We start from the raw sequence: 56,777 nt of genomic DNA, 5'->3' as shown, positions 1-56,777 counted from the left end.
TGTCTGGAAGGTGTAATCCTGTTTTCCGCTTTCATTGGAAAGCCACTGCACAACACAGCGCGTACCATTGCCGCAAGCCTGTGCCTGTGTGCCATCGCAATTGATGATCTCGATATAATGATCGGTGCCGGGCGTCTTTGGATCATGGATCGCCATGATCTGGTCAAATGAGGTGGCCTCGTCACCAGCCAGACGGATTGCAGCAGCCGGCGCGATATGATCGCTGCGTCCGCGCATATCGGCAACAATGATCTTGTTGCCCAGTCCGTTCATTTTGGCGAAGATAGCCTTGCTCATTGCTGGTTCGTGGTCCTGTTGGTTTGGCCGTTTATGCGCGAAAGGCACTATATGGCGGAAAAGCCTGTAAATTGCCAGTACCGAGACAATATTGCCGGCATTAGTCTCCTGTTGCCATTATAATGAATTTCAGTTTCTTCAAAAACTGTGGCCTTCCTGCGCCATTTCAAAATTTTCTAAGCTTTTTCAAGTCCCTTCGGCTCAATTTGCATAAATTCACGGTAGCTTATGGTTGATTTTTTAACCATATCGCCATTTTATCGGTGCAATATTGTTTCAGGTCGAGCTTTCAAACTTGATGGTGCGAGGGCGCTCCCCAGTATATCAAGCCCCAGAATATCAAGCCCCCGAATATGCCAGAACTTATGGCGAGATTGGAGAACCAGATGGGAATTTCAAAAGCGAGTTTGCTCAGCATCGCTGCGGCGGGTGCAATACTAGCCGGTTGCCAGAGCTCCCGGGTTGGTGGCTTTGACAATAATGTATCGCCGCCTCGTCCTGCGCCGCTGCGTTCAGCCCCTGTACATTCCGTACAGTCTGGTAATCTGAATGCTCCGACATCGTTCCCGACAGCGCCGACAACAGATACATCTGTGCCTGAGACCGGGACACAGGTTGCAAGCCTTCCACCTGAATCTGCACCTGATCTGACACCAGGTGCGGTGGCTGGTGTCTGGAATGCTTCGCTTTCCGGCCAGCAGTGCAAGATCGCAACGCCGCAGACCAAATATGGTCAGGGCTATCGCGCTGGTCCATTGCGCTGCCCGGGTGAACTGGGAAGCCTCGCTTCATGGGCGGTCAATGGCAAGCAGCTTTCGCTATACGATGCCAATGGCGGTACGGTTGCAACGCTTTATTCATCCGGTCAGGGCCGTTTTGATGGCCAGACCACAAGCGGTCAGTCCGTTTCGCTGTCGCGCTGATAAAGAAATTACGTTAAAGACCGGCGAGGCAGTCATTAAGACTGTTTCGCCATTTTTTTAAAAAAGCGCTTGGCCAAAGTGCATAACAAAAGTCATTACGGAAGCAATCATGTCCATCAACGGTAATCTGAAGGCGTTCCCATCGGTTCGCGAGCATTATGATGCCTTGGTCAGGGTAGGGGAGGTTGATTCTGATCCCGCGCAGCTTGAGCTGACTGCACGTTATGACCGCTTGATCGAAGAAATCTGCACCAAGCGACTATCGCGTAAATCGAGCGCTCTTGGTTGGCTTTTCGGCAAGCGCAAGGAAATTGCCATTGTCAAAGGGCTTTATGTTCACGGCGAGGTTGGCCGCGGCAAAACCATGCTGATGGATATGTTCTTTGAGCTTTTGCCGGTCGAGCGCAAACGCCGGGCGCATTTTAATGATTTCATGGCTGATGCACATGAGCGTATCAATGCGCATCGTCAGGCCTTGAAACGCGGTGAAACCAAGCAGGAAGACCCGATCCCGCCGGTTGCGGAAGCTCTGGCAGAACAGGCATGGGTGCTGTGCTTTGATGAATTTACGGTCACTGATATTGCGGATGCGATGATCCTGTCGCGCCTGTTCAGCGCATTGTTTGAACGCGGCGTGGTGCTGATTGCAACGTCTAACGTTGCGCCTGACAATCTGTATCGCGATGGGTTGAACCGCCAGCTGTTCCTGCCATTTGTTGATATTCTCAAAAAACATGTCGATGTGATCAATCTCGATTCGCGTACTGATTACCGTCTGGAAAAGCTTGATCGTCAGCCGGTTTATCTCACACCTCTTGGTTCCGAGACGGCCAAGCGTATGGATGCGGCCTGGAGTGCCCATAAAAACGGTGCAGAAGAACAGCCCGATATCATCCATATAAAGGGTCGCGATATTCCGGTGCAGCAGGCCGTGCCGGGTGCTGCGCGTTTCACCTTTGAGGAGCTGTGCTCACAGCCGCTTGCTGCAAGCGATTACATGGCTATCGTTTCACGCTACCAGACATTGTTCATTGATAATGTGCCGGTGCTTGACCAGTCGCGTCGCAATGAGGCCAAGCGCTTTATCCTGCTGATTGATGTGCTCTATGATCATCATGCGCGGCTTTTTGTTTCCGCTGAAGCTCAGCCGGAAAAGCTCTATCAGACAAGCCAGGGCGTGGAAGCTTTCGAGTTTGATCGTACTGCGTCACGCCTGTTTGAAATGCAGAGCGCTGAATATCTTGATGCATTTTCTGAAAAAGCAGCACAGTAGAGCGCGTTTTGATCTTATTGAATCAGATCGGCGCTCTAATCATTTGTTTTAACGCGCATCTTTGTCCGACAACCGGTTCCCACTTTTCGGGATGTGCTCTAAAGTGAGGGGTGTATTGCCCCTTTACCATCATCGAACTGCCACAGACTCGACTTATAGTATTTGTGAGTTATGTTGCCTTGATATGGCCTGGGTCAATGCAAATCTCTTCAGTGGAATTGTACTCACCAGCAAAATCATTTGCGGACGCGCTGTCTCGTTTCAAAGGGAATGAAACAGTCGGACGAAGAGACTCAATTGCCCCAATTTTGCCAAAATAGTTTACCTTTACGTAAGAACATATAAATCTAACCGATTGAAAACATTGGTCGCAAAATAATGAGTTGAGTTTTTCTGCAAAGAGTCCTATCGAACCCTCGCAGCGCAGACGCGTTTTCCGGGAGGAAACCGGATAGCTTCATGCGTTTCTGGATCAAACTTGAGGAAAGAAACAACATGGCACGCAACAAGATTGCCCTCATCGGTTCCGGCATGATCGGCGGTACGCTCGCTCATCTTGCTGGTCTGAAGGAACTCGGCGACGTCGTCCTTTTCGACATTGCGGAAGGCACTCCGCAGGGTAAGGGACTGGATATTGCAGAATCTTCACCGGTTGACGGTTTTGATGCGAAGTTCACCGGTGCAAACGACTATGCCGCAATTGAAGGCGCAGACGTTGTCATCGTCACCGCAGGCGTGCCGCGCAAGCCGGGCATGAGCCGCGATGATCTTCTGGGTATCAACCTGAAGGTGATGGAACAGGTAGGCGCAGGTATTGCGAAATATGCGCCTGAAGCTTTCGTTATCTGCATCACCAACCCGCTCGATGCGATGGTCTGGGCCTTGCAGAAATTCTCCGGTCTGCCGGCACACAAGGTTGTCGGCATGGCTGGCGTTTTGGACAGCGCCCGTTTCCGTTACTTCCTGTCGGAAGAATTCAATGTGTCGGTTGAAGACGTCACTGCATTTGTGCTTGGCGGTCATGGCGATTCAATGGTTCCACTGGCTCGTTATTCGACCGTTGCCGGTATCCCGCTGCCAGACCTCGTCAAGATGGGCTGGACCACACAGGAAAAGCTCGACAAGATCATTCAGCGCACCCGTGATGGCGGCGCAGAAATCGTCGGCCTGCTCAAGACCGGTTCGGCTTTCTACGCGCCTGCTTCTTCGGCAATCGCTATGGCTGAATCCTATCTCAAGGACAAGAAGCGCGTTCTGCCTGTGGCAGCACAGCTAACCGGTCAGTATGGCGTCAAAGACATGTATGTCGGCGTTCCAACCGTGATTGGTGCCAATGGCGTTGAACGTATTATCGAGATTGATCTCAATAAGGACGAAAAAGCTGAGTTTGAAAAGTCGGTCGCATCTGTTGCCGGTCTTTGTGAAGCTTGTGTCGGTATTGCTCCGTCACTGAAATAAGTTCCAGACAAGGCCGGGTCGCTCTTATGGGGGATCCGGCCTTTTCCGGCTGTCAATATGTACCGGCCCCGCTGAAAGGGTCGGGAATCCGCAGAGGACAACCAGATGAATATTCATGAATATCAGGCCAAGCGCCTGCTCCACACTTATGGCGCACCGATCGCCAATGGTGTGGCTGTTTATTCCGTCGAACAGGCGGAAGAATGGGCAAAGACGCTTCCGGGCCCGCTTTATGTCGTCAAGAGCCAGATCCATGCTGGTGGACGCGGCAAGGGCAAGTTCAAGGAACTTGGTTCAGATGCCAAGGGCGGCGTGCGCCTGGCAAAGTCTGTCGATGAAGTGGTTGCCCATGCGAAAGAAATGCTCGGCAACACACTCGTGACCAAGCAGACCGGCGAAGCTGGCAAGCAGGTCAACCGTCTTTACATCGAAGATGGTGCAGATATTGAGCGCGAGCTTTATCTCTCGATCCTCATCGACCGCACTGTTGGCCGTCCTGCTTTCGTCGTTTCGACCGAAGGCGGCATGGACATTGAAGCTGTTGCTGAAGAAACCCCGGAAAAGATCATCACCGTTGCCATCGATCCTGCTAAGGGTGTGACCGATGAAGACGCAAACAAGCTTGCCGATGCGCTGGAGCTTAAAGATGCTGCGCGTGAAGACGGTCTCAAGCTGTTTCCGATCCTCTACAAGGCCTTCTCCGAGAAGGATATGAGCCTTCTGGAAATCAATCCGCTGATCGTCATGACCGATGGCCGCGTGCGCGTTCTCGATGCCAAGGTATCGTTCGACGGCAATGCATTGTTCCGTCATCCTGACATTGTTGAGCTGCGCGATCTGTCGGAAGAAGACGAAAAGGAAATCGAAGCTTCCAAGCACGATCTCGCTTATGTCGCTCTTGATGGCAATATCGGCTGCATGGTCAATGGCGCAGGCCTTGCCATGGCAACCATGGACATCATCAAGCTCTATGGTGCGGAGCCTGCCAACTTCCTCGACGTTGGTGGCGGTGCGACCAAGGAGAAGGTAACGTCTGCGTTCAAGATCATCACTGCTGATCCGGCTGTTCAGGGCATTCTGGTCAACATCTTCGGTGGCATCATGAAGTGTGACGTGATCGCTGAAGGCGTTATCGCTGCGGTCAAGGAAGTCGGCCTCAAGGTTCCTCTGGTTGTCCGTCTTGAAGGCACCAATGTGGAACTTGGCAAGAAGATCATCAACGAGTCGGGCCTGAATGTTATTTCGGCTGACGATCTCGACGATGCGGCGCAGAAAATCGTCGCTGCAGTGAAGGGGAATTAAGGCATGTCCATTCTCGTTAACAAGGACACCAAGGTTCTCGTACAGGGCCTGACCGGCAAGACCGGTACTTTCCACACCGAACAGGCGCTCAGCTATTACGGCACGCAGATGGTCGGCGGTATCCATCCGAAAAAGGGTGGCGAAACCTGGGAAGGTTCAAAGGGCGAAAAGCTGCCCATTTTTGCAACCGTTGCCGAAGCCAAGGAACGCACAGGTGCTGACGCTTCCGTGATCTATGTTCCACCGGCAGGGGCTGCGGATGCCATCATCGAAGCGATTGAAGCGGAAGTCGGCTTCATCGTCTGCATCACCGAAGGCATTCCGGTCATGGATATGGTTCGCGTGAAGGAGCGTCTGGAACGCTCGAAGTCGCGCCTGCTTGGACCAAACTGCCCCGGCATCCTGACCCCTGAAGAATGCAAGATCGGCATTATGCCGGGCAATATCTTCAAGAAGGGTTCGGTGGGTGTTGTATCGCGCTCCGGGACACTTACCTATGAAGCAGTGTTCCAGACCTCGAACGAAGGCCTCGGCCAGACGACTGCTGTCGGTATCGGCGGCGATCCGGTCAAGGGCACCGAGTTTATTGATGTGCTGGAAATGTTCCTGGCTGATGATGAAACCAAGTCGATTGTCATGATCGGTGAAATTGGTGGCTCTGCGGAAGAAGATGCAGCGCAGTTCATCAAGGATGAAGCCAAGCGTGGTCGCTCAAAGCCAATGGTTGGCTTTATTGCTGGCCGTACGGCTCCTGCAGGACGCACCATGGGCCATGCAGGCGCCGTGATCTCGGGCGGCAAGGGCGGCGCAGAAGACAAGATTGCAGCCATGGAATCGGCTGGCATTCGTGTGTCTCCTTCGCCAGCACAGCTTGGCAAGACGCTGGTCGAAGTCCTCAAGGGCTGAGATCGCATTGCCGATTGAAATATCCCGGCAGGAGCGAAAGCTGCTGCCGGGTTTAATACAGATACCGGAGACGGCCGGTTTAAGGGCTGGTTTAAGAGCCGGTTTAAGGGAATGTAAGGCTTTAGCCATCATTCTTCCGCAGGAATTGAGTTCGCGATCGAGTTATGCCGGGGTCTGTTGTGGTTCCTCCCCGGCGGCGTGAGGGATGAAGGTCAAAAGCTTCCGGCCCGCGCATGATGAGCTACTACAAGGAGACGGAGCGGAGGCTCCGGATTAGGTTATGGCAAGCCAAGAACAAGCCGCGAATCGGGCCAATGACGTTTTCGCCCTTACCTCGTTTCTCTATGGCGGCAATGCCGACTATATTGAAGAGCTCTATGCCAGATACGAGGATGATCCCAATTCGGTTGATGCTGAATGGCGCGAGTTCTTCGCGCAGCTCAAAGATGAGGCCGATGATGTGCGTAAAAACGCACAGGGTGCAAGCTGGACCCCAAAGAACTGGCCAATTCAGCCCAATGGCGAGTTGATTGCAGCACTCGACGGCAATTGGACTGAAGTCGAAAAACATGTCACCGACAAGCTCAAGGGCAAGGCTGCAAAGGGTGATGTGAAAGCCTCTGCTCCTGCACTGACATCGGAAGAGATTGCACAGGCTGCACGCGACAGCGTTCGCGCCATCATGATGATCCGCGCCTATCGTATGCGTGGCCATCTGCATGCCAATCTCGATCCGCTTGGTCTTGCTGAAAAGCCAAATGATTTCAGCGAACTTGATCCGGCAACCTATGGTTTCACACCTGCCGATTATGATCGCAAGATTTTCATCGACAATGTGCTTGGTCTTGAATATGCGACCGTTCCGCAGATGCTTGAAATTCTCAAGCGCACCTATTGCGGCAATATCGGCGTCGAGTTCATGCATATTTCCGATCCGGTCGAAAAGGCCTGGATTCAGGAACGTATAGAGGGACCGGACAAGGCCTATGCTTTCACTGCTGAAGGCAAGAAGGCTATTTTGTCGAAACTGATCGAAGCTGAAGGTTTTGAGCAGTTTATCGATGTGAAATACAAGGGCACCAAGCGTTTTGGTCTTGATGGCGGTGAATCACTGATCCCGGCGCTGGAACAGATCGTCAAGCGCGGCGGTCAGATGGGCCTCAAGGAAGTCGTGCTCGGCATGGCGCATCGTGGCCGTCTGAACGTGCTTAGCCAGGTGATGGGCAAGCCGCACCGCGCAATTTTCCACGAGTTCAAGGGCGGCTCCTATGCGCCGGACGATGTGGAAGGTTCGGGCGACGTGAAGTACCATCTTGGTGCATCGTCAGACCGCGAGTTTGACGGCAACAAGGTTCACCTTTCGCTGACTGCCAACCCGTCACATCTTGAAATCGTCAATCCGGTTGTCATGGGCAAGGCACGCGCCAAGCAGGATCTGCTTGTTGGCCGTACCCGCGATGATCTGGTGCCACTGAGCGAACGTGTAAAAGTTCTGCCGCTGCTGCTGCATGGTGATGCTGCTTTTGCCGGTCAGGGTGTGGTTGCCGAGTGCCTTGGTCTTTCAGGCCTGAAGGGGCACCGCGTTGCCGGTACGTTGCATTTCATCATCAATAACCAGATCGGTTTCACCACCAATCCGGCTTTCTCGCGTTCGTCGCCTTATCCGTCGGATGTGGCGAAGATGATTGAAGCACCGATCTTCCACGTCAATGGTGATGACCCGGAAGCCGTTGTTTTTGCAGCCAAGGTTGCGATGGAATTCCGCATGATCTTCCATAAGCCAGTTGTGGTGGACATGTTCTGTTATCGCCGCTTCGGCCATAATGAAGGTGATGAACCGTCATTCACGCAGCCGTTGATGTACAAGGAAATCCGTGCGCACAAGACCACTGTGCAGCTTTATAGCGACAAGCTGATCGCAGAAGGTTTGCTCGCACAGGCTGACATCGACAAGATGAAGGCTGACTGGCGCGAAAAACTTGAGCAGGAATTTGAAGCAGGCCAGAGCTACAAGCCAAACAAGGCTGACTGGTTTGATGGTGCATGGAGTGGTTTGCGCACAGCAGACAATGCCGACGAACAGCGTCGCGGCAAGACCGGCGTTCCGATCAAGACATTGAAAGAAATCGGCAAGAAGCTTGTTGAAGTGCCGAAGGATTTCAATGTTCACCGCACGATCCAGCGCTTCCTTGATAATCGCGCCAAGATGATCGAGACGGGCGAAGGTATTGACTGGGCAACAGCTGAATCGCTGGCATTTGGTTCGCTGGTTTCTGAAGGCAGCCCGATCCGCCTGTCCGGTCAGGACGTGGAACGCGGCACCTTCTCGCAGCGCCATACGGTTCTTTATGATCAGGAAAACCAGAGCCGCTATATCCCGCTGAACAATATCCAGAAGGGACAGGCGATCTACGAAGCCATCAATTCGATGCTTTCGGAAGAAGCTGTGCTTGGTTACGAATATGGCTATTCGCTGTCTGATCCGCGTGCGCTGGTTTTGTGGGAAGCGCAATTCGGTGACTTCGCCAATGGTGCACAGGTCGTGTTCGATCAGTTCATCTCGTCGGGTGAACGCAAGTGGCTGCGTATGTCGGGTCTCGTCTGCCTTCTGCCGCATGGCTATGAAGGTCAGGGACCGGAGCATTCTTCAGCTCGTCTTGAGCGCTGGTTGCAGATGTGTGCGGAAGATAATATGCAGGTTGCCAATGTTACGACGCCGGCTAACTACTTCCACATTCTGCGCCGTCAGATGAAGCGTGACTTCCGCAAGCCATTGATCATGATGACGCCAAAATCGCTGCTGCGCCATAAGCGTGCTGTATCGAGCCTTAACGAATTGTCGGGCGATTCTTCGTTCCACCGTCTGCTTTGGGACGATGCACAATATAATAAGGGTGATGGCATCAAGCTTCAGAAGGATGGCAAGATCCGTCGCGTTGTTCTGTGTTCGGGCAAGGTCTATTACGATCTTTACGAAGAGCGTGAAAAGCGTGGCATTGATGATGTCTATCTTCTGCGCATCGAACAGCTTTATCCATTCCCGGCAAAGGCGCTTATCAATGAGCTGTCGCGCTTCCGTCAGGCGGAAATCGTCTGGTGTCAGGAAGAGCCTAAAAACATGGGTGCGTGGTCGTTCGTCGATCCGTATCTGGAATGGGTTCTTGCGCATATTGACGCCAAGCATCAGCGTGTTCGCTATACCGGTCGTCCGGCAGCAGCATCGCCTGCAACGGGTCTGATGTCGAAGCATCTTGCGCAGCTTGCGGCTTTCCTTGAAGATGCACTCGGGAACTAATTAACTTTCAAGCTGGAGCGGTTTGGAAAAATCGCTCCATTCTGAATTGAACATAAATCTAAAGATCGAAGATCACGGAAGAAGAAGCCATGGCCACCGAAATTCGCGTTCCCACGCTTGGGGAGTCCGTTACAGAGGCAACCATCGGAAAGTGGTTCAAGAAGGTTGGCGATACAATCGTTGCCGACGAACCGCTGGTGGAACTGGAAACCGACAAGGTGACAATTGAAGTTCCGGCAGCAGCAGCCGGCGTTCTCGCTGAAATCGTGGCGCAGGAAGGCGACACGGTTGAAGTGAACGCATTGCTCGGCCAGATTTCCGGTGCGGGTTCTGCTCCTGCTCCTAAGAAGGAAGAAGCCAAGCCCGCAGCAGCGGCTGCTCCGGCAGCAGCGCCTGTTGCATCCGCATCATCGGGCCCGGCAATGCAGCCGGCACCGGCAGCATCGAAGCTTCTCACCGAAAAAGGCCTTTCGGCTGATCAGGTTGAAGGTTCGGGCAAGCGCGGTCAGGTTCTCAAGGGCGACGTGCTTGAGGCAATCGCAAAGGGCGTTTCGGCTGCTCCAGCAGCTCAGGCTCCTGTTGCTGCGCGTCCTGCTTCATCGGCTGATGATGCATCACGCGAAGAGCGCGTGAAGATGACCCGTCTGCGTCAGACCATTGCACGCCGTTTGAAAGACGCGCAGAACACTGCCGCAATGCTGACGACTTATAACGAAGTCGACATGTCGGCTGTGATGGAGCTTCGCGCTCGTTACAAGGATATTTTTGAGAAGAAGCACGGCGTCAAGCTTGGCTTCATGGGCTTCTTCACGAAGGCCGTGACCCATGCGCTCAAAGAAATTCCGGCTGTTAATGCCGAGATCGACGGCACTGACATCATCTACAAGAACTTTGCCCATGTCGGCATGGCTGTCGGCACTGACAAGGGGCTTGTTGTTCCTGTTATCCGCGATGCCGATCAGCTTTCGATCGCTGGCGTTGAAAAGGAACTGGGACGTCTTGCGAAAGCTGCACGTGATGGTTCGCTTTCAATGGCTGACATGCAGGGCGGTACTTTCACCATTACCAATGGTGGGGTTTACGGCTCGCTGATGTCTTCGCCGATCCTCAATTCGCCGCAGTCGGGTATTCTTGGCATGCACAAGATCCAGGAACGTCCGGTTGTTGTCGGCGGTCAGATCGTTATCCGTCCGATGATGTATCTGGCTCTGAGCTATGATCACCGCATCGTTGACGGTAAGGAAGCAGTGACCTTCCTCGTTCGCGTCAAGGAAAGCCTGGAAGATCCAGAGCGTCTGGTTCTTGACCTGTAAGGAATAGAGCTATGGAGCCGGGTATTTTTTCTGCGTCGCCTTTTCTCCCGCTGATTGGCTGGAGTGTGGTTCTGCTGGTGGTTCATATTCTCCTGCAGGGTTTTACGGCGACAAAAGAACTCGGCTCTCAATGGAATGCGGGTCCGCGCGATGAAGGCTATAAGCCCTCCGGTCATCTGGCCGGTCGTGCGGAACGCGCTTCCAACAATTTCCGCGAAACCTATCCTGCCTTTGTTGCGCTTGCGCTGGCACTTGTGTTGACGGGCGATACGGCAGGTTACGGACTTTATGGTGCGTGGATCTGGTTTGTCTGTCGCATCCTCTACATACCGCTTTATCTTTCGGGTATTCCTTATATCCGTTCGTTTGTCTGGATCGGTTCGCTGGTCGGGCTTGCGCTGATGTTTTTCAATCTGGTTTTTTGACGGCTGTCTGCATCGCAGATGCAGGGCGAAGGAAACGTGATGCATCCCTATCTGTTTGAACTTGCATCCCTGATGGCGATTTTTGTCTTTGCCATTGTTTCGCCGGGCGCTGATCTTGCCATGGTTATCCGTCAGGCATTGATGCAGGGGCGTCGTGAGGCAATCATTACCAGCCTTGGCATTGGCGCCGCATTCATGATGCATGTCACCTATACAGTGCTTGGCCTTGGGCTGATTATTTCCCAGTCAATCTACCTGTTCAATATCGTGAAATGGTGCGGCGTGGCCTATCTGGTCTATATCGGCATCAAGGCATTGCGGGCTGGCACGACGAAGATCGATATCGACATGAAGGATCAGGATAAACAGCGCAAACAGAGCGCACTCAAAGCCTTCAGCCTCGGTTTTGCCGCCAATGCGCTTAATCCAAAGGCTGTGTTTTTCTTCCTGTCGATTTTCTCGACGGTTATCAGCTTGCATACACCCATAGAGGTGAAGCTTGGCTATGGCGTTGTGATGGCTACGGCATTGATTTCGTGGTTTGTCGGTGTCAGCCTTTTCATGACGACGCCAAAAATGCGTGCCATATTCTCGCGTGCTTCAAAATGGATAGACAGAGCAAGCGGCGTGGTTTTCATTGCGCTTGGCTTGAAACTTGCCATTGCTAAAGCGCAGTAACCTGCTGGCGGATGATTGAGGAGAACTGACGATGCGTGACTTTAAAAAGCGTTTCAAAGTATTGGCTGCGTCAGCGCTTGCTGTGACAGTTTTCTCAAGTGCAGTTCAGGCCGCCTGCACACAGAACCGTGCAATCTATCGCGATCAGGGCGACGCCTATACGCTCACATTCAATGAGGCGCAGTCCAATGCGCTCCAACTGAGCCCGGCGCCAACCAATGAATTTATCATTACAGCCGATAATAAGCCGGAGTTCAAACTCTCTGGCCTCGTTGTCTGGCCGGAAGAGGGGATTGCGCGCCCCTATGCGATTATCACCTATAATTGCAAAAATGGCGGCACGGACCCGGAGGACCTCGATGATTGCAGCCTCTGGCAAAGCGTTGTCTATGCCCTGAAGGAAGGTGCGGAAGCGGATGTGTTGCCCAAGGCTGACGAGCCTGCGGCACAGGCAATTCTGTTTCCTGATCTGGCCTCAGCGCTGGATGGATATGATTTTGGTGCAGCGAAGCCGGAAAAGCCGCTTCAGTTTGAAACGTTCCGCTTTAAAGCCTGCACACATGAAGAAGAATGACCGGATAATTTCCGGTGGAAAATAATTGATGAGCCGGAACTGGCTCAGACGGAAAAAGGATAGTTCAATGTCTTATGATGTGGTTGTCATCGGTACTGGTCCCGGCGGTTATGTCGCCGCAATCAAGGCGGCCCAGCTTGGCCTTTCGGTCGCTGTTGTGGAAAAGCGCAAAACCTTTGGTGGCACCTGTCTCAATGTCGGCTGCATTCCTTCAAAGGCGCTGCTGCATGCCTCTGAAGTTTTTGCCGAAGCGGGTCATTCTTTCGATGCACTTGGCGTTGAAATCAGCAAGCCGAAGCTCAACCTTGAAAAGATGATGGCGCATAAGGATGTGACTGTTAAGTCGAATACATCGGGCGTTGAGTTCCTGTTCAAGAAAAACAAGATTACTGCTTTCATCGGCACCGGCAAGATTGTTGCCAAGGGCAAGGTTTCCGTAACTGCCGAAGACGGCAAGGTTGAAGAAATCGAAGCGAAGAATATCATTATCGCAACCGGTTCTGATGTTGCTGCTATTCCGGGCGTCAAGGTTGATATTGATGAGAAAGTTATCGTGTCATCGACGGGTGCGCTTTCTTTCGACAAGGTTCCGGCTCATCTGGTTGTTGTTGGCGGTGGTGTGATTGGTCTGGAGCTTGGCTCTGTCTGGTCGCGTCTTGGCGCAAAAGTGACCGTGATCGAATATCTCGACAAGGTGCTTGGAGCAATGGACGGCGAAGTGTCCAAGCAGTTCCAGCGCTTGCTTGAAAAGCAGGGTATTGCCTTCAAGCTTGGTGCGAAAGTAACCGGCGTGGAAAAGTCGGGCAAGGGTGCGAAAGTAACCTTTGAGCCGGTCAAGGGTGGCGATGCTGAAGTGCTTGAAGCCGATGCCGTGCTGATTTCGACAGGCCGCCGTCCTTACACCGATGGACTTGGTTTGGCAGAGGCTGGTGTTAATCTCGATGATCGTGGCCGCGTGGCTATTGATAATCACTGGCGCACCAATGTTGAGGGCATTTATGCCATCGGTGACGTGGTTCAGGGACCGATGCTGGCCCATAAGGCTGAAGATGAAGGCATTGCAGTTGCTGAAATCATCGCCGGTCAGGCAGGGCATGTAAATTTCGACGTCATTCCAAGTGTTGTTTACACGCAGCCGGAAGTCGCATCTGTCGGCAAGACCGAAGAAGAACTCAAAGCCGCAGGCATTGATTACAAGATCGGCAAGTTCCCGTTTACGGCCAATGGTCGCGCACGCGCTATGCAGCACACGGACGGTTTTGTGAAAATCCTTGCTGACAAGGCAACGGATCGCGTTCTGGGTGCACATATTCTTGGCTATAATGCCGGTGAAATGATCCATGAACTGGCTGTTTTGATGGAGTTTGGCGGTTCGTCCGAAGATCTGGCACGCACCTGCCACGCGCATCCAACCATGTCGGAAGCGGTTCGTGAATCGGCTTTGGCAACTTTTGCCAAGCCAATTCATATGTAATTTCGGGTTTCAGCTTTAGAATGAAAGGCTCGCGCAAGCGGGCCTTTTTTATGTGGCTCAAGCAGAGCTAAAAAGTGGATAGCCTGTTTTTTTGGATATGTTCAGGCGCGCGGATGGGCTTTGTCATATACTTCAAGAAGCCGGGCTGTATCGACTTCGGTATAGACCTGGGTTGTGGACAGGCTGGCATGGCCAAGCAATTCCTGAATGGTGCGCAGATCACCGCCACGGCCAAGCAGATGTGTGGCAAAGGAATGGCGAAGCGCATGTGGGGTTGCGGTGTCGGGAAGACCGAGGCCTGCGCGTAATTTCTGCATTTCGCGCTGGATGATCGCAGCATGAAGTTCGCCCCCTCTGGCACCTCTGAACAAGGGTTTATCGGCAGAAAGATCAAAAGGGCAGAGCTCACGATATTGTGCTATCGCACGATGGACGGCGGGAAGCAGCGGCACCATGCGGGATTTGCCGCCTTTGCCGGTAATTGTGATCGAAAGCATGGATGCATCATTTAGTGCATCGCCCGGGAGATTGAGCGCTTCGGAAATGCGCAGGCCGCAACCATAGAGCAATGTCAGGACAGCGGCATTGCGGGCTGCAATCCATGGCTCTTCCGCCATCTGTCCATCGGCAGCAACAACGCGACGGGCATCTTCCGCCGTCAGGGGCTTTGGCAGGGATTTGGGTTGGCGCGGGCTTCTTATGGCTGAAGCGCCTGCTGCATTGACCAGTCCGAGCTTTTCCAGATAGCGAAGCAGCGAACGGACACCGGCAAGGCCACGGCCCAATGTGCGGGCACCGGCGCCGTCATTACGGCGGTTGGCCAGATAAGAGCGCAAATCGGCAACGCGCAGATTGCCAATATCCCTGATCGAAGGCGGCTCACCGAGATGGCCGGTCATAAAATGCAGAAACTGGCGCGTATCGCGCTCATAGGCTTCAATGGTATTGTCTGAAAGACGGCGCATATCCTGAAGTGATTTCAGCCATTGCTCACGCGCAGCCGCAAGGTCTGCGCGGGCTGGGATAAGAAATTCGGCTTTGCTCGTCATGGTCTGGATTCGCTGCTTGGGTTGCGGTTGTTGCAGTTTGCCAGCGATAGGTTGCCGGGCAGTAAAGAACGGCTTTGCGTTTTTCTTGGCGTTTTCAGTGGAAATTGAGTAAGCGAATAACAATTGTAGCTAATCACGGAATTATTCATGCCGCGTCCAGAAAACCCGATCCAGCTTGCCGTTATCGGAGCCGCCCATGGCATACGTGGCGAAGTCCGGGTCAAGACATTCACCGATGATCCGCTCGCCATTGCTGATTACGGTCTGCTTTATGATGCGCAGGGCAAGGCCTATGAGGTGCTTGAAGCGCGTGTGGCCAAGACAGTGGTTGTTGTGCGCTTCAAAGGCATTAATGACCGTAATGCTGCGGAAACCTTGAACGGTGTCGAGCTTTTTATTGATCGTTCGCAACTGCCTGATGACGAACTTGATGAGGATGAGTTTTTTCAGACCGATCTGATCGGTCTTGAAGCGCTTGATGCCGATGGCACATCCTATGGGGTGGTCAGCGCACTTTTTGATTTTGGCGGTGGTGATCTGATTGAATTGAGCCTCAAGGGTAAGCGCCCGATGCTGATCCCTTTTACCGAAGCCGCAGTACCGGAGATCGATCTGGAGAAAGGTACTATTCTGGTTGAGCCTTATGCAGCCGGACTTATCGCCGATGAGGATGACAATCCGCTCAGTGACAAGAAAAATGAGCAGAAGCGACCGAAGAAGTCATGAGTAATCTGCCTGACACGGAAAAGGCACAGCAGGCATTTCATGCCTCTGTGCTGACCCTTTATCCTGAAATGTTTCCGGGACCGCTTGGTATTTCGCTTGCGGGCAAGGCACTTGCCGAAAAAACATGGTCGCTTGATACGGTGCAGATTCGCGATTTTGCCGAAGGTAAACATCGCATGGTTGATGATACGCCATCGGGCGGCGGCGCCGGCATGGTGATGAAGCCGGATGTGGTAGCGCGTGCGCTTGATTCGGTTGCTGATGATCGCCCGATGCTGCTTATGAGCCCACGCGGTGCGCCGTTGACGCAAAAGCGTGTGCGTGAACTGGCGAACGGTCCCGGTGCAATTATTCTGTGTGGTCGTTTTGAAGGCGTTGATGAGCGGGTGATAGAAGGCCGTCAACTCGAAGAAATATCGATTGGCGATTATATTCTCTCAGGCGGTGAGACCGCAGCCATTGTCTTGCTAGATGCCATTGTGCGTCTTTTGCCGGGGGTGATGGGCAATCAGGAATCAGGTGAGACGGAAAGTTTTGAAACCGGGCTTCTGGAACATCCGCATTATACGCGCCCGCAAATATGGGAAGACCGCGCCATCCCGGATGTGCTGACATCCGGTAATCATGGTGCCATTGCAAAATGGCGTCATGCGCAGGCTGAACGTATTACAAAGGAACGGCGTCCTGATCTGTGGGACATTTATCGTGAAGGCAAGTGCAAATGAATCTGATCCAGCGGCTTGAAAGTCTTTCACTCGCATTGCTGGCGCTGGGGGCATATTGGGTCAGTGGTGCAAGCTGGTGGCTTTTTATTATCCTCATCCTTGCGCCTGATTTGTCGTTCTTTGCTTATCTCAAAGGCCCACGTTTCGGTGCTGTCATTTACAATATTGCGCATAGCTGGATCGGTATTGTGCTGCTGGCGGTGTTTGGCTGGGTGATGAACTGGCCGCTCTGTTTTACAATTGCCCTTATCTGGGCGGTTCATATCGGTGTTGATCGTGCTCTCGGCTTTGGCCTGAAATATGGAACCAGCTTTCAGGATACACATCTGGGGCGCATTGGCGGTAAATAGCGAAATCGATGTCCTGATATTGATTCATTTCAAACAATGGTGTATTGCCGCGCAAGTTCGGGAAAACCCGACATCTGTAATATTTCGTTCGGGCTGTGCCCGAAGGTCCTAAACCAATAAATGGTGTACCGCTCCTGCCTGATCTTTTCGGGCATAACCACGAGGCCAAAGATGCCTGGTGGCAAGTGCAGAGCGCTCTGGCTGTTTGAGAATAATTCGAGAAGGATAAGACGATGAATATTATTCGTCAGCTTGAAGCCGAACAGGCAGCAAAGATCGAAGAAAAGCGCAAGCTTCCAGATTTTCAGCCAGGTGATACCGTTCGCGTTCAGGTTCGTGTTACGGAAGGTACACGTACCCGCGTGCAGGCTTATGAAGGCGTCTGCATTGCCCGTTCCGGCGCTGGTCTCAATGAAAATTTCACTGTTCGCAAGATTTCTTACGGTGAAGGCGTAGAGCGCGTATTCCCGGTTTATTCGCCGATTGTTGAAGGCGTTGAAGTCGTTCGCCGCGGTAAGGTCCGTCGTGCGAAGCTCTACTACCTGCGTGGTCTTACCGGTAAGGCTGCACGTATTGCCGAGAAGAAAGACAACCGCACCAAGGCAGAACGTGAAGCTGACAAGATCGCAGCTGCCAAGGCAGAAGCTGCAAAGACTGCTGCTGAATAAGCCGGTTTTGCAAGAATCTGAGAAAGGCGGCCTTTGGGTCGCCTTTTTTTATTTGCAAAAATCAAAAGCCTGCATAACATATTGCATAAAATCGCCCACATTGCGCAAGATTGTTACTGCGACACCCTGTTGCGGTTTGTGTTTCTTGACGAAATGCAGTGGCGGGTGCATATGACAGCCTAATTAAGAACTGTTCAAAGGAACTCTCGCAATGAGCGCGCCGCGTACACTTTATGACAAGATCTGGGATGACCATGTAGTGGATCAGCAGGAAGATGGTACCTGCCTCCTTTATATTGATCGCCACCTTGTGCACGAAGTGACCAGCCCGCAGGCTTTTGAAGGGCTGCGCATGGCAGGGCGCAAGGTGCGCCATCCTGAGAGGACGCTGGCTGTTGTTGATCACAATGTGCCAACATCACCGGACCGTGTGAACGGCATCAAGAATGAAGAAAGCCGTATTCAGGTTGAAGCGCTTGCAAAAAATGCGGCTGATTTTGGCGTTGAATATTATTCTGAACGTGATCGTCGTCAGGGCGTTGTGCATATTGTCGGGCCGGAACAGGGTTTCACCCTGCCGGGCATGACGATTGTCTGTGGTGACAGCCACACCTCGACCCATGGTGCTTTTGGTTCGCTGGCGCATGGTATCGGCACATCTGAAGTCGAGCATGTTCTGGCAACCCAGACATTGATCCAGAAAAAAGCCAAGAACATGCTGGTGCGTGTCGAGGGCGAACTGGCTCCGGGCGTTACAGCCAAGGATATAACGCTGGCCATTATTGGCGAGATCGGCACCGCAGGCGGCACCGGATATGTGATCGAATATGCCGGCAGCGCCATTCGTTCGCTGTCGATGGAAGGTCGTATGACCGTCTGTAACATGTCGATTGAAGGCGGCGCACGTGCGGGTCTGATTGCGCCCGATGAAACGACATTCGCTTATGTGAAGGACAAACCACGCGCCCCGAAGGGGGAAGAGCTGGAACAGGCTATCCGTTACTGGAAGACGCTGCATTCGGATGAAGGTGCGCATTTCGACAAGATCGTCGAGCTTGATGCCGCCAAAATTTCACCAGTCGTATCCTGGGGGTCATCGCCTGAAGACGTCGTATTCGTTACCGACATTGTCCCTAATCCAGACGAGATCAAGGATGAAACCAAGCGTGCATCCAAGTGGCGTGCGCTGGACTATATGGGGCTGAAGCCGGGCACCCGGATGACGGATATTACGATTGATCGCGTCTTTATCGGCTCCTGCACCAATGGCCGTATTGAAGATTTGCGCGATGCAGCGCGGATGGCCAAGGGCAAGAAGGTTGCCGAGGGCGTTAATGCGATGATCGTTCCGGGTTCGGGACTTGTGAAGGAACAGGCTGAAGCTGAAGGTCTTGACAAGATATTCATCGAGGCAGGCTTTGACTGGCGTGAGCCGGGCTGTTCAATGTGCCTTGCGATGAATGATGACCGGTTGAAGCCGGGTGAACGTTGCGCTTCAACTTCAAACCGTAACTTTGAAGGCCGTCAGGGCTTCAAGGGCCGCACCCATCTGGTATCGCCTGCCATGGCGGCTGCGGCTGCTATCGCTGGTCATTTCGTGGATATTCGCGACTGGAAATGATCTTTGCACAATGAATAGCTAGGGTCAGGACCCATTAATTTGACGGGAATGGTGTGAGGTCATCCGTTTGGATACGAGAAGGAAAGGCGAAGGAAATGTGGTTCATTTTCAAGACTTTACGACGAAGTAGGCCGGGCGGATGGACCACATCCTTCGGACATCGAAATGACTTGGCGATCTGCTGCGTCGAGCCGCTCAACCGGGGGAACAACCCCGGTCCTCACGTCTCTCCTAGCATATCTGGTCATTTCAGATGCCATTCTCATCAAATTAATGGGTCCTGACCCTAGGGTCCTGATCCTGAAAGCCGTTGGAGGGTCGTCTGGCGGCTTTTTTTACTTGCGAAGAGCGGGTGAAATGGCGTTTTAATATATTTGATTGTGAGCAGTGCACTTGACGCTATCAGGCATATATATGCCGGGATGTATGGATGGACGGAGTTGAGTTCGTACTGTTGATCAACATGACCGTTTCCGGTCTGTTTGCAGTCACATTTCTGGGTATCGCTGCCTATGCACGCGATAATGCGGCTGCACCGGTTTTTGCATTGGGTTTCGGCTTTGCGCTGCTCTATTTTCTGATCGAATTGCTTATTCCATCAATACCCAGCCAGAAACTTGGTTATATGCTGGGCTTCAGTGCCTATCTGATGACGCTTGCATGTCTGGTGGTGGGGCTTGCCCGCATGTATTCGATATCTGTGCCATGGTGGCAGCTTGCAGTTGTGATTGTTGCATCGTTTATATTGATTTTCAGCATCTATGATATTGCGCGTAGTAAAATACTGGGCCAGGTTCTTTATCAGGTTCCATATTTTGTCATGTTGCTGCTGGCTGTATGGGTGATCATGCGGGGACGTTCACGCAGCCGTGTTCAAGCGCGTCCGTTTGTTCAATCATGGAGCGTGCTTGACAATCTGATGGTGGGGCTTTTCGCTATCAGTGCAGTTCATTTTCTGATCAAGCCTGTATTGGCCAGTATGGTTGGCGGGGCGGGCAATTCGCCTGATGATTACATCCACACCGATTATGCCCTTCTGGTGCAATCGTTTGGTGCCGGGTTGTCTGTTGCCGGTGGTCTTGTGTTGCTGTTAAGCCTGATGAGAGGGCTTATTTCAGATGTCACCTTGCGATCAGAAACGGATCAGCTTTCCGGTCTTCTCAACCGGCGCGGCTTTGAGTTCAGAGCCGATGCCGCAATTGAAAAATCGAAGCGCATGCGGCAGGCGCTGTCCCTGATTGTTTGCGATATTGATCATTTCAAAACAATCAATGACACCCATGGTCATGCTCTGGGCGACCGGGTGATTGCCGTGTTTGCGCATGAATTGCGCCGGTCGGCGCTCATAAAAGGTGGTATTGCCGCACGTATGGGCGGTGAAGAATTTGCAGTCCTTCTGCCGGGGAATACGATCCAGTCGGCATGGCGTTTTGCTGAACGCGTACGCTTGGCTTGTATTGATATTGTGCTGCCGGTTGTGGAGGGGGATGTTACTTTCACAGTCAGTTTCGGCGTGACAGAGATGGAGTTTGATGACTTTTTCTGCGATGTCTACAAGCGTGCTGATGGTGCTCTTTATGAAGCCAAGAAACATGGCCGTAATTGTGTCCGTACTGGTCTTGCAATGGGGCTTCCGGTGGGATTTGATGACAATATTGTCGAGTTTCGCGGTGCAAACCAGGTTTGATAATTCACGCTGAACTGTAGAGGCGCCCTTTACCTTTGGGCAGGCTGTTGTCTACAATCGCTGAGTTCCCGTTTTGGGGATATGCTTTGAGGGAAGACCTGAAATGACCACAGATCATGCCGTTGATATAGCGCTTCTGCATCTGCGTGACGCTCATGAGTTTGCGCCTCTGCTTGCAAGTTATGCGCAGGCATTAAAGCGTGGTGCGCCACGCCGCCCGGATGATTATTATGCCGAACATTTGCTGCAGGATCGCGCAACGGAAATACTCGGTGCCCGGGTTGATGGTAATCTCGTCGGTTTTGTTATTTTCTTTGATCTGCCAGAGCCTGTTTCGGGCCTGCGTGCAGGACAGGTTGATCACATCTATGTTCAGCATGATCATCGTGGCAAAGGCATTGCAAAAGCACTGATTGATGTGCTTGCAGACAAGGCTGAAGAGCGCAGCTGGTCGAAGCTTGTTCTCAATGCGCCGCGGGTGCCCGAAGATGGCCGCAAGCTTTATGAGCAGGTTGCCACTGCCGCCGACTGGTCCAGCTATGTGATTCGCTTTGGCCATTAGGTCTTGTCTGCAAAAGTGGATGAAATCACACATGTTTTTATAAATATCGCACTTCAATCGTTTGAATTGCGAAATCACGAGAAAGTGTCGTGTGGGTGCGACCAATTGTTAGTCTTTTCGTGAAAAAGCTTCTTTGACGTGGTGGTGAAAGCGCAGTAGAAAGCGCCACATAGGGTCGTGTGACACGATCAAGCCACATTTTCTGGGTCGTGCTGGCGCAGGATCGAACAGTTCCGTTTTCTTGCGCCGTGAACGACATCGAACCGGGCTCCAAGCGAGCCCGCATCTGCTTCATCATGCCAGAGAAATATGGTTGATGATGAAGGGGATGGAAACGTCAGGGAAGCCCACGAGAGCCATGACACAACCGACCGTTACGCGTCAGCGTCCATTGTCTCCGCATCTGTCGATTTATCGACCGAAGATCACCATGACGATGTCGATCATCCATCGTATCACGGGTGGCGCACTTTATTTTGGAACTCTTCTTCTTGCTGCATGGCTGATTGCCGCTGCAATTGGTGAAGATGCCTTCAATACCATCAGCTGGATCTATAATTCATGGATCGGCTATCTGGTATTGTTTGGTTACACCTGGGCGCTGTTGCACCATCTGGCTGGCGGCATACGCCATTTCATCTGGGATATGGGCGCCGGACTTGAAAAGCACACGGCCAGCAAGATTGCCTGGGCAACGCTGGCCTTCTCACTGCCTGTAACAATCCTCGTCTGGGTTGTTGCTTTCGCAGTGCGCTGAAAGGAGTTCTCACATGAGCGATATGCGTACACCTCTCGGCAAGGTTCGGGGTCTTGGTTCGGCCAAGGAAGGCACCGGACATTTCTGGTTTCAGCGAATGAGTGCTGTAGCACTTGTTCCGCTGGTTCTGTTTTTCATCGGTCTGGTCATTTCGCTTCAGGGCGCAAGCTACGCGGAAGTGAAAGCTGTTCTGGCGCATCCATTCACTGCTCTGGTGATGGCGCTGTTTGTGTTGACCGGCGTTTACCACATGCGTCTTGGCATGCAGGTTATTATTGAAGATTACATTCATAGCGAAGGCATGAAGGTCGTGCTCGTCATGCTCAACACCTTTTTCACGGTGATTGTTGGTGTGGCTTGTATTTATGCGATCCTCAAGCTGAGCTTCGGAGGTTGATAGCCCGATGGCTAGTGCACAAAAGAATGCAGCCAATGCTGCGGGCGAAAAGAACTACACATTTGTCGATCACAAATTTGACGTTGTGGTTGTCGGGGCCGGTGGTGCGGGTCTTCGCGCAACGCTCGGCATGGCTGAGCAGGGGTTCAAGACTGCCTGCATCACCAAGGTTTTCCCGACGCGCTCCCATACAGTGGCAGCGCAGGGTGGTATTGCCGCTTCATTGAAAAATATGGGGCCGGATAGCTGGCAGTGGCATATGTACGATACCGTCAAGGGATCGGACTGGCTGGGCGATACCGATGCCATGGAATATCTGGCGCGTGAAGCGCCTGCTGCGGTTTACGAACTGGAGCATTATGGCGTTCCTTTCTCGCGTACCGAAGAGGGCAAGATCTATCAGCGCCCCTTTGGTGGCCATATGCAGAATTTTGGCGATGGCCCTCCGGTTCAGCGCACCTGTGCGGCTGCTGACCGTACCGGTCACGCAATCCTGCACACACTTTACGGTCAGTCGCTCAAGCATAATGCTCAGTTCTTTATTGAATATTTTGCGCTTGATCTGATCATGACCGATGGCGTGTGCACCGGCGTTGTTGCCTGGAACCTCGATGACGGCACGATCCACCGCTTTTCTGCCAAAATGGTGGTTCTGGCGACAGGCGGTTATGGTCGTTCTTACTTCTCGGCAACGTCTGCGCATACCTGTACGGGTGATGGCGGCGGTATGGCTGCACGCGCAGGATTGCCGCTTCAGGATATGGAATTCGTTCAGTTCCATCCGACCGGTATTTATGGCGCAGGCTGTCTGATTACTGAAGGCGCACGCGGTGAAGGCGGGTATCTCGTGAATTCCGAAGGCGAACGCTTCATGGAGCGTTATGCGCCTTCTGCCAAGGATCTTGCTTCGCGTGACGTGGTTTCACGCTGCATGACCATGGAAATCCGTGCCGGTCGCGGCGTTGGCAAGAACAAGGACCATATCTATCTGCATCTTGATCATCTTGATCCGGCTGTTTTGCATGAACGTCTGCCCGGTATTTCCGAATCAGCCAAGATTTTCGCAGGCGTGGATTTGACTAAGGAACCGATTCCGGTTCTGCCAACCGTTCACTACAATATGGGCGGCATTCCAACCAATTACTGGGGCGAAGCGCTCAATCCGACGAAGGAAGACCCGGATCGTGTTCAGCCGGGCCTGATGGCTGTGGGTGAAGCGGGTTGCGCTTCCGTGCATGGTGCCAACCGGCTTGGATCCAATTCGCTGATCGATCTTGTCGTGTTTGGCCGTGCGGCAGCAATCCGGGCCGGACAGGTGATTGACCGCAAGTCAAAAATCCCGGATATCAACGAAGCAGCTGTTGATAAGATCATGGATCGCTTCCATCGTCTTCGTTATGCAAATGGCTCGATGCCAACTGCCGTATTGCGCGAAAAAATGCAGCGCACGATGCAGGAAGATGCAGCCGTGTTCCGTACCAATGAATCGCTCAAACAGGGTTGCGAGCGCATGGCGGCAATCTGGAAAGAACTGCCGGATGTCAAAGTTTCCGACCGTTCGATGATCTGGAACTCCGATCTGGTTGAGACGCTGGAACTGGAAAACCTGATGGCAAATGCGATGGTGACAGTTGTTTCGGCTGAAGCCCGTAAGGAGAGCCGCGGCGCCCATGCGCATGAGGATTTCCCGGATCGTAACGACGCTGAATGGCGTAAACATACCTTGTCCTGGCTCTCGCCAGATGGCGAGGTGAAGCTTGATTACCGTCCTGTTCATCTCGATCCGCTGACGACCCAGGATGAAGGCGGTATTGATCTGGCTAAAATTGCGCCGAAAAAGCGCGTTTACTAATCGGGGGAATGAGCAATGGTTGAACTCGCACTTCCCAAGAACTCCCGCATGCAGGAGGGCAAAAGCTGGCCGCGTCCAGATGGTGCCAAGAATGTAACGGAGTTTCGCATTTATCGCTGGTCGCCGGATGACGACGCCAATCCGAGCATCGACACCTATTATGTCGATCGTGACGATTGCGGCCCGATGGTGCTCGACGGTCTTCTTTATATCAAGAACAAGATCGATCCGACGCTGACGCTGCGCCGCTCCTGCCGTGAAGGTATTTGCGGTTCCTGCGCAATGAATATTGATGGCGCCAATACGCTCGCCTGCACCAAGGGCATGGATGAGATCAAGGGTTCCATCAAGGTCTATCCGCTGCCGCATATGCCGGTGGTGAAGGATCTTGTGCCTGATCTGAGCAATTTCTACGCCCAGCATCGTTCGATTGAGCCTTGGCTCAAGACCGTTTCGCCGGAGCCGCAGAAGGAATGGTTGCAGAGCCACGAAGATCGTCAGAAGCTTGATGGTCTTTATGAATGCATTCTGTGCGCCTGCTGCTCGACTTCGTGCCCAAGCTATTGGTGGAACGGTGATCGTTATCTTGGACCAGCCGTGCTGCTTCAGGCCTATCGCTGGTTGATCGACAGCCGTGATGAGGCAAAGGGCGAGCGTCTTGATAATCTCGAAGATCCGTTCCGTCTGTATCGTTGCCACACGATCATGAACTGTGCGCAAACCTGCCCGAAGGGGCTTAACCCGGCCAAGGCGATTGCCGAAATCAAGAAGATGATGGTTGAGCGCCGCGTATAGTTGTCCAAACGTCTGAGTAAGTTGAAGGGAGGCTTTGCCTCCCTTTTCTTTTGCGGAAGGAATGGCATAGGCTTGATTTTTTCGTGTAGGCTATATCTGATCTGGAAGTAGAAACTTACGTCTATTTCATAGGTTCACAATGCTTGATCATATCGGTTTCAATATTTCCAGCATGCCAAAATCCACCGCCTTCTATGATGCGGCTCTGGCTCCATTGGGTATCAAGCGGGCGATGGAGTTCGGTGACTGGGTTGGTTATGGACGCAATGGCAAGCCGGAATTCTGGATTGGAAAACAGAAGGGGGCAAGGCTTGAAGGCGTGCTTCATGTCGCTTTTTCGGCTGGAACGCGATCGGAAGTGGATCGCTTCTATGAAGCAGCGCTGGCTGCGGGCGGACAGGACAATGGCAGGCCGGGTATACGTGAACATTATCATCCCGACTATTATGCGGCGTTTGTGATTGATCCCGACGGCCACAATATCGAAGCTGTCTGCCACTTGCCGGAATGACATTAGAGCGGATTCCGATCTGATTGAATCAGATCGACGCTCTAACTCCTTTTATTTGAAGCATAATCTTATCGATCCTCGTTGAACGAAGATAGGACTTATGCTCTAAAGAAATTTGCGATGAGGATTCATCGAATTGCACAGATACTGATCCTATCAAATCGGCATCTGTGCATGCTTTTTCTGCTCCAATAGCGGCAGTCTATTTTGTCTGGGCCACAAAATCAAAAACCAGTGCCCCCTGCTTTTCAGCAAGGAGTGGGCCGACAAAATCTTTGAATTTCTGATGTTCAGAATCAAAGAATTTCGGGTCTGTTACAACAGGTGTGCCGACATAGTAGTTGCGATCACCTTCTGAGCGGAAAGTAACAATAAAGCCTTCCTGAAAGCCCTGATCTGCCCCTTCACCGCTGTTTTGTGCGCCTGCTTCCAGACGCTGGATATAAGGTTTTCCATTTCTTCTGGCTTTGGTTTTCAAGGCCAGAAATCGTTTTCTGACTTCCTCAATCTGCGCTGCCGTGACTGAATTTTTATATTTAAACAGAACGATATGCTGGATAGTTCCCGGCTTGTATCCGGGTGCTGTGAAAGCACGGGCTCCAATTTTCAGCTGCTCGCCGGCCAATATTTGTTCTGGTGTAGCTGGCGATTTGGAATGAGCAACGACAAAAGATGATCCAAATAAAATAGCCGAAGAGAAAGCAAAAGATGCTAATATATTTTTCAATTGAAATACCTCGAAATGAAATAAATAATAAATAATATTGTTAGGAGGCCTTTATGGCCTCCATCATTGTCAGAGTAAAGCGCATCCCGAAAAGTGTAAAATGGTTTTCGGTCAAAGATTTTCTCTAAATGAGTTTTGCGTCCAGTGTTATTTCAATTGCGCCCAGCGCTTTGGAAAGCGGACATGTTTTTTCAGCGGTTTCAGCGAGTTTCTGAAAATCTGTTTCAGAAATGCCGGGAATGGTTGCTCTGAGCGTCAAGGCACTGCGTGTAATCCCGAAGCCGCCACCGGATGCTGGTACGACCGTAACCGTTGCTGTTGCTTCGAGCTTTTCTGCCGGAGTTCCGTGCTGTGTCAGGAGGGCAGAGAGGTTCATTGCAAAACAGCCTGCATGAGCCGCACCAAGCAGCTCTTCCGGATTGGTGCCTGCCTGTCCGCTTTCGTCTTCGAAGCGAGCCTTGAAATCATATGGTAAATCTTTCAACGCGCCGCTTTGTGTGCTCAGAGCGCCTTTGCCGTCTTTGAGTGTACCGCTCCAGACTGCTGTTGCTTTTCTATCCATTGGAAGCTCCTCTGTTTGGATTGACTCCTGACATAGGGCGACATTTTATGGCTTCCAGTGTCAGGCCGTTTGATCACTTAACTATTGCAGCTTTTTCGTTTGAGCGTGTTGCCCATATAAGGGAAAGCATGAGCACCATGATTATGAGCATATTGAAGAAGAAGCGATCATAGGGCATCGGGAAATAGACAAATTTGCCCAGAATTCCGATGAACATAGCGAAGGCAATGCCATTGAGCCGCGGAATTCCGGTTTTGATTCCGGCTCGCGCCATTGCTGCCCAGGCAACCAGCAAAACCAAAAGGATTGAAGGCCAGCTTTCGAGATAAAGAGCCAGAATAGCTCCCCGAATATAAGCCTTGATAAGGAGCAGAAGCGAGAAATCCGGCTTGAAGCCAGCCATTGAATTCTGTGTTTCGATGCAAGTAAAATAGAGATGTGCCCACCAGCCTGTGTGTCCGGCATATCTGGAGATGGCAAGGCCCATGATGACAGATATGATGAATGCTGCGAGCAAAGGCAGTTTGCGCCAGCCAAAAAGCACTGCGGTAATCAGCAATGCAAAAATCATTATAATATTATCCGGCCTGATCGTGAATGACAGAATGAGCAGGACAGATGCCAACCAGTCGCGTTCTTTCAGCAGGGCAAATATTGCAGCAAAAGATAATGCGGCGAGAACAATATCTGGAAAGACTGCGGAAGTTATCGGGCCAAGACCTGCGACCAGAAGCGCAGGCCCGACCAAAAGCCCGGCCTGAAGTGCATTATAATGGGCAAGGATCGCAAGGATAATAAGGCTGGAAGCAATTGCCGCGGCAAGACTGATGAGATGTCCGCCCAGCACCAGTCCCGTATAGGGCTCAATCAGGCGCAACAATTGCACATAGCCGATCTTGACCCTGTACATGATGAGTTGTGACTGGAAATTATCGGGGCTTTCCCATTGTGCACGGCGATAATCACCGCCATATTTCAGAGTGTTGAGTTCATCCTGGGTGGTCGCAGCGCTAACCTGCCGCCATGTTTCCTCATGCAGTGCTGACGCATCAGGATAGCGATCCTCAATTGCGGTGGCGATATAGGCGATCATGTCCCAGTTGTTATCCGGTTTTGTAACCGAATAGATCACAGAAACAGCCATAGCGACCAAAATGGCCATAGCGCCAGCAATCTTTGATAATCGGCTGAGCCGTTCTGCGGACCATAAACCGCTTTGCATACGGATAGCCTTGTCGATCAATCTGTTGTCCGTATGCATATGCTTGTGAGTCCCCCCGACGCTCTAGCTCGTGCTTGTCTTTTTGTAGCAGAGGTTGAGGCTTTTGCCATCAGAAAGCACAGCTTTCTTTTCGAAAAATAGCGCTATTTTTAGAAAATCAGCTCCCACTTTTGGGAGACATGCTCTAGATCGAATCCCCCCGCAAAAGGCGCGGTGTATCGCCAGAAAGCCCTGCTGCCTGCTTGATGAAGAAGGATTTGAGGCTTGGTACGCGGTCGACGAGACCAAGACCGACGTCGCGAATTGTGCGAATGGCAGGATTGTCGTTGGAGAACAGTCTGGTGAGAATATCGGTGGTGACGCCCATCTGCACCGTGTCGAAGCGACGCCATGTCTGATAGCGTTCAAGGGCTGCGAAGGAGCCGATATCGAGACCCAGACGATCCGTTTCGACAATGATTTCTGCAATCGCTGCTGCATCTCGAAAACCGAGATTGAGGCCCTGTCCGGCAATCGGATGGATGCGGTGGGCTGCATCACCGACAAGTGCAAAGCGTGGCTTTACGAATTCGCGTGCCAGCGTCAGGCCGAGTGGGAAAGCGCGGCGAGGTCCCTCGACGCTAAGTGCGCCAAGACGATGGCCAAAACGTTGCTCGAGTTCTGCTTCGAAAATGAAATCATCTTCACGGATAAGGCGTTCGGCATCTGCCCTTCGTTCTGTCCAGACGAGTGAACTGCGATTGCCTTTCAAAGGCAGGATTGCAAATGGGCCTGCAGGCAGGAAATGCTCGTCCGCGCGTCCACCGTGCGGGCGTTCGTGAGAAACATTGCAGACAATGCCGGACTGGTCATAGTCCCAATTAACCGTCTTGATGCCTGCAATGTCACGCAGGCGTGATTTTGCACCATCGGCGGCAATCAGCAGACGGGTTTCGAGTGTTTTTCCATTGGCCAGCGAGACGGTGACGGATTGAGGGCTGGTTTCAAAATTTTCGACGCTCATGCCTTCGATGAAGGTGATACCCAGTGCGTCAGCTGTTTTATGAAGGGCGGTGTTGAGTACGCGGTTCTCGACCATATGCGCAAAAGGTTCGCCCGGATTGACATCACCTGAAAAAGTGAGAAACACAGGACGAACCGGATCTGATGTGCGGGAATCTGTGATGACCATTTCAGTGATTGGCTGCGCATCAATGACAATTTCCTGCCAGCAGCCGAGTTGGTCGAGCATGCGTGAGGCCGCAGCAGCAATGGAAGATGCACGCGGATCATTTTTCCATGCGCCAGCCGGTGCGCCATCAATGACAGTGACAGAAAGATGGGGTGCAGCGGATTTGACAGCAACGGCTGTCACGAGGCCGACATAGCCGCCGCCCGCGATGACCAGATCGATGGTGTCTGGGCTTTGTTGTTTCTTTCCGGCTGACATCGCTTCTTCCTTTCGGATCATTCAGGCATTGCTTACGATGAATTGCATGTTGTCTTGTAAGGCTTGACAGTGTCAATTGCGCAAGACCAAACATGCTATCGGCAATATACAGATATATAGGGTTTCAGGAGACAGGCTGTCCATGTCGAATAATGAAAAGTCCGATCTATTGAAGATTGAGCAGACGGCTGCCATGAAGCAGCTTCTGGAAACGCTTGATCTGGAAACGCTTGAAGTGGATCTTTTCCGCGGTAACAGCCCGCAGGTAGGCTGGCAGCGCGTCTTTGGCGGACAGGTGATCGGTCAGGCACTTATTGCAGCACAGCGTACGGTTGAAGCTGAACGGCAGGTTCACTCTCTGCATGGTTATTTTGTGCGGCCCGGGGATCCGGCGATTCCAATTGTTTATGAAGTTGATCGCATTCGGGATGGTTCAAGCTTTAATACGCGCCGTGTGCTGGCAAAGCAGCATGGCAAGGCGATTTTCACCCTTTCAGCATCCTTCCAGATTGACGAACCTGGTCTTCATCATCAGATCGATATGCCGGAAGGCTTGCCAATGCCCGAGCAACTGGTGGGCGATCATGATCTGAAAGAAGAATATCTGCATCTTGCGCCGACGGGTGTGCGCAAATATTGGGAGCAAGAGCGTCCTATCGAGATCAAGCCCGTGTCGCTCAAGCATTATCTTTCGCGCGATAAGCTGGCGCCAAGCCAGCATGTCTGGGTGCGGGCACGGGGTATTGTACCGGATGATCGCGCACTGCAGGCGGCCATTCTCGCCTATCTTTCGGATATGACCTTGCTTGATACATCGCTGCATCCGCATGGCCGCACGATTTTTGACCGCGATCTGCAAGTGGCAAGCCTTGACCATGCGATGTGGTTTCACCGTCCATGCCGTCTTGATGACTGGCTTTTATATACGCAGGATACGCCAAGCGCTTCCGGGGCACGCGGGTTTAACCGCGGTGCATTTTATACCCGCGATGGAGTTTTAATCGCATCCGTTGCGCAGGAGGGGCTTATTCGCGTGCATGAAAACAGCAAATGATTATTTTTTAATCATTGATAGCAGTGCTGTATAAATTTTATGCAATCACTGTTTGAGCATTAGAGGCGTGAGCCTTGAAAATTCATTTTGATGAATCACTTAGAGCGGTTTCTCCTCATTGGGAGAAGCCGCTTTTGCTCTTCTCAAAGCGATTTTTTGAGCACTGTTATCGTTTATCCCATTTGTTAAAAATCCAGTGTTTTGGGCGAAAATGCGATACTTCTGTGGCCGGGATCATAAGTCAGTATGCATCAAATATCAGAAAAATTGTATTTTTACGGCTCCAGAATGCGTAACTGGCACGATTTTTGTTTCTCTTAGTCTGAACCGGTCTTTTCAGCGCAGACGCGTTTGAAGCCGCCATTCGACGGAGATACTCGATGCTCATAACTGAAAGATTCAAGCAGACGGCTTTTGTCACCCTCCCTGCATTTCTTGCTTTGGCCGGGACGGCGCTTGCACAGGACGCAGCCGAAGCTACCCCAACCCTTGATACTGGCGATACAGCCTGGATGCTGACATCAACCGCACTGGTGTTGATGATGACCATTCCGGGCCTTGCATTGTTTTATGGCGGTATGGTGCGTAAGAAAAACGTGCTTTCCACTGTCATGCAGAGCTTTGCGATTACTTGCCTGATGTCGATATTGTGGATGTTCTTCGGCTATTCGCTTGCCTTTACCGATGGTGGCTCGATGAACGCCTATATCGGAAGCTTCGATAAGGCATTCCTGTCGGGTGTGACGATGGATTCACTTTCCGGCACAATTCCTGAATATCTTTTCATTGTATTTCAGATGACCTTCGCGGTTATCACGCCGGCACTGATTGCAGGTTCGTTTGCCGAACGTATGAAGTTTTCTTCCATGCTCGTTTTCATGGTTCTGTGGCTCTTCATCGTCTATGTGCCGGTTGCGCATTGGGTATGGGGCGGCGGGTTCCTTGGCTCTGACGGTGTTCTCGACTTTGCGGGTGGTACGGTCGTTCACATCAATGCCGGTGTTGCTGGTCTTGTTGCAGCCCTTATTATTGGCAAGCGCGACGGTTACGGCCATGTCAATATGGCGCCGCATAATCTCGTTCTCTCGGTCATTGGCGCGTCTCTTCTGTGGGTGGGCTGGTTCGGCTTTAATGCGGGTTCGGCTGCCGGTGCAAATTCGCTTGCTGCTGTTGCCATGCTCAACACACAGGTTGCGACCGCTGGTGCAGCGCTTGCCTGGATGTTTGCAGAATGGGCAATCGCCGGTAAGCCAAGTGTTCTGGGTATTATCTCAGGCGCTGTTGCGGGTCTGGTTGCTGTTACCCCTGCTGCCGGGTTTGTTAATCCGGTGGGTGCGCTGATCATCGGTATTATTGCAGGTCTTATCTGCTATGTGGCTGCTGTTAAGCTCAAGCATGCACTTGGCTATGACGACTCGCTTGATGCCTTTGGCGTACATGGTGTTGGCGGCTTTGTTGGCGCGATTCTGACTGGCTATTTTGCCGATGTTGCGATCAATGCGGCTGGTGAAGGTGCAACCATGGGCAAGCAGTTTTTCGGTGCAGCCGTTACCGTTGTTTACACTGCTGTTGCCACTGCCATCATCCTTTATGTGGTCAAGGCGATCATGGGCCTGCGTCCAAGCAAACAGGCTGAAATGGAAGGTCTTGATATTGCTTTGCACGGCGAGTCTGTTCAGTAGAACAGGGTTGTCCCAAGAGGAAAAAGGCGCGGGAAACCGCGCCTTTTTCATTTGTTCACATAAGAGATCGCATGGTTAATGAGGAATTAACCATCGCAAGGCTAGGATCACTCCGATTCATTGCGCCCGAGGTTTTAAAGCCAAAGGGCAACAAAATATGGTTCGGGACAGGCTTTATGCGGCAAGGATATTCGCCCTCATACCCGCTGCGTGACGAGCGGATTTCGGAAGACAGGCTCAAACTGGCCAATATCTTCCGCAGGCAATTCTATATCCTCTTTGGGCTGGCGTTGCTTGCGCTGAGCGCTATGGCTGTTGGTGCGCTCGCCACATGGAATGTGGCTGATCCGAGCCTGAGCCATGCAACGGATAATCCTGTCACCAATGCGCTTGGCTATCCGGGGGCGGTTTTCTCCGATATTGCCATGCAGTTTTTCGGGCTTGCCAGTGTTCCGGCTCTTTTGCCGCTTGTTGTATGGTCGTTGCTGCTGATGACGCGCGGTGGCGTTGGCCGTATTGCAAAGCGCAGTTTTGCCTGGCTTGGGGCTGCCTTGCTGTTTGCAGCCATTGCAAGTTGCTTTGCTGTACCGCAAAGCTGGCCGATGCCGATTGGTCTGGGCGGTGTGCTTGGTGATCTGGTTCTACGCATTCCCGGAATATTCATCGGGGCTTTTCCGCAAGGTGCAATTGCTTCGGCTATTGCGCTGGTTCTGGCTTTTCCGGCACTTTGGCTATGCCTGTTTGCAAGCGGGATTATAGGTCGAAGCAATGCGCAGCTCAATTCGCCAGCTGCAGGCGAGCGGCAGGCTGAGGAAGACTATTCGGATTTTGAAGACGAAGATGATGAAACATCGTCCGGCGGCTTTTCTGCCTTTATTGGTTCGCTCACCCATATGATTTACAGCGTGACTGCAACATTCAGACGCTTGACGGGAATAAACCGGCGCAAGCATCGCGACGATGATTATGCTGATATAAATCAGGAGCGCCACAGTGCGCAGTCACAGAATGGGCTACGCCGGGAACCGGGCTTTGGAGCTACGCCATCGCAAGCACCTTCGTTTGATGAAAACGCTGATGGTGAAGATATAGTTCTGGCGGGTCAGGAATGGCATGATGCACAGCCGCAACGCGCCAAGGCGCGTGTTGGTGAACGTGCGCCAGCACCAAAAAGCGGTGCACGGATTCAACGCGAGGCACAGCCTTCGTTCCTGAAAGATGGTGGCGCATTTGAAATGCCGTCGCTGCATTTTCTTGCCGAGCCGAAGCTTGTCCAGCGTGATGCATCGCTCTCCAAAGATGCGCTTGAACAGAATGCCCGCCTTCTGGAAGGCGTGCTGGAAGATTTCGGTGTGCGTGGCGAGATCATCAATGTGAAGCCGGGACCGGTTGTCACGCTTTATGAACTTGAACCCGCTCCCGGTATCAAGTCGTCGCGGGTGATTGGTTTGGCTGATGATATTGCCCGTTCCATGAGCGCGATTGCCGCGCGTGTTGCCGTCGTGCCGGGTCGCAATGTGATTGGTATTGAGCTGCCGAACCAGAAACGCGAGATGGTTTACCTACGCGAGATGCTGGCAAGCCGGGATTTTGAGCACACCAAAGCCAAGCTTGCGCTGGCGCTTGGCAAGACCATTAATGGTGAGCCGGTGATTGCCGATATTGCGAAAATGCCGCATGTGCTGGTCGCGGGTACGACGGGCTCGGGTAAATCGGTGGCAATCAATACGATGATCCTGTCGCTGGTTTATCGTATGACGCCGCAGGAATGCCGTCTGATCATGATTGATCCGAAAATGCTGGAACTTTCAATTTATGACGGTATTCCGCATCTTCTGACACCGGTTGTAACGGATCCGAAAAAGGCTGTTGTTGCGCTTAAATGGACCGTGCGCGAGATGGAAGACCGCTATCGCAAAATGTCCAAGGTCGGTGTGCGTAATATTGATGGCTTTAACCAGCGGGTCATGCAGGCACAAAAGAAGGGCGAACAGATTGCCCGTACCGTGCAGACCGGTTTTGACCGCAATACCGGCGAAGCGATCTATGAAACCGAGCAGCTTGATCTCGAACCAATGCCCTATATCGTTGTGATTATCGACGAAATGGCTGATCTGATGATGGTGGCCGGCAAGGATATTGAAGGCACGGTACAGCGTCTTGCGCAGATGGCGCGTGCGGCGGGTATCCATGTCATCATGGCGACACAGCGTCCATCGGTCGATGTGATCACTGGTACGATCAAGGCCAATTTCCCGACCCGGATTTCATTTCAGGTGACGTCGAAGATCGACAGCCGCACCATTCTGGGTGAGCAGGGGGCTGAACAATTGCTGGGGCAGGGCGATATGCTGTTTATGGCCGGTGGTGGCCGCATCCAGCGTGTGCATGGTCCGTTTGTGGGCGATGATGAGGTTGAGCGTATTGTTCAGCATCTCAAGCTTCAGGGTGTGCCTGAATATCTCGATGCGATTACCGAGGATGAGGAAGAGGATGAAGGCGGCGGCCCGGCAGGCACGTCAAACCTTGAAAATTCTGACGATCCTTATGATCAGGCCGTGGCTGTTGTGCTGCGCGACAAGAAGGCTTCCACTTCCTATATCCAGCGCCGTCTGGGCATTGGCTATAATCGTGCGGCGTCGATTATCGAACGTATGGAGGAAGAAGGCATTGTCGGACCTGCCAATCATGCGGGCAAACGTGAGATACTGGTGCCGACAGGTGATGATGATTTCTGATAAAAGCAGAACGTCCGGGTTGCCACACTGGTGCCCAAGTGCCGATTTACTTTAATAAAATGATGAAAAAAGAGAGTTTGCCCATGATGATCTCCCGGATTGCCGCATTCGTGAAAGCAAGCCGTTTTGCGGTTGTTCTGGGATTGTGTGCCTTGGGGCTTGGTGTTGCTGCTCCGGTTTTTGTGCCTGTTGCAGCACAGGCGCAAGGTGCAAGTGGTGCAGCGGCTGCACAGAAAATTGCAGATCATTTCTCCTCATTGCGGACACTGACGGGGGAATTTGTCCAGTTTGGCCCCAAGGGGGAACAAACCGGCGGCACCTTCTATCTGGAGCGTCCCGGCAAAATTCGATTCAATTATGAAAAATCACCAATCCGTGTGATCTCGGATGGCAATCAGGTTGTTATCAACAATCGCAAGCTCGACACCTGGGATATGTATGCGTTGGGAACGACACCTTTGAAGATGCTGCTTGCTGATCGTATTGATCTTGGAGGCGGACGCCTTCAGAGCGTCAGGCAGGACCCGGATATGATCACTCTGGTGGTTGGTGATAAAACGGTTTTTGGCAATTCAAAGATCACGATGATGTTTGATCCAAAAACCATGGATCTCAAGCAATGGACAATCACTGATGCGCAGGGGCTGGACACCACGATCATGGTGTTCAATCTTCGCAGTGGTGTCCGCTTCACCGACGACATGTTCAAAATTGACTATCAGCGCATCGCGATGAAGCGAAAAGGCCAGTGATCTCTGCGTCCGATCTTTGCATTTGTCAGATAAACCGTTAGGTTTGCAGCCATCTTCTGATGGCTGTGAGTCTTATCCCTATGAGTTTTTCTGTTGCTACCTGGAACATTAATTCCGTTCGCTTGCGTATGCCGCTGGTCGAGCAGTTTTTAAGCGATTACCAGCCCGATGTTTTGTGTCTTCAGGAAACCAAATGCCCCGATGACCAGTTTCCTTCCAAGGGCTTTCGCGCACTTGGTTATGATCATATCGCGATCAGTGGGCAGAAGGGCTATCATGGCGTTGCAACCATCTCGAAACGCCCTCTGAGCGATGTTGAGAAGGTCGGCTTTTGCGAGATGGGGGATTGCCGGCACTTGAGCGCTGTTGTTCAAGCAGGGGACAAGAAACTGCGTATTCACAATTTCTATGTGCCTGCCGGTGGTGATGAACCAGACCCGGAAATTAACCCGAAATTTGCGCACAAGCTTGGTTTCCTTGAGGAAATGCGGGCAATTGTAGCTGACCGGCAGGATGGAAATTCGTCGATCCTTGTGGGTGATCTCAATATTGCGCCGCTTGAAAATGATGTCTGGTCGCATAAGCAATTGTTGAAAATTGTCAGTCATACGCCGATTGAAACCACGACACTTGAAGATCTTCGCGTCAAAGGCGGCTGGAGCGATCTGATGCGTCAGGTCATTCCGGCAGACCAGAAAATCTATACATGGTGGAGCTATCGCGCCAAGGATTGGAATGCTGCCGATCGTGGCCGCAGGCTTGATCATGTCTGGGGGTCGGCTGATCTGGAAAAGCATATGCAGGGATTGCAAATCCTGCGCGAAGCGCGTGGATGGGACCGTCCGTCTGATCACGTGCCGGTGATTGCAACATTTGATCTCGATTAGAGCACATCCCGAAAAGTGTGAAACGGTTTTCGGACAAAGATGCGCGTTAAAACAAATATTTAGAGCGCCGATCTGATTCAATCAGATCGAAACGCGCTCTAGATCTGCTTTTGATAAAAGAAAAACGCCCGGATAAAATCCGGGCGTTTTTTTTGTAATCTACAGGCTGATTATTTACCCTTGGCGCGTTCAATCGCTTCAGTGATAAATTTGCGTGCGTAATCTTCATCACCCCAGTCACCGATCTTGACCCACTTGCCTGGTTCCAGATCTTTGTAATGTTCGAAGAAGTGCGCAATCTGCTTCAATGTGATTTCCGGCAGATCGGAATAATCATGCACTTTTTCGTAGCGCTGTGTCAGATTTGGGGAAGGAACCGCGATGATCTTTTCATCCTTGCCGGAATTGTCTTCCATGACCAGTACGCCGATTGGACGGCAGTTGATCACACAGCCAGGGATAAGCGGGCGGGTATTGCAGACCAGAACGTCGATCGGATCGCCATCTTCTGAAAGCGTATGCGGAACGAAGCCATAATTGCCCGGATAGGTCATTGGCGTATAAAGAAAGCGGTCAACAATCAGGGCGCCTGCTTCTTTGTCCATCTCGTACTTGATCGGCTGTCCGCCAACTGGCACTTCGATGATTACGTTGATGTCTTCCGGCGGATTTTTACCAATCGAGATAGCATCGATATTCATGATGGGTCCTTTCGTGTCGCGCTCTGATAACGGGTTTCATGTTTTCGTGCAAGAAGAACGAAAGTTCAACAAAACGCGGCGAATTGTCAGGGTGAGAATATAGCTTGGGATGATCAGGGTTTCGATTAGAGTGTGTTTTCCTCTGAACTCATAGGATTGGCGCTCTAAAGTCTTTCTATTTCAACAGTAATTTCTCAGATACTTGTTTCACCCAGTTCCTTAAGCCGCTGGATGGCTGTCGGAGGCATGGGGGGAGCATTTGCATCACGGCTGGCTGCAACGAGCAGTTCGTCACAAGCCGTTTCGGTGGTCTCGATCAAACGACGCAGAAACTCTTCTTTCTCAAGTCCAGCCGGGATAGGCGGCAGAACCCGGCATCGGATGGTGCCTGGAAAGCGCAGGAATTTGCGACGTGGCCAGTAAAGCCCCGCATTATGGGCAATTGGCAAAACCGGAAGGTTGAGCGCATCATATAGATGTACAATGCCATATTTATATTCCGGTGGAGCGCCCGGCGAACGGCGTGTGCCTTCAGGATAGATAAGAATCTGGCGGCCCTCGGCAATCGCCTTCTGCGCACCGACAGTAATGGAATGCAGGGCTTTCACGCGCGATCCGCGGTCAACAGGGATCATTTCCATTTTTGCAACATACCAGCCGAATAGCGGTATGCGCATCAGTTCACGTTTGAGGATTAAAACCGGGTCATCGAGCTGTGGCAGGAACGCATAAGTATCCCATGCCGACTGATGCTTGGGCGCAACGATATATGCGCCTTGAGGAATATTTTCGAGACCTTCGATCACATAGGATGTGCCGGCAATGTATTTTTGCAGCCACAGATTAACACGCGCCCATGTTTTGGGCACGATCCAGGCTTTCTTGCGCGGGAGCAGAAAATAGAATGGCGTGTAAAGAACCATCTGCACAAAAGTGCCGATATAGAAAGCGAGATTAAATATTATGGAGCGCAGATAGAGAAGCATCGTATCGGCGAGAACCCTGGTTATACCTGTTATCTCGCATATCAACATGTGAAATGATCAGGCAAAAGAAGCTGAAACTGTTCCGAAAAAAGCAGTGGCACCCGATATATCAGGAAGTTAAATATTTTCCATAAGGAATTTTTTATGTCAGCCGGGATTCAAACGTCAAATTCAGTCTACCCGGCCTTGCTCTAGGATCGTTCAGATGTATTTCCGAAAATCTTCGCCCCACCCAACCGGATGGTTGCGCCAATATATTTGACATATTCGATGAAAAGAACCCTGAGTGTATCGCTTTCAGCCGCCCAGCTATGAGCACGCTTTTCGCCATTAACCACCGGATAAGGCACAAATTCCACATCCTGCATTCTGGATGACATTTCCAGAATACTGCGGGGAATGTGGTAATTATTGGTGACGACAATCACGCGGCGATAATTGTTTTCACGTATCCAGCGTTCGCTTTGAGTTGCATTGCCCACTGTGTTGAGTGCGGAACGGTCAAGATCGACGCAGCAATCAAACAGGCTTGCATCAGTATGGGTGGCGCGTTGCAAGGTTTTTTCGTTGGTTGAAGGATGTACACCGCTGATCAGCAGACGCTTGCCTTGCTCATCTTTGAGAAGATCAAGCGCCGCCTGAATGCGGGACTGGCCGCCCGTCAAAACGACAATCGCATCGGCAGGCCTGTCAAGCACGGGCGATTGCATGCTGGTGACTTTTTCACTGAATGCCACAAAGCCGATCAGGAAGGCGATAAGCACCAGAAAAAGAACAATAGAAACAGGCTGAAGTCGACGGAATATACGCATTAAAAGCGACCATAGAAATTTACCGCCCGCCAATGCAAGCTCAGAGGATATGTCAATTGCAGGACTGCGGCGCCATACCACAGCGCCCATATGCGTTCCTGCTGTTTTGCCAGTCGTTGCATTACCGTTTTCCGAATATTCTGATATGCTTCTCTGCCGTGCAAATATTTTTTTATCCTGATCATCATAATGCACATTGCGACTATAAGCCGGAAAGCTGTCAGAAATTTGCATTTTACGATCGTTATTAGCAAGAAAAGCCGTCATTCGGCCTTTACTCCCGGGCCGTCCATTGTGGCGAGCTGACGAACAACCGTCAGACGGCTTGTCAGCATGGTCAGAAAGCTCACCAGAATGATGATTGCGGCAACACCGATATAGCCATTACGATCAATTGCGAAATTGCCGAACATTGCCGCTGCCTGATCGCCAGCCGGTGTTCCCATTCGCCGGGATGCCCATAAGGAGAAGCCGAGAAAAACTAGCATCGCGGCGCCACCGCCAAACAATGCGCCTTTAAGCGCCGTGCGGAAGAAGTGCCATTCAAATTCGCGGGCCACAAATTTTGATTCAGCACCGATGAAATGCAGGACTTCGATAATATGTCCATTACCAGACATGGCGCCACGTGTTGCAAAGATTACGGTTAAAACCGTTGCGGCAATGACCAGTGAAAAGACGCCGGTACCGATCAGTACAGTCGTGTTGGCCATCGAAACCAGCCTGTCGACCCATGTGCGATGGTCATCGAAACTGGCGCCTGGAATGGCGCGGGAAATTTCCGAGCGCATTGTTTCAAAATCGGGCGGTGAATTTTCGTCAATGGTGACAACGACAAGGCGCGGTACAGGTAATTCATCAATATCAAGACCACTGCCAAGCCATGGTTCAAGAAGTCGTGCAGTGGCATTTTTATCGATAATACTGGTGTCTTTAACACCTGCAAAGCCGCGTGCAATGCGGCTTGCATCGGCCAGCGCCTGTTCCATATCCTGCCCGTCAACCGGCCTGATCTGGATGGTTGCCTCGCGGGCAATCTGGCTTTGCCATTGGGCTGCCGAGTTTCGCACCAGTGTTACGCCGCCAAATGTAAGGCATGCGAGAAAGGTCATGATTGCAATCACGATGACCAGGGCTGTTCCAGTCACGCTGCCATCGGGAACAATTGGATTTGGCCCTTTGCGCTTTCTGCGTTTGCCAATACGCACCAGCAGCATATCCTTGAGGTCTTCAAAACGGATGCGCAGGTCTTCCATGAGCTTCGCGAAAGGGTTTGGTCTGTTTTTCCCGGTATCAATCATAAATATCGAGCCGCCCATGTTCGAGGATCATGCGTCGCGCATTGACCTGATTCATCAAGGACAAGTCATGCGTCGCGATGACAACCGCAGTGCCGGAGCGGTTAAGCTCTGTGAAAAGCCGTAACAGACGTTTGGCAAGCGGGGGATCGACATTACCTGTCGGTTCATCGGCAAGCAGCAGTTCGGGCTGGTCAATCAGCGCACGTGCAATCGCTGCACGTTGTTTTTCACCGCCTGAAAGCACAGGTGGAAGCACATTCATACGATCACCAAGGCCAACCCAATGCAGCAGTTCTTCAACCTCATGGCGGTAGGTGGCCTCTTCCTTGCCGCGCACACGTAAGGGGAGAGCGACATTCTCATAGGTCGTCAAGTGGTCAAGCAGACGAAAATCCTGAAACACGATCCCGATACGCCGGCGAAGCAGCGGCACATCCTTATGATCAAGCCGTGCGACATCCTTGCCAAAAATATTGATAAGCCCGCGCGTTGGCTTTAATGCCATGAAGAGCAGGCGGAGCAATGATGTCTTGCCTGCACCTGACGGGCCGGTCAGAAACTGGAATGAACGTGGCGGAATATGGAGGCTGACATCCTTCAGGATTTCTGGCCCCATACCATATCTCAGGCCGACATTCTCAAAACGTATCACTGGTGTGCTTCTCTAAATTGTCCGTGTACCTTTCGGTATTACGGATGAAATCCCTATCAAAACGACCTTTAACCCCTATGGTTAATGTGAGGTTAATCCGGCTCGCAACATTTGTAAAAAAGCGTGTGTTTGAATTTTAATAAGACAGGATAATCAGGCAAATATCAGGACGTTCACAACAAACCATGTCACAAAGACAGATTTGCAGTTGCAAAATCCAACATTTGTGGATGGCAGCATGTCCGCTTTGTTTTGGCGCATCCCATCCCGAAAGCCATTTTACATTTTACGCAATGGGTTCTGACTATACCGGCTTCTATTCCCAACAACCCAGATTGCGGCCTTTGAGATTATGGGAATCGATTTCAGTGACAAGACGCGCGTCTTCGCGCAGCAAAGTCATTGCCACACGTGGCTTGAGATTTATTCTCTGCCAGCCGGCGCATTCCGTTGGCATTGGCGGCTTGCTGTCAATTCTGACTGTTTCGGACCATGCGGTTGCCGTGCAGCCAGAAAGAAGTGCACTGATTACAGCGAATATCGCTGATTGCAGAACCAGTTTGCATGTTCGCGCCTGACATTGACTATTCAAGGCTGGCAACTCCCTTATAAAGTCCTGTGAAACACCATTTGCCGTGATTGTTTTCATCGCAATGATCTGCACGAAGCCGCTTCTTATAGCGTGGCTATGCCTGTCACCGCAATATATTCAGACCAAAACCGGCATGTTTTGAATTGAAGCAGAAAAGCGGCTAATTTGTGGGTTTTTCAGGGATATTCTGAAGATTAACGGTAATCATAATAGAGGTTATGTGAGTGAAGATTTTTATAATAAATACAGAGAAAAATATCTAATATTAGAGATATAATTTAATTACAGCTACAGTGAATGCCGATTGATGAAAGAATTTGATGGATGTATATCTTAAAAAATGATTCGCATTGGTATAATTAATACACTCTCGCTGGAGGAATTCCATGTTGAATAAGTTGTCTGCGGAGTTTTTCGGAACATTTTGGCTTGTTTTTGGTGGTTGCGGTAGCGCCATCTTTGCCGCTGCATATCCTGAACTTGGTATCGGTTTTGCCGGTGTGGCTCTTGCTTTTGGTTTAACTGTTCTGACTATGGCCTATGCTGTGGGTGGAATTTCGGGCGGTCATTTCAATCCTGCCGTCTCACTTGGTCTTCTGGTTGCCGGTCGCTTTCCGGCAAAAGATCTCATTCCATACTGGATTGCGCAGGTGCTGGGTGGCGCTGTTGCTGCAGGTATTCTTTATCTGATTGCGACGGGAAAGGCCGGTTTTACAGTCGGCGGCTTTGCATCCAATGGTTATGGTGAATTGTCACCTGGCGGATACAGTCTCACCTCGGCCCTGATTGCAGAAGCTGTGCTTACAGCGTTCTTCATTATCATCATTCTCGGTTCGACATCATCAGCCGTGCCAGGTGGTTTTGCACCTATTGCGATAGGCCTGTCGTTGACTTTGATCCATCTGGTATCGATTCCGATCAGCAACACATCGGTTAACCCGGCCCGTTCTTCTGCTGCGGCCCTGTTTGCAGAAACAGGAGCGCTTGGTCAGCTATGGTTGTTCTGGGTGGCCCCACTGGTTGGTGCAGCCATTGGCGCAATCATCTGGAAAGGTCTGCTCGGTAAAGACTGATCAGATAAAGAAATTATATATTCTTGAAAAAGGCCGGTTGTACCGGTCTTTTTTATTTTAGATCAGTATTTTAGATCAAGTATCCGCTTTCCTGTCCGTTTCATTCAAATAATATTTTTCTTTAAGAAAAGTGACCATTGCCGGCAAGAAGTTGTTATAGAAGGAACCTGGCCCTGATCCTGGGGTCCTGACCCTAACTTCCTTTCACAGATGTTCTGAGCAATGTCCTCCAGCACTGATGCCACGCACGCGGATCGCTATGCCGCATTCCGTCATAGATCCTTCAAGAAATACTGGGCTTCACGCTTTCTGAGCGCCTTTGCCGTTCAGATCGTGAGCGTGGCTGTTGGCTGGCAAATTTATGACCAGACCCGTGACGCATTCAATCTTGGCATGGTTGGGCTTGTTCAGTTTCTGCCTGCGCTTGTTCTGGTGCTTTTTACAGGCGCCGCAGCCGACCGCTTTGGGCGGCGTCTTGTCATGGGGTTGTCACTGATACTTGAAGCAGCCGTGACGGCATTTCTTCTTCTGCTCACTTTGTTCGGAGAGTTTGAGCCTGTCATTGTGTTTGCAGCTTTGCTGGTCTTTGGCATTGCCCGTGCTTTTCTTGGACCGTCTTCTGCGTCTTTGGTGGTGAACCTTGTTCCAACGGAAGATTTTGCCAATGCAGTTTCGTGGAACTCTTCAGCATGGCAGGTGGCAACGATTGTTGGCCCGGTTGCAGGCGGACTGCTCTACGGTATTTCGCATCTTGCTGCTTATGGTGTGGCGACTGTCTTTCTGATTGCAGGATCATTCCTGATTTTCTCTATTCCCAAGCCAAAACAGCATACGACACTGGAAGAACGCTCTCTTACCTCTATGCTGGCCGGTTTTCGTTATATCTGGAAAGAGAAAATCGTTCTGGGTGCCATCTCGCTCGATCTTTTTGCCGTTCTGCTTGGTGGCACGGTGGCACTTTTGCCAATATATGCCCGCGATATTCTGGAACTTGGGCCATGGGGACTTGGGCTTTTACGATCTGCGCCGGGGATAGGCGCTGTTCTCACTGCCATTTGGCTGGCGGGACATCCAATTCGCGATCATGCAGGTCGGGTGATGTTTGTGTTCGTGGCTTTATTTGGCGTTTTCAATATTATTTTTGGTGTCTCGACACTGGTATGGCTATCGATTATCGCGTTGGCCTTAGCAGGGGCTGCCGATATGATCAGCGTCTATATTCGTGAAACATTGATGCAGCTCTGGACGCCGGATCACGTTCGCGGTCGCGTGAATGCCGTTAATATGGTGTTTGTCGGTGCATCAAACGAGCTTGGTGAATTCCGTGCCGGCATTATGGCCGCAGCGATTGGCGCGGTGCCAGCTGTTGTTATCGGCGGAATAGGTTCTGTTGCTGTTGCCGTGGCATGGGCTGCCATGTTCCCGCAATTACGCAAAGCGCGTAATTTACAGGGGCGGACCTGATAGAGCATTTCCTGATTTGATTGTGTCAGTGGATATGCTCTATCCATTTGTTTTTACGCGCATCTTGTACCGAAAGACGCTTCGCCCTTTTCGGGATGTGCTTTAGCTGCTTGATCAAGTCTTAGGTGCAGCGGTGTTTCCAGCTTGAACACGCGCTTCGATCTGGTCCCGATCTTCGGGCCTTATGCCGATAAGATCGGCGACGCGCCACATCACATCAACCTCAACTTCGTTGGCAATGCCGTCAGCGTAAACGATGTCCCACATCAGCGCGATGAATTCGAGGCGTGCCGGATAATCCAGATGTCGTTTGAGAACAGAGGTGAAATCCGAAAGACTGATGGATTCCTGATCGGCCTTTTGCGCAGCATGAATGAGTTGTTTGAGGGCGTCGCCTTTAAGGTCATATTTTTGTGCAAGCATGGTGGAAAGCCTGGCACGCTCATCCTCCCGCGCATCACCATCGGCATCCATGATGTGAAACATCAATGCTGCGGCAGCCAGTCGTGGATCATCATCAGAGAATTTTTCGCCTCGTTCACGTAAACCTTCGCGCAAACTATTGCCGGGTAATTCTTTCAGAAAATCCAATAACCGGTCGAACATTTATCCTCGCCAAGTCCCAAAAATAAAAAGACCATGCGGTCTGTTCTTTTTAACAGGTCTAAAACTAGCAAGATGAAAACAGGAGACAAGGCAGTAAACGGGCTTGTCCGCCTTTTAACAGTGTAAGGCGGGCAAGCCGTGGTCTTTCGGCAACAATTATGGCTCAGAAAAAGCGCAAACCATTGTTCTGGCTATTCTGGGCTGCCTTTTGTTCATCGACACCGGGGTCATCAACGATGATGTGGGCTTTACGCTGTTTTTGATTGTCTTCCGCGTCGGGTTCTGCTGCATCGATAATGGGAGGTGTTTCGACCTGCCTGATTTCAGGTTTTGTGGAAACGGGTGTTTCCCCGGCAGGTTTCGTTTCAGGCGAAAGCACTTCCGCTTCGATGACATTATCGAATTTCGGTTCAGACTGGGCTTTTTCGGCTGGAACGATTGCATTTTTGTCTGCAACAGCTTCCTGATCAGCCCCGCTATTCTGGGTGGCGCTTTGGGGGGCAATTTCCGGCTTTTCCACCTCAATCACCGGTGAAAGCTGCTCAACGGGAACCTTCCATTCAAAGCTGTTCAGGCGGCCTGTTACCGGAGAGACGGGCGACCATTGTTCAGATACATAGCCGTCTGCAGTCCAGGCTGGATCGCGTGGCGCTTTCACTGCCTGTGCAAGCCACTGGCGCACCTTGCCCTGATCGCCGGTTTCTGCTTCTTCAATGTCAGCAAGAAGCAGATATGCGCTCTCGCGTGGCGAGCCGCGCATCACTTTTTCTGCATTCTCTCGCGCCAGACGATAATCGCCAGCTTCATAGGCGGCCCGTGCCAGAGCCAGGCTGCCTTCCGCGTTGTTGGGCCGGAGTGTCACCAGATGTTTTGCACGCTTCAGGCGATCGTGAACGCTGTCGCCTGCACGACCATAAATATAGGCTGAAGCAATATCCGGGTGCGGCGTGCGTTTCCAGGCAGCTTCAAGGATTTTTGATGCTTTGCGTATTGCGCCATCGGCAAAAAGGGCGCGTGCAGCCACAACAGAAGCGGGCACCAGATCAGGCGCAAGCTTGTTGGCTTCAAGCGCAATTGCCTTTGCATTTGCATGATCGACATCAAGTGTCGCCATCGCTTTGGCAGTCAGAAGGGCTGCGCGTTCTTTCTTTACAATATCCTTGCCATGCGAGCGCGCCTGTTTGCGGGCATCAACGAGTTTCAGAGCCGCATCCCAATCCCCTTCAGAACAAAGCTGTCCCATAACGGCAGAGGATGCCCATTCCAGTTGTGGTGCCTGTTTTGCTGCTTCTGCCGCATAGTGATGGGCTGCTTCGCGTGCACCCATGCGCTGGGCTTCGATATAAAGACCGCGCAGGCCCAGAAGTCTGGTTTCCGGGTCTTCCACCATTGCCTCAAACGCCTTGCGTGCATCGTCCGAGCGGCCTTCAAGCATAGCGGTCTGAACTTCGAGCAATTTGATCATTGGCTCAAGATCGGGATCGAGCAATGTGCCTGCCTGTTTTGCCATGCGGCGTGCGGCTTGTGCGTCGCCAGCTCCAGCCGCAATCAGACCGGTCGAAAGGGATTGATAACCCCGGTCGCGCTTACGGGCGCGGAAATGACGGCGCAACGTATAGGGCGATTGAACGGCACTTTTGATGATCCACCAGAGGATCAATATTGCAACAATGATTGCCACCACACCTGCAGCAGCAGTGATAAGCGGAACATTATAGTGATTGCCGGCAAAGGTTACATCAATTTCCCCCGGACGGTCTGCAAGCCAGGAAAAGCCAACCCCCAATATAACGACAACAGCAAAGTAAAATATCACACGCAGCATGGACGCCTCCTTAGTTTGGCGCCGTGGCGTTTGTTGCAGCTTTTGGCTTGATGCTTTCAGCGATCACACGCTGGATGAGGGCGTCCGCATCGCGTCGGGCTATCATCTGGCCGATAAATTCTTCTGAAACAGCCTTGGCATCAGGAGGCAATTGCTCCCATTCGGAAAGTGCACGTTCCAGATCGCCTGCATGAAGGGCAGCTTCCATACGTGCAGTTATCGGACCGATCCCGGTTCCGCTGACATTACCCGCAACAGGACGAACGCTGACAAGTCCTTTGGCACTTGCCATTAATTGATCCCAGACACCTGCATCGGCTGGAAGCTTGTTTTCTGTGGCAATCATCTTGTTGGCGACGGGACCAAACCATGCATTGAGATCGGCAATGGTCGGAACGCCTGTATGTGCAAAGGTTTCCAGTTTCTCAACGGATTTATCCTGTGGCGCAACCGAGGTGTAAGTATCGAGTTCCGCCTTGAACGAACCGCCACGATCAATAGCCGTCTTCAGGGCATTGGCAGCAATCAGCTTTGATGCATCAGGCTGGCGTGATGTCTCACGCAGCTTGTCATCAAGCACAGCCAGCTTTTGCTGAAGGTCGGTGATTGTAGTGCTGTTATCTGTCACATGGCTTGCTGCCTGATCAGCCTGATCGGCTGCATTCTTCAATTGTTGTTCAAGCGATGTCAGACGTTCAGTTAAAGCCGAAACATCAATCGGAGCAGAATCTGCCTTTGGCAGGGATGCAAATTGTTGCTGAATTTCCGAAAAACCTGACGCTACGGCTTCCGCCTTGATTTCGGCTGCCTCAACATTTTTCTGCAAGTTTGCAAGCTGGGCCTTGCTGCTCTCATCCAGCGGTGCGGGGGCTGGATTAGAGCGCAATTCTGCAATTTGCTGTTGCAGATGGGCAAGCTGTTCGGCGCTCACTCGCGATCCAGCTGAAGGCACCACATTGCCCCATTGCAGCGCAAACAGGCCAGCCAGTGCAATGACACCACCTGCGACACCTGCCAGCAGATATGAGCCAGCTGAGCCCGATTTTTGCACAGGGGCAGCTGCAGTGGATGCAGATGTCGAAGCACCAGCACGGGGCGCTTCTGGCTTGACGCCAGCCGTAAAGGGAGGCTTTTCGACTTTGGCTTCAGATTTTTGCTCTATTTTCTTCTGAAAATCACCGACAGGTTCTGCCTTGGGCGCTTCTGCCTCGTCTACGCGTTTCACATTGGACGGATCGAGATTGATCGTAACTGGCTTCTGGGCCGGTTTGGAATGTCGCGGAGTGCCGGATTTCGCCATGGGTCCTCTCGGAGTGCAAATAATGTTTCCAGAGCGCGTTTTGATTCAAGTGAATCATATTCAAATAACACGCTTTGATTTTTTGTTTTACGCGTGTCGCCCAAAACCGGTTCCCGCTTTTGCGCGACATGTTTGAGAGTTTATCAGATAAAATCACCAGATGAAGGAAGGTTGCGTGGAAAAGAGTCAAAGTTTGGAAAACAAACGAAAAATACCGCTTTCATCGGGATGATCGGCAATCAGTGCTTTTCGTTGCCAGATTTTGGGTAATTGGCGGGCAACGCGCTCGGAAATGCAGAAAAACCGGGTTTCTGCATCAAATTGCACGTTAAATTTCTGCATTTTCTCAACGAAAATTTGCGCTGCGACCGCCGAATAGAGCAGCACCGCGACAAATGGACCTTTATCAAGCGCGGCTTTGATTTCATTGGCTGAATAGTCAATTTCCTCGACATTATAGACGTTGCATATGTCCATAGCGAATCCGGCTTCTGACATCTTGTCTTCAAATACAGGCTGACGCACTTGGCCTGCGAGATATAAAAGTCGGGCGTGATTGGGCAATTGTTTTGCAATTGTCGCGGCCAGACGCATTGCATCTCCACCACCCTCAATGACTGTTTTAAAGCCTGCTTCCTGCGCTGCCAGTGTTGTGCCTTCGCCAACTGCAAATACGGGTATTGTCTTTAACATTGCCAGATATTCACCCGGTACATATCGCAATGCATTGGCGCTGGTCATAATCAGTGCGTCGATTGCTGTCCCAAGCATATTGAATGGAAGCGCAATCATGCGGTTTACTGGCAGAGAAACCGGCGAAAAGCCAAGAGCTGTAAGCTTTTCAGCTGTGACATGTGCCGATTGTTCCGGTCTGGTGATCAGAACAGCGCCACGGGTTATTGCCTTGTGCTCTTTCGTCAATTTTATTCCCAGCCCGGTTATTCCCAGCTTGTAAAAAAATCCGCTCCAGCTTTAGCACGGACACGTTTGGCAGCATCTGATCCAAGTTCTGCTGCATCGCAAGCAGAGCCTTGTGCTATGACCTCATGCGCCTCACGACCATCAGGCGTCAGGATCATGCCACGGAATGAAATCTTGTCACCATCAACAATTGCAAGAGCGGCAATGGGTGTGCGGCAGGAGCCATCCAGTGTTGCAAGAAATGCACGCTCGCAGGCCAGTGCAATATGGGTATCACGATGCGCCAGAGGTTTCAGAAGCGCATCAATTTTTTCGTCACCAATGCGGCTTTCAATGCCGATTGCTCCTTGTCCGGGGGCTGGCAGAAAGATTTTCGGATCAAGCAGGTCGGTGATTACATGCGCCAGATCAAGCCGATTCAGACCGGCACAGGCGAGGAAAGTTCCATCGACTTCACCTTCTTCAAGCTTGCGCAGGCGCGTCTGGACATTGCCACGAAACATCACCACCTGAAGATCAGGACGCAGGCGCTTGATCATTGCCTGACGGCGCAACGAGGATGAACCGACCGTGGCACCCTGTGGCAGATCGAGAAAACGCTTTGCTGTACGGCCAATAAAAGCATCGCGCGGATCAGCGCGTTCAAGAAATGTGGAAAGATGAAGACCTTCCGGCAAAACAGTCGGCATATCCTTGGTGGAATGCACAGCCAGATCAATGCGGCCGTCTTTCAGAGCTGCTTCGATCTCCTCGGTAAACAGTCCCTTGCCGCCAATCTGCGACAGCGGGCGGTCCTGAATACGATCTCCGGCCGTCGACATGGGAATGATTTCGATAGTATCTTCATCGAAACCGTGGGCGGCAATCAGACGGGAGCGTGTCTCATAAGCCTGCGCGAGCGCGAGCTTGCTGCCCCGTGTGCCGATCTTCAAGCTGCCAATCTTCAAGGATGCTGTTTGCATATCGCGCCGTCCATGGTACCGGGTTTGCCGGAAATATTACTTTGAGTTATGAGACAGGCAGGGTCTAACCGCAAATGCGCATTCTTGGAATAGAGACAAGTTGCGACGAAACAGCCGCGGCAATCGTCGAACGCGACGATAACGGCAAAGGGCATATTTTGTCCAATGTTGTGCTTAGCCAGATCGCTGAACATGAACCTTACGGTGGAGTCGTCCCTGAAATCGCTGCGCGTGCCCATGTCGAGGCGCTTGACCGGCTGGTTGAAAAGGCGCTGAAAGATGCCGATCTCAAGCTTGATCAGATGGATGCGATTGCAGCAACTGCCGGTCCCGGACTGATCGGCGGACTGATTGTCGGGCTGATGACCGCCAAGGCCATGGCAATGGCCGCAAACAAGCCGTTTTATGCGATCAATCATCTGGAAGGTCATGCGCTTACTGCACGCTTGAGCGATGATTTGCCGTTTCCCTATCTGCTGCTGCTGGTTTCGGGTGGGCATACACAGATGGTGCTTGTGCGCGGTCTTGGTGATTATCAACGCCTTGGCACGACAATTGACGATGCATTGGGTGAGGCTTTCGACAAGACTGCCAAGCTGCTCGGTCTGCCTTATCCAGGTGGTCCAGCTGTTGAGCGCATGGCATTGCAGGGCGATGGCAAGCGTTTTCCATTGCCGCGACCCCTTAAGGGTGAAGCACGGCTTGATTTCTCCTTTTCCGGTCTCAAGACCGCTGTGCGCCAGACAGCAACGGAGCTTGCTCCTCTTTCTGATCAGGATGTCGCTGACATTTGCGCATCGTTTCAGGATGCGGTGGCTGACACTTTGTCAGATCGTGTGAAACGCTCGCTTGAACGCTTCAAACAGGAGTTCCCGGATTGTGCAACGCCCTCGCTGATTGTTGCAGGGGGGGTTGCCGCCAACAAGACCCTGCGGGGCTCGCTTGAAAAACTTTGTGGAAAGCATGGTTTCAGCTTCATTGCTCCGCCGCTTGATCTGTGCACAGACAATGCGGCAATGATCGCCTGGGCAGGCGCGGAGCGTGCTGCAATAAAAGGTCCTGATCCGCTTGATCTTGCCCCACGCTCACGTTGGCCGCTTGATGAAAAATCGGCACCAATGTTCGGCACCGGACGACGCGGAGCAAAAGCATGAGTGAGCGCGCTAAAATTGCCGTGCTTGGTGGTGGTGCATGGGGAACAGCCCTTGCAGCCATGGCAGCGGGCAGCGGCCACGAAGCATGGCTTTATGCACGCGATGCGCAAACCGTTGCCCATATAAACGAGTTGCGCCGCAATCCGGCCTATCTGGGTGAAATCGAATTACCTGAAGGCATTCGCGCCAGTACGGATGCCAGGGCTGTGCTTGAGAATGCGAGTGCGGTTCTTGTCGTCATTCCGGCGCAGGCAATGCGTAAGGGGTTGCTGGAACTAAGTGCATATATTCCGCAATCAGCTCCGGTTATTCTTTGCGCCAAGGGCATTGAGCGCGAAACAGGCCGGCTTATGTCGGAAGTGGTGGCGGATATTTTGCCCCATCATATAATTGGTGCCTTGTCCGGCCCGAGCTTTGCGAGCGATGTGGCGCGTGGTATGCCAACGGCTGTTACCATTGCCTGTGAAGATGCTGCCATTGCTGATCATCTGGCGGCAATGCTCTCCGGTCCTGCGTTTCGCTGCTATTCGACCACTGATCTCAAAGGGGTTGAAATCGGTGGTGCGCTTAAAAATGTGCTGGCTCTTGCTGCCGGTGCTGCTATCGGGCGTGGCTATGGGGCCAGTGCACAGGCGGCACTTGTTACGCGCGGCTTTGCCGAACTGCGCCGTGTTGCGCAGGCAATGGGGGCAAGGCCTGAAACGATCATGGGGCTTTCCGGCCTTGGCGATCTGATGCTGACCTGCTCGTCTTCACAATCGCGCAATTATTCCTATGGGCTGGCATTGGGACATGGCGAAGATCTTGCCAATCGTCCGCTGGCTGAAGGTGTGGCAACCGCACCCATTGCCGCTGAACTTTGCAGTAAACACGAAGTGCCTGCACCGATTATAACGGCAGTTGCGGCACTTCTTGCAGGAAAAATTACGATTGATGAAGCCGTGACAGCGCTTCTTAACCGACCACTCAAGACTGAGGATTAATGCATGATCCTGAAAAGTGGAAGCCGGTTTTCAGATGAGATCATGCACAAACAAAAAGGTTAGAATAACATGCTTTTTGCTCTTTTATGCAACGACAAGCCCGATCATCTGCAAGTGCGCCTTGATACGCGCCCGGCACATCTTGACTATCTCAGCTCTCTTGGTGATGTGCTGAAATTTGCCGGTCCTTTCCTTGGTGAAGATGGCAAGCCAAATGGCAGCCTTGTTGTGGTGGAAGCTGCTGACAAGGCTGAAGCTGAAAAGATCGGCGCCAATGACCCTTACGCGCTTGCTGGTCTTTTTGCTGATGTGAGCGTGCGCCCATGGAACTGGGCCATTAACAATCCGGCAAATACATAAGGACAGGACATGGCTTACTGGCTGTTCAAGTCTGAACCATTCAAATGGTCATGGGAAATGCAGAAAGCCCGTGGTGAGCAAGGCGAACAATGGGACGGTGTGCGCAACTATCAGGCACGCAACAATATGCGTGCCATGAAGCTCGGCGATAAAGGCTTTTTCTACCACTCCAACGAAGGTCTTGAAGTGGTGGGTATTGTCGAGGTCTGTGCCCTTGCGCATCCTGACAGCACCACGGACGACCCGCGCTGGGAATGTGTAGACATCAAGGCGGTCCGTGACATGCCAAAGCCCGTTACGCTCAAAGATGTAAAGGCTAATACGAAGCTTGAAAAAATGGCGCTGGTTACGTCCATGCGCCTTTCGGTGCAGCCGGTAACAGAAGATGAGTGGATCGAAGTCTGTCGTATGGGCGGACTGGACGCCAGGGATATTTGATGCTTGATCCGGCACATAAGGCCACGCGCGATTTTATAATGGCCAATACAGGTCTGCAAGCGCCGCCGCATGTGCCGGAGATTAATCTCTATCTGGCCGATGAAGCCCATGATCTTTGGCACAGGACTGAGGAAGAACTTGCAACCATTGGCCTGCCGCCGCCTTTCTGGGCGTTTGCATGGGCAGGCGGTCAGGGTGTTGCACGTTATATTCTCGACCATCCGTCCGTCGTTGCAGGCAAAACCGTTCTGGATTTTGCCTCCGGTTCTGGTCTGGTTGCGATTGCGGCGATGATGTCAGGTGCAAAAAGCGTAATCGCTTCGGATATCGATCCCTTTGCGTTGCCTGCTATTGAAATCAATGCGGAGGCAAACAGCGTTATTGTCACGCCCACACTGACCGATCTGATTGGTCTGGATGATGGCTGGGAGGTTGTGCTTGCGGGTGATGTTTTTTACGAAAAACCGCTTGCTGAACGTCTGACCCCGTGGTTTTCAAAACTTGCCTCTCGCGGCGCCCGTATCATTGTGGGGGATCCGGGGCGAGCCTATCTGCCAAAAGAGAGGCTTGAGCAGCTTGCTCTCTATACGGTGCCGGTTACACGGGCGCTTGAGGATGCAGAAGTCAAGCGCACAACCGTGTGGGCGTTTTTGTAACGCTTGTCGTTATCCCAAAACCGGTTCCCACTTTTGGGCGACAAGCTTGCCTAGGGTCAGGCCCCATTAATTTGATGAGAATGGCATCTGAAATGACCAGATATGCCCAAGTATTCAAAGAGAGAGACGCGAGGACCGGGGTTTTTCCCCCGGTTGAGCGGCTCGACGAAGCAGATCACCAAGTCATTTCGATGTCCGAAGGATGTGGTCCATCCGCCCGGCCTACTTCGTCGTAAAGTCTTGAAAATGAACCACATTTCCTTCGCCTTTCCTTCTCGTATCCGAACGGATGGCCTCACACCATTCCCGTCAAATTAATAGGTCCTGACCCTAAGCAAATTTTTTCGCACCGGCCACGCAGAGCACAACTACGCCGGCGGTCAGCACCATACCCATGCTCACAGGCTCTCCGGCAATCGATGCAGCCAGCATGAGGCCGAAGAAGGGCTGTAATAATTGAAGCTGTCCGACTGCCGCCGCGCCGCCCTGTGCCAGCCCGCGATACCAGAAGAAAAAGCCGATCAGCATTGAAAACAGTGTCACATAGGCAAGCCCGCCCCATGCCATGATGCCGATATTCTCCCATGATTCAGGTCGTGTCAGAATGCTCAGCGGCAGCATGATCGGGAGTGAGAAAACCAGCGCCCAGCAGATGACCTGCCAGCCGCCCAGCCTGCGCGAAAGGCTCGCCCCTTCTGCATAGCCAAGCCCGCAGGCAATGATTGCGCCAAGCATCAGTGCATCGCCAAGCAAGCTTGACTGGCTGCCCTGCCCATAGGCGTATGAGGCAACGATGGTGCTGCCGATTATTGAAAAAAGCCAGAATAGCGGGCGTGGATTTTCGCCGCCACGCAGCACCGCAAACACGGCTGTCGCCAAGGGCAGCAGACCGATAAAAACAATCGCATGAGCTGAAGTCATGTGTTGCAGCGCGATACCCGTCAGCAATGGAAAACCGAGCACAACACCAAGCGCTACAATGATCAGCGAAGCCACATCATGACGGCCTGGAAATGGTGCACGAAAAGCCATGAGAAGCACTATGCTCACTAATCCGGCCATTGATGCCCGCGCCATGGTCACGAAGGCCGGATCAATATCAATCACTGCCAGGCGTGTCGCTGTCAGTGACCCGCTGAATATGAGAACCCCCAGAAAACCGTTAATCCAACCCGCGGTCTTGTTTGCATTCGTATTCATTGTCTCTTTTCGATCTATTGCAACCATGTATAACTGATTCCAGTACAGTGCTGTGAATTTGGCAAAATAGTCAGAGACAATTCCTATACAGTTCTGGCAAACTGTACTGATACGAAGGGTGGTACAGATGATTTCCAAGGGGCTTTTGCATAGTCTTGAAGCTGTGGAAGCTGCCTATCTTGGCGGCAGTAGCGATGAAACGGCTGTGGCGGAAAAAATTTCGCTGGTTGAAAAGGTCATGACCATTATTCGTGACCGCATTAGCGCGATGAGCCTTGCTCCCGGGGCACGACTGCCATCAATCCGCCGTCTCGCCGAAACCATGAATGTATCGAAATCAACCGTTGTTGAGGCCTATGACAGATTGGTGGCTGAAGGTATCATCCAGTCGCGCCGCGGTGCGGGTTTTTATGTTTCAGAACGAGGGCGCCAGCCCTTTAGCGTTGCCGCAACCATATTGCATAAGGACCGGCAGATTGACCCTTTCTGGGTCATGCGCCAATCGCTTGAAGCTGACAGCGAAACTTACAAGCCGGGTTGTGGCTGGTTGCCTGACGAATGGCTGCCTCTTGAAGCTATTCGTCGTGCCATGCGTGCAATTGCCCGCGATGAAAACAGCAATCTGACAACCTATGGTGAACCGCTCGGCTTTCGCCCTTTGCGTAATTATCTGGCACGAAAATTATCCGAACAGGGCATCGATATGTCTGGCGGAGATATATTGCTCACTGATTCGGGCACCCATGCGATTGATCTTATCTGTCGTTTTCTGTTGCAGCCCGGCGATGTGGTTCTGGTGGATGATCCCTGCTATTTCAATTTTCAGGCAGCTCTTCTTTCGCATCGTGTCAAACTGATCGGCATTCCCTATACGCATTCCGGCCCCGATCTGGAGGCTTTTGCAAAAGCGTCGGAGGAACACGGGCCCAAGCTTTATATTTCCAATGCGGGGCTGCATAATCCGACCGGCGGCACGATGACTCCTGCCACTGCGCACCGGCTTTTAAAGCTTGCCGAAACCCATGAGATCACGCTGGTTGAAGATAATATCTTTGGTGATTTTCATCCGTCTCCAGCACCGCTTCTGGCAGAACTCGACGGTTTTGACCGGGTGCTTCATATTGGCAGCTTCTCCAAAACCCTCTCGGCTGCGGCTCGCGTTGGCTATATTGCCGGCCGCCCGGAGTGGATTGATGCTCTGACCGATCTCAAGCTTGCCAGCACATTTGCGGGTAATATGCTGTCGGCGCAGATTGTACATGCTCTCCTGACCGATGGCACCTATCGACGTCATATTGACAGTCTGCGCACCAAGCTTGCCGATGCCATGACCATGACGGCCAAGCGGCTTAAGACCACCGGTCTTGAACTCTGGAGCGAACCGCAAGGCGGTATGTTCCTCTGGGCGCGATTGCCAGAAGGAATGGATTCAGGACAGATTGCAGCTTATGCGCTCAAGAAAGGGGTTCTGCTCGCACCTGGCGATGTGTTCAGCCCATCGCAAAGTGCTACCCGCTATCTGCGCTTCAATGCTGCACAGTCCATTGAGCCTTATATCTTTGCTGTTTTAAGCGATGCGATGCGCATAGCACAAACGGATGTGGCTTAGGGTCAGGACCCATTAATTTGATGAGAATGGCATCTGAAATGACCAGATATGCTAGGAGAGACGTGAGGACCGGGGTGGTTCCCCCGGTTGAGCGGCTCGACGCAGCAGATCGCCCAAATCGCATACTAGTCATTTCGATGTCCGAAGGATGTGGTCCATCCGCTCGGCCTACTTCGTCGTAAAGTCTTGAAAATGAACCACATTTCCTTCGTCTTTCCTTCTAGTATCCGAACGGATGGCCTCACACCATCCCCGTCAAATTAATGGGTCCTGACCCTAGGGTCAGGACCCATTATCTGAGAACACGGATCATCGTCCTGTTGTTCAGATGCGGGAGAAGGCGGGCCATATCGGAGCGCTTCAAAGCGATACAGCCTTCGGTCGGCGTATAGCCAGGCCGCGAGAGATGAAAGAAAATAGCGCTGCCGCAGCCGCGTTTGCGTGGACTTATGTTCCAGTCCATTACAATACAGGCATCATAAACATCGTCATTGCGCCACATTTTCTCATG

General features: G+C 51.9%; 56 protein-coding genes (2 of these 56 cut by a window edge). 36 read left to right on the top strand and 20 right to left on the bottom strand.

Features of this window, described 5'->3' with window-relative positions:
- A protein-coding gene (dapF, locus tag FHY56_RS12585; RefSeq protein ID WP_140905551.1) for a diaminopimelate epimerase crosses the window boundary here: on the bottom strand, positions 1 to 297 show its beginning. Its footprint begins 591 nt before the window's first position; only the first 297 of its 888 coding nucleotides appear in the window; the start codon lies at positions 295 to 297; the stop codon falls past the left edge of the window.
- A 386-nt stretch (positions 298 to 683) separates the two neighbouring features.
- Between dapF and FHY56_RS12580 the strand changes: the two genes are divergently transcribed.
- From FHY56_RS12580 to lpdA, 11 genes are all read left to right on the top strand, one after another.
- Positions 684 to 1,220, top strand: a complete 537-nt coding sequence (locus tag FHY56_RS12580) for a protease inhibitor Inh/omp19 family protein (protein WP_140905550.1) — start codon at positions 684 to 686, stop codon at positions 1,218 to 1,220.
- 109 nt (positions 1,221 to 1,329) lie between these two features.
- Positions 1,330 to 2,493, top strand: coding sequence for a cell division protein ZapE (gene zapE, locus FHY56_RS12575; protein WP_140905549.1), 1,164 nt, complete (start codon positions 1,330 to 1,332; stop codon positions 2,491 to 2,493).
- Positions 2,494 to 2,988: 495 nt separating this feature from the next.
- A complete protein-coding gene (gene mdh, locus FHY56_RS12570; RefSeq protein ID WP_140905548.1) occupies positions 2,989 to 3,951 on the top strand; it encodes a malate dehydrogenase in 963 nt (320 codons plus the stop codon).
- A gap of 105 nt (positions 3,952 to 4,056) precedes the next feature.
- Positions 4,057 to 5,253, top strand: a complete 1,197-nt coding sequence (gene sucC, locus FHY56_RS12565) for an ADP-forming succinate--CoA ligase subunit beta (protein WP_140905547.1) — start codon at positions 4,057 to 4,059, stop codon at positions 5,251 to 5,253.
- 3 nt (positions 5,254 to 5,256) lie between these two features.
- Positions 5,257 to 6,159 (top strand): succinate--CoA ligase subunit alpha, encoded by a 903-nt coding sequence (gene sucD, locus FHY56_RS12560; RefSeq protein WP_140905546.1) that lies wholly within the window; start codon positions 5,257 to 5,259, stop codon positions 6,157 to 6,159.
- A 280-nt stretch (positions 6,160 to 6,439) separates the two neighbouring features.
- Complete coding sequence (locus tag FHY56_RS12555; protein ID WP_140905545.1) at positions 6,440 to 9,454, top strand: 2-oxoglutarate dehydrogenase E1 component; 3,015 nt, start codon at positions 6,440 to 6,442, stop codon at positions 9,452 to 9,454.
- Between the two features lie 89 nt (positions 9,455 to 9,543).
- Entirely contained in the window at positions 9,544 to 10,767 is a 1,224-nt protein-coding gene (odhB, locus tag FHY56_RS12550) for a 2-oxoglutarate dehydrogenase complex dihydrolipoyllysine-residue succinyltransferase (RefSeq protein WP_140905544.1), read from the top strand.
- An 11-nt stretch (positions 10,768 to 10,778) separates the two neighbouring features.
- Positions 10,779 to 11,192: an MAPEG family protein gene (locus tag FHY56_RS12545; protein WP_140905543.1), complete on the top strand. Its 414-nt coding sequence runs from the start codon at positions 10,779 to 10,781 to the stop codon at positions 11,190 to 11,192.
- Positions 11,193 to 11,231: 39 nt separating this feature from the next.
- Positions 11,232 to 11,870, top strand: coding sequence for a LysE family translocator (locus tag FHY56_RS12540; protein WP_140905542.1), 639 nt, complete (start codon positions 11,232 to 11,234; stop codon positions 11,868 to 11,870).
- A gap of 31 nt (positions 11,871 to 11,901) precedes the next feature.
- Entirely contained in the window at positions 11,902 to 12,444 is a 543-nt protein-coding gene (locus FHY56_RS12535; RefSeq protein WP_140905541.1) for a hypothetical protein, read from the top strand.
- Between the two features lie 67 nt (positions 12,445 to 12,511).
- Entirely contained in the window at positions 12,512 to 13,918 is a 1,407-nt protein-coding gene (gene lpdA, locus FHY56_RS12530) for a dihydrolipoyl dehydrogenase (RefSeq protein ID WP_140905540.1), read from the top strand.
- Positions 13,919 to 14,019: 101 nt separating this feature from the next.
- Here lpdA and FHY56_RS12525 read toward each other — a convergent pair whose 3' ends face one another.
- A complete protein-coding gene (locus tag FHY56_RS12525; protein ID WP_140905539.1) occupies positions 14,020 to 14,967 on the bottom strand; it encodes a tyrosine recombinase XerC in 948 nt (315 codons plus the stop codon).
- Positions 14,968 to 15,114: 147 nt separating this feature from the next.
- Between FHY56_RS12525 and rimM the strand changes: the two genes are divergently transcribed.
- The 7 genes from rimM to FHY56_RS12490 all read left to right on the top strand — a co-directional run bounded on the left by rimM (position 15,115) and on the right by FHY56_RS12490 (position 21,306).
- Positions 15,115 to 15,693, top strand: a complete 579-nt coding sequence (rimM, locus tag FHY56_RS12520) for a ribosome maturation factor RimM (RefSeq protein ID WP_140905538.1) — start codon at positions 15,115 to 15,117, stop codon at positions 15,691 to 15,693.
- A complete protein-coding gene (gene trmD / locus FHY56_RS12515) occupies positions 15,690 to 16,418 on the top strand; it encodes a tRNA (guanosine(37)-N1)-methyltransferase TrmD (protein ID WP_140905537.1) in 729 nt (242 codons plus the stop codon). The genes rimM and trmD overlap by 4 nt, the downstream gene beginning before the upstream one ends.
- Entirely contained in the window at positions 16,415 to 16,768 is a 354-nt protein-coding gene (locus FHY56_RS12510; RefSeq protein ID WP_140905536.1) for a DUF4260 domain-containing protein, read from the top strand. The genes trmD and FHY56_RS12510 overlap by 4 nt, the downstream gene beginning before the upstream one ends.
- Positions 16,769 to 17,001: 233 nt before the next feature.
- Entirely contained in the window at positions 17,002 to 17,436 is a 435-nt protein-coding gene (gene rplS, locus FHY56_RS12505) for a 50S ribosomal protein L19 (protein ID WP_140905535.1), read from the top strand.
- Between the two features lie 211 nt (positions 17,437 to 17,647).
- The gene (gene leuC, locus FHY56_RS12500) at positions 17,648 to 19,057 is read left to right on the top strand and encodes a 3-isopropylmalate dehydratase large subunit (RefSeq protein ID WP_140905534.1); all 1,410 of its coding nucleotides are present in this window, start codon (positions 17,648 to 17,650) and stop codon (positions 19,055 to 19,057) included.
- A 430-nt stretch (positions 19,058 to 19,487) separates the two neighbouring features.
- Entirely contained in the window at positions 19,488 to 20,744 is a 1,257-nt protein-coding gene (locus FHY56_RS12495) for a GGDEF domain-containing protein (RefSeq protein ID WP_140905533.1), read from the top strand.
- Between the two features lie 103 nt (positions 20,745 to 20,847).
- On the top strand, positions 20,848 to 21,306 hold the full coding sequence (locus tag FHY56_RS12490) for a GNAT family N-acetyltransferase (protein ID WP_140905532.1): 459 nt from the start codon (positions 20,848 to 20,850) through the stop codon (positions 21,304 to 21,306).
- A 37-nt stretch (positions 21,307 to 21,343) separates the two neighbouring features.
- Here the strand turns inward: FHY56_RS12490 and FHY56_RS12485 are convergent, their stop codons facing one another.
- On the bottom strand, positions 21,344 to 21,592 hold the full coding sequence (locus FHY56_RS12485; RefSeq protein ID WP_140905531.1) for a hypothetical protein: 249 nt from the start codon (positions 21,590 to 21,592) through the stop codon (positions 21,344 to 21,346).
- 72 nt (positions 21,593 to 21,664) lie between these two features.
- Here FHY56_RS12485 and sdhC point away from each other — a divergent pair, with 72 nt between their 5' ends.
- The 5 genes from sdhC to FHY56_RS12460 all read left to right on the top strand — a co-directional run bounded on the left by sdhC (position 21,665) and on the right by FHY56_RS12460 (position 25,618).
- Positions 21,665 to 22,063 carry a succinate dehydrogenase, cytochrome b556 subunit gene (sdhC, locus tag FHY56_RS12480; protein WP_140905530.1) on the top strand — a complete coding sequence of 133 codons (399 nt, stop codon included), beginning with the start codon at positions 21,665 to 21,667 and terminating at the stop codon, positions 22,061 to 22,063.
- 13 nt (positions 22,064 to 22,076) lie between these two features.
- Positions 22,077 to 22,460 carry a succinate dehydrogenase, hydrophobic membrane anchor protein gene (gene sdhD / locus FHY56_RS12475; protein ID WP_140905529.1) on the top strand — a complete coding sequence of 128 codons (384 nt, stop codon included), beginning with the start codon at positions 22,077 to 22,079 and terminating at the stop codon, positions 22,458 to 22,460.
- Positions 22,461 to 22,467: 7 nt separating this feature from the next.
- Positions 22,468 to 24,312 carry a succinate dehydrogenase flavoprotein subunit gene (gene sdhA / locus FHY56_RS12470; protein ID WP_140905528.1) on the top strand — a complete coding sequence of 615 codons (1,845 nt, stop codon included), beginning with the start codon at positions 22,468 to 22,470 and terminating at the stop codon, positions 24,310 to 24,312.
- Positions 24,313 to 24,327: 15 nt separating this feature from the next.
- Entirely contained in the window at positions 24,328 to 25,107 is a 780-nt protein-coding gene (locus FHY56_RS12465) for a succinate dehydrogenase iron-sulfur subunit (protein ID WP_140905527.1), read from the top strand.
- Between the two features lie 139 nt (positions 25,108 to 25,246).
- A complete protein-coding gene (locus tag FHY56_RS12460) occupies positions 25,247 to 25,618 on the top strand; it encodes a VOC family protein (protein ID WP_140905526.1) in 372 nt (123 codons plus the stop codon).
- A gap of 202 nt (positions 25,619 to 25,820) precedes the next feature.
- Here FHY56_RS12460 and FHY56_RS12455 read toward each other — a convergent pair whose 3' ends face one another.
- The 4 genes from FHY56_RS12455 to FHY56_RS12440 all read right to left on the bottom strand — a co-directional run bounded on the left by FHY56_RS12455 (position 25,821) and on the right by FHY56_RS12440 (position 29,558).
- Entirely contained in the window at positions 25,821 to 26,243 is a 423-nt protein-coding gene (locus FHY56_RS12455) for a Dabb family protein (protein ID WP_235889488.1), read from the bottom strand.
- A 226-nt stretch (positions 26,244 to 26,469) separates the two neighbouring features.
- Positions 26,470 to 26,907 (bottom strand): OsmC family protein, encoded by a 438-nt coding sequence (locus FHY56_RS12450; protein ID WP_140905525.1) that lies wholly within the window; start codon positions 26,905 to 26,907, stop codon positions 26,470 to 26,472.
- A 73-nt stretch (positions 26,908 to 26,980) separates the two neighbouring features.
- Positions 26,981 to 28,168 carry a hypothetical protein gene (locus tag FHY56_RS12445; RefSeq protein WP_140905524.1) on the bottom strand — a complete coding sequence of 396 codons (1,188 nt, stop codon included), beginning with the start codon at positions 28,166 to 28,168 and terminating at the stop codon, positions 26,981 to 26,983.
- A 145-nt stretch (positions 28,169 to 28,313) separates the two neighbouring features.
- Entirely contained in the window at positions 28,314 to 29,558 is a 1,245-nt protein-coding gene (locus FHY56_RS12440) for a ubiquinone biosynthesis hydroxylase (protein WP_140905523.1), read from the bottom strand.
- 142 nt (positions 29,559 to 29,700) lie between these two features.
- Here FHY56_RS12440 and tesB point away from each other — a divergent pair, with 142 nt between their 5' ends.
- From tesB to FHY56_RS12415, 5 genes are all read left to right on the top strand, one after another.
- Positions 29,701 to 30,612, top strand: coding sequence for an acyl-CoA thioesterase II (gene tesB, locus FHY56_RS12435; protein WP_140905522.1), 912 nt, complete (start codon positions 29,701 to 29,703; stop codon positions 30,610 to 30,612).
- Between the two features lie 380 nt (positions 30,613 to 30,992).
- Entirely contained in the window at positions 30,993 to 32,294 is a 1,302-nt protein-coding gene (locus tag FHY56_RS12430) for an ammonium transporter (RefSeq protein WP_140905521.1), read from the top strand.
- A gap of 176 nt (positions 32,295 to 32,470) precedes the next feature.
- Positions 32,471 to 35,032 (top strand): DNA translocase FtsK, encoded by a 2,562-nt coding sequence (locus FHY56_RS12425; RefSeq protein WP_140905520.1) that lies wholly within the window; start codon positions 32,471 to 32,473, stop codon positions 35,030 to 35,032.
- An 83-nt stretch (positions 35,033 to 35,115) separates the two neighbouring features.
- On the top strand, positions 35,116 to 35,784 hold the full coding sequence (locus FHY56_RS12420; protein ID WP_193556785.1) for an outer membrane lipoprotein carrier protein LolA: 669 nt from the start codon (positions 35,116 to 35,118) through the stop codon (positions 35,782 to 35,784).
- 80 nt (positions 35,785 to 35,864) lie between these two features.
- A complete protein-coding gene (locus FHY56_RS12415) occupies positions 35,865 to 36,671 on the top strand; it encodes an exodeoxyribonuclease III (protein WP_140905518.1) in 807 nt (268 codons plus the stop codon).
- A gap of 170 nt (positions 36,672 to 36,841) precedes the next feature.
- Here FHY56_RS12415 and ppa read toward each other — a convergent pair whose 3' ends face one another.
- The 6 genes from ppa to FHY56_RS12385 form a co-directional block, all read right to left on the bottom strand.
- Positions 36,842 to 37,372, bottom strand: coding sequence for an inorganic diphosphatase (gene ppa, locus FHY56_RS12410; protein ID WP_140905517.1), 531 nt, complete (start codon positions 37,370 to 37,372; stop codon positions 36,842 to 36,844).
- A 194-nt stretch (positions 37,373 to 37,566) separates the two neighbouring features.
- On the bottom strand, positions 37,567 to 38,358 hold the full coding sequence (locus FHY56_RS12405) for a lysophospholipid acyltransferase family protein (RefSeq protein ID WP_140905597.1): 792 nt from the start codon (positions 38,356 to 38,358) through the stop codon (positions 37,567 to 37,569).
- Positions 38,359 to 38,549: 191 nt separating this feature from the next.
- Positions 38,550 to 39,437: a YdcF family protein gene (locus FHY56_RS12400; protein WP_140905516.1), complete on the bottom strand. Its 888-nt coding sequence runs from the start codon at positions 39,435 to 39,437 to the stop codon at positions 38,550 to 38,552.
- Positions 39,434 to 40,426: a cell division protein FtsX gene (locus FHY56_RS12395; RefSeq protein WP_193556788.1), complete on the bottom strand. Its 993-nt coding sequence runs from the start codon at positions 40,424 to 40,426 to the stop codon at positions 39,434 to 39,436. The genes FHY56_RS12400 and FHY56_RS12395 overlap by 4 nt, the downstream gene beginning before the upstream one ends.
- A 37-nt stretch (positions 40,427 to 40,463) precedes the next feature.
- Positions 40,464 to 41,087, bottom strand: a complete 624-nt coding sequence (ftsE, locus tag FHY56_RS12390; RefSeq protein WP_235889492.1) for a cell division ATP-binding protein FtsE — start codon at positions 41,085 to 41,087, stop codon at positions 40,464 to 40,466.
- Positions 41,088 to 41,439: 352 nt separating this feature from the next.
- Positions 41,440 to 41,715 (bottom strand): hypothetical protein, encoded by a 276-nt coding sequence (locus FHY56_RS12385; RefSeq protein WP_140905596.1) that lies wholly within the window; start codon positions 41,713 to 41,715, stop codon positions 41,440 to 41,442.
- A 386-nt stretch (positions 41,716 to 42,101) separates the two neighbouring features.
- Between FHY56_RS12385 and aqpZ the strand changes: the two genes are divergently transcribed.
- Together aqpZ and FHY56_RS12375 are read left to right on the top strand one after the other, a co-directional pair.
- Positions 42,102 to 42,788 carry an aquaporin Z gene (gene aqpZ, locus FHY56_RS12380; RefSeq protein ID WP_140905513.1) on the top strand — a complete coding sequence of 229 codons (687 nt, stop codon included), beginning with the start codon at positions 42,102 to 42,104 and terminating at the stop codon, positions 42,786 to 42,788.
- Positions 42,789 to 43,010: 222 nt separating this feature from the next.
- Entirely contained in the window at positions 43,011 to 44,252 is a 1,242-nt protein-coding gene (locus tag FHY56_RS12375) for an MFS transporter (RefSeq protein WP_140905512.1), read from the top strand.
- Between the two features lie 114 nt (positions 44,253 to 44,366).
- Here the strand turns inward: FHY56_RS12375 and FHY56_RS12370 are convergent, their stop codons facing one another.
- From FHY56_RS12370 to hemC, 5 genes are all read right to left on the bottom strand, one after another.
- Entirely contained in the window at positions 44,367 to 44,858 is a 492-nt protein-coding gene (locus tag FHY56_RS12370) for a tellurite resistance TerB family protein (protein WP_140905511.1), read from the bottom strand.
- Positions 44,859 to 45,021: 163 nt separating this feature from the next.
- Positions 45,022 to 46,683, bottom strand: coding sequence for a heme biosynthesis protein HemY (locus FHY56_RS12365; protein WP_140905510.1), 1,662 nt, complete (start codon positions 46,681 to 46,683; stop codon positions 45,022 to 45,024).
- Positions 46,684 to 46,693: 10 nt separating this feature from the next.
- Positions 46,694 to 47,983, bottom strand: a complete 1,290-nt coding sequence (locus FHY56_RS12360; protein WP_140905509.1) for a COG4223 family protein — start codon at positions 47,981 to 47,983, stop codon at positions 46,694 to 46,696.
- A 186-nt stretch (positions 47,984 to 48,169) separates the two neighbouring features.
- A complete protein-coding gene (locus FHY56_RS12355) occupies positions 48,170 to 48,904 on the bottom strand; it encodes a uroporphyrinogen-III synthase (protein WP_140905508.1) in 735 nt (244 codons plus the stop codon).
- A 17-nt stretch (positions 48,905 to 48,921) separates the two neighbouring features.
- Positions 48,922 to 49,866, bottom strand: a complete 945-nt coding sequence (gene hemC / locus FHY56_RS12350; protein WP_140905507.1) for a hydroxymethylbilane synthase — start codon at positions 49,864 to 49,866, stop codon at positions 48,922 to 48,924.
- A gap of 74 nt (positions 49,867 to 49,940) precedes the next feature.
- Between hemC and tsaD the strand changes: the two genes are divergently transcribed.
- From tsaD to FHY56_RS12325, 5 genes are all read left to right on the top strand, one after another.
- Positions 49,941 to 51,020 (top strand): tRNA (adenosine(37)-N6)-threonylcarbamoyltransferase complex transferase subunit TsaD, encoded by a 1,080-nt coding sequence (tsaD, locus tag FHY56_RS12345; RefSeq protein WP_140905506.1) that lies wholly within the window; start codon positions 49,941 to 49,943, stop codon positions 51,018 to 51,020.
- A complete protein-coding gene (locus FHY56_RS12340; protein WP_140905505.1) occupies positions 51,017 to 52,003 on the top strand; it encodes an NAD(P)H-dependent glycerol-3-phosphate dehydrogenase in 987 nt (328 codons plus the stop codon). Before tsaD ends, FHY56_RS12340 begins: the two co-directional genes overlap by 4 nt.
- Positions 52,004 to 52,072: 69 nt before the next feature.
- Positions 52,073 to 52,363 carry a YciI-like protein gene (locus FHY56_RS12335; RefSeq protein WP_140905504.1) on the top strand — a complete coding sequence of 97 codons (291 nt, stop codon included), beginning with the start codon at positions 52,073 to 52,075 and terminating at the stop codon, positions 52,361 to 52,363.
- A gap of 9 nt (positions 52,364 to 52,372) precedes the next feature.
- On the top strand, positions 52,373 to 52,801 hold the full coding sequence (locus FHY56_RS12330; RefSeq protein WP_140905503.1) for an EVE domain-containing protein: 429 nt from the start codon (positions 52,373 to 52,375) through the stop codon (positions 52,799 to 52,801).
- Complete coding sequence (locus FHY56_RS12325) at positions 52,801 to 53,457, top strand: class I SAM-dependent methyltransferase (RefSeq protein ID WP_140905502.1); 657 nt, start codon at positions 52,801 to 52,803, stop codon at positions 53,455 to 53,457. Before FHY56_RS12330 ends, FHY56_RS12325 begins: the two co-directional genes overlap by 1 nt.
- 330 nt (positions 53,458 to 53,787) lie before the next feature.
- Here FHY56_RS12325 and FHY56_RS12320 read toward each other — a convergent pair whose 3' ends face one another.
- A complete protein-coding gene (locus FHY56_RS12320; RefSeq protein WP_140905501.1) occupies positions 53,788 to 54,657 on the bottom strand; it encodes a DMT family transporter in 870 nt (289 codons plus the stop codon).
- A 127-nt stretch (positions 54,658 to 54,784) separates the two neighbouring features.
- Here FHY56_RS12320 and FHY56_RS12315 point away from each other — a divergent pair, with 127 nt between their 5' ends.
- Entirely contained in the window at positions 54,785 to 56,266 is a 1,482-nt protein-coding gene (locus tag FHY56_RS12315) for an aminotransferase-like domain-containing protein (RefSeq protein WP_140905500.1), read from the top strand.
- Between the two features lie 292 nt (positions 56,267 to 56,558).
- On the opposite strand, the gene FHY56_RS12310 is transcribed toward FHY56_RS12315, so the two are convergent.
- Positions 56,559 to 56,777, bottom strand: the 3' portion of a protein-coding gene (locus tag FHY56_RS12310) for a L,D-transpeptidase family protein (protein ID WP_376890107.1). It continues 348 nt past the right edge of the window; the window shows 219 of its 567 coding nt (coding positions 349–567); its start codon lies beyond the right edge, outside the window; the stop codon is at positions 56,559 to 56,561.

This window comes from Brucella gallinifaecis (genome assembly GCF_006476605.1).
GTDB classification, from domain to species: domain Bacteria; phylum Pseudomonadota; class Alphaproteobacteria; order Rhizobiales; family Rhizobiaceae; genus Brucella; species Brucella gallinifaecis.
This window is presented reverse-complemented; position numbering and strand designations above follow the sequence as displayed.

Bases quoted from the DNA above. Each gene is read 5' to 3' on its own strand.
- FHY56_RS12330 (WP_140905503.1), top strand. From the start codon at position 52,373: ATGGCTTACTGGCTGTTCAAGTCTGAACCATTCAAATGGTCATGGGAA.
- sucD (WP_140905546.1), top strand. From the start codon at position 5,257: ATGTCCATTCTCGTTAACAAGGACACCAAGGTTCTCGTACAGGGCCTG.
- FHY56_RS12485 (WP_140905531.1), bottom strand. From the start codon at position 21,592: ATGCGGGCTCGCTTGGAGCCCGGTTCGATGTCGTTCACGGCGCAAGAA.
- mdh (WP_140905548.1), top strand. From the start codon at position 2,989: ATGGCACGCAACAAGATTGCCCTCATCGGTTCCGGCATGATCGGCGGT.
- FHY56_RS12445 (WP_140905524.1), bottom strand. From the start codon at position 28,168: ATGCATACGGACAACAGATTGATCGACAAGGCTATCCGTATGCAAAGC.
- sdhD (WP_140905529.1), top strand. From the start codon at position 22,077: ATGAGCGATATGCGTACACCTCTCGGCAAGGTTCGGGGTCTTGGTTCG.
- FHY56_RS12325 (WP_140905502.1), top strand. From the start codon at position 52,801: ATGCTTGATCCGGCACATAAGGCCACGCGCGATTTTATAATGGCCAAT.
- hemC (WP_140905507.1), bottom strand. From the start codon at position 49,866: ATGCAAACAGCATCCTTGAAGATTGGCAGCTTGAAGATCGGCACACGG.
- FHY56_RS12450 (WP_140905525.1), bottom strand. From the start codon at position 26,907: ATGGATAGAAAAGCAACAGCAGTCTGGAGCGGTACACTCAAAGACGGC.
- leuC (WP_140905534.1), top strand. From the start codon at position 17,648: ATGAGCGCGCCGCGTACACTTTATGACAAGATCTGGGATGACCATGTA.
- aqpZ (WP_140905513.1), top strand. From the start codon at position 42,102: ATGTTGAATAAGTTGTCTGCGGAGTTTTTCGGAACATTTTGGCTTGTT.
- FHY56_RS12335 (WP_140905504.1), top strand. From the start codon at position 52,073: ATGCTTTTTGCTCTTTTATGCAACGACAAGCCCGATCATCTGCAAGTG.
- FHY56_RS12370 (WP_140905511.1), bottom strand. From the start codon at position 44,858: ATGTTCGACCGGTTATTGGATTTTCTGAAAGAATTACCCGGCAATAGT.
- tsaD (WP_140905506.1), top strand. From the start codon at position 49,941: ATGCGCATTCTTGGAATAGAGACAAGTTGCGACGAAACAGCCGCGGCA.
- FHY56_RS12395 (WP_193556788.1), bottom strand. From the start codon at position 40,426: ATGGAAGACCTGCGCATCCGTTTTGAAGACCTCAAGGATATGCTGCTG.
- FHY56_RS12415 (WP_140905518.1), top strand. From the start codon at position 35,865: ATGAGTTTTTCTGTTGCTACCTGGAACATTAATTCCGTTCGCTTGCGT.
- rimM (WP_140905538.1), top strand. From the start codon at position 15,115: ATGCCGCGTCCAGAAAACCCGATCCAGCTTGCCGTTATCGGAGCCGCC.
- rplS (WP_140905535.1), top strand. From the start codon at position 17,002: ATGAATATTATTCGTCAGCTTGAAGCCGAACAGGCAGCAAAGATCGAA.
- ftsE (WP_235889492.1), bottom strand. From the start codon at position 41,087: ATGGGGCCAGAAATCCTGAAGGATGTCAGCCTCCATATTCCGCCACGT.
- FHY56_RS12465 (WP_140905527.1), top strand. From the start codon at position 24,328: ATGGTTGAACTCGCACTTCCCAAGAACTCCCGCATGCAGGAGGGCAAA.
- FHY56_RS12340 (WP_140905505.1), top strand. From the start codon at position 51,017: ATGAGTGAGCGCGCTAAAATTGCCGTGCTTGGTGGTGGTGCATGGGGA.
- ppa (WP_140905517.1), bottom strand. From the start codon at position 37,372: ATGAATATCGATGCTATCTCGATTGGTAAAAATCCGCCGGAAGACATC.
- trmD (WP_140905537.1), top strand. From the start codon at position 15,690: ATGAGTAATCTGCCTGACACGGAAAAGGCACAGCAGGCATTTCATGCC.
- FHY56_RS12375 (WP_140905512.1), top strand. From the start codon at position 43,011: ATGTCCTCCAGCACTGATGCCACGCACGCGGATCGCTATGCCGCATTC.
- FHY56_RS12405 (WP_140905597.1), bottom strand. From the start codon at position 38,358: ATGCTTCTCTATCTGCGCTCCATAATATTTAATCTCGCTTTCTATATC.
- sucC (WP_140905547.1), top strand. From the start codon at position 4,057: ATGAATATTCATGAATATCAGGCCAAGCGCCTGCTCCACACTTATGGC.
- FHY56_RS12545 (WP_140905543.1), top strand. From the start codon at position 10,779: ATGGAGCCGGGTATTTTTTCTGCGTCGCCTTTTCTCCCGCTGATTGGC.
- sdhA (WP_140905528.1), top strand. From the start codon at position 22,468: ATGGCTAGTGCACAAAAGAATGCAGCCAATGCTGCGGGCGAAAAGAAC.
- odhB (WP_140905544.1), top strand. From the start codon at position 9,544: ATGGCCACCGAAATTCGCGTTCCCACGCTTGGGGAGTCCGTTACAGAG.
- FHY56_RS12510 (WP_140905536.1), top strand. From the start codon at position 16,415: ATGAATCTGATCCAGCGGCTTGAAAGTCTTTCACTCGCATTGCTGGCG.
- FHY56_RS12580 (WP_140905550.1), top strand. From the start codon at position 684: ATGGGAATTTCAAAAGCGAGTTTGCTCAGCATCGCTGCGGCGGGTGCA.
- FHY56_RS12400 (WP_140905516.1), bottom strand. From the start codon at position 39,437: ATGACGGCTTTTCTTGCTAATAACGATCGTAAAATGCAAATTTCTGAC.
- FHY56_RS12315 (WP_140905500.1), top strand. From the start codon at position 54,785: ATGATTTCCAAGGGGCTTTTGCATAGTCTTGAAGCTGTGGAAGCTGCC.
- FHY56_RS12420 (WP_193556785.1), top strand. From the start codon at position 35,116: ATGATGATCTCCCGGATTGCCGCATTCGTGAAAGCAAGCCGTTTTGCG.
- FHY56_RS12425 (WP_140905520.1), top strand. From the start codon at position 32,471: ATGCGGCAAGGATATTCGCCCTCATACCCGCTGCGTGACGAGCGGATT.
- FHY56_RS12540 (WP_140905542.1), top strand. From the start codon at position 11,232: ATGCATCCCTATCTGTTTGAACTTGCATCCCTGATGGCGATTTTTGTC.
- FHY56_RS12365 (WP_140905510.1), bottom strand. From the start codon at position 46,683: ATGCTGCGTGTGATATTTTACTTTGCTGTTGTCGTTATATTGGGGGTT.
- FHY56_RS12440 (WP_140905523.1), bottom strand. From the start codon at position 29,558: ATGTCAGCCGGAAAGAAACAACAAAGCCCAGACACCATCGATCTGGTC.
- tesB (WP_140905522.1), top strand. From the start codon at position 29,701: ATGTCGAATAATGAAAAGTCCGATCTATTGAAGATTGAGCAGACGGCT.
- lpdA (WP_140905540.1), top strand. From the start codon at position 12,512: ATGTCTTATGATGTGGTTGTCATCGGTACTGGTCCCGGCGGTTATGTC.
- FHY56_RS12555 (WP_140905545.1), top strand. From the start codon at position 6,440: ATGGCAAGCCAAGAACAAGCCGCGAATCGGGCCAATGACGTTTTCGCC.
- zapE (WP_140905549.1), top strand. From the start codon at position 1,330: ATGTCCATCAACGGTAATCTGAAGGCGTTCCCATCGGTTCGCGAGCAT.
- FHY56_RS12535 (WP_140905541.1), top strand. From the start codon at position 11,902: ATGCGTGACTTTAAAAAGCGTTTCAAAGTATTGGCTGCGTCAGCGCTT.
- FHY56_RS12430 (WP_140905521.1), top strand. From the start codon at position 30,993: ATGCTCATAACTGAAAGATTCAAGCAGACGGCTTTTGTCACCCTCCCT.
- FHY56_RS12360 (WP_140905509.1), bottom strand. From the start codon at position 47,983: ATGGCGAAATCCGGCACTCCGCGACATTCCAAACCGGCCCAGAAGCCA.
- sdhC (WP_140905530.1), top strand. From the start codon at position 21,665: ATGACACAACCGACCGTTACGCGTCAGCGTCCATTGTCTCCGCATCTG.
- FHY56_RS12495 (WP_140905533.1), top strand. From the start codon at position 19,488: ATGGACGGAGTTGAGTTCGTACTGTTGATCAACATGACCGTTTCCGGT.
- FHY56_RS12460 (WP_140905526.1), top strand. From the start codon at position 25,247: ATGCTTGATCATATCGGTTTCAATATTTCCAGCATGCCAAAATCCACC.
- FHY56_RS12320 (WP_140905501.1), bottom strand. From the start codon at position 54,657: ATGAATACGAATGCAAACAAGACCGCGGGTTGGATTAACGGTTTTCTG.
- FHY56_RS12525 (WP_140905539.1), bottom strand. From the start codon at position 14,967: ATGACGAGCAAAGCCGAATTTCTTATCCCAGCCCGCGCAGACCTTGCG.
- FHY56_RS12490 (WP_140905532.1), top strand. From the start codon at position 20,848: ATGACCACAGATCATGCCGTTGATATAGCGCTTCTGCATCTGCGTGAC.